Source organism: Arthrobacter sp. Z1-9, from assembly GCF_054792695.1.
In genome coordinates, this window is record NZ_CP096456.1 from 2,505,811 (window position 1) to 2,563,481 (window position 57,671).

Consider the following 57,671-nt stretch of genomic DNA (forward strand, 5'->3'; position numbering starts at 1 on the left):
GGCGGGAGCTGCACTGGACGGGACGGAGCAGACGAGGCTGGGGCCGGAAGCACTGGCCTGGCTGGCTCCGGCCGGCGGAACACTGGATAGCCCCTTCAGCAAAATCTCGGCCAAAGCCAGGTTCAAGGCCTCCACCACCACCCGCAACCTGCGGACCATGATTAAGGTCCGGGACGCCGCTGCCGAACTCGCGGCCGGCAGTTCTATCCCGCCCCGGCCGTCCTCAGCGCGGCATTAAAAGCGGCAAGCCTGCTGACTTCCACCTCCACCGGCTCCACCACCAGCTCCTGGGCAACGGAGGAAACTGCAGCGTTGAGCCGCTTCCGCGCCCTGGCCGCGCGCGCATTGGCCGCGGCGGCGGCAATAAAACGTCCGGTAATGGCGAGAAAGATCCCCAGCACCACCCCAGACGCGATCATCAGCGTAGGCAGGGGCCAGCCCTCCACCCTGGGCACCTCGGGAACGGGCATCTGGAGATAGCCGAGGGCGGCCAGGACGCCCAGCCAGCCGAGACCTCCCAACACCGTCAGAAGTGCCAGCCATTGCACCACGTTGAACAGCCCCCACCACCAGGACCTGCGGTCGGCCGCGAGGTCCGTTCCGGCAATCGCCTGGTCAAGGGCGTCAGGCAGTTGCTCCCTCCCCTCCCGGGCAGCGCCCCGGATGGCTGCCCGCCAGGGGCCGGGCGCGCCTGCGCTGGCGGCGTCGGCGAAGTCCCGGACCGCTGCGTCCGTCCGCGCGCGTTCCGGCGCCCCGGCCGGCGGCAGGGAGGTCCGGTTCAGCTCGGAAGGTGTTGCACTTCGCAGATTGAGCCGGCGTAGCGGATCAGGCCGGAACCTGGACAGCCATCTGGTGACGGGCCACCCCGTGCGCTTCACTGACTCGAGCCGGTAGGACCGGCCAACCGCCCGGACCACGGTCGGTACATTGGCTGCCACGGCGAGCTCCCCGGCCAGGCGCGTCTTTCCCGCCGCCCGGACCCCGGCGGCCTCTCCCCCGCCGGAAACGGCACCCAGTTCCTCTGTGGCCCTGGTGATGTCGGCAGCGAGCCGCTGCGACTGGGCTTTGCGCTTGACCGCAACACTTCGGATGGCGGCCCGCACCTTGTCCACTCCCGTACCTGTCAGGGCGGAGGCCGCCAGCACCTGGACCTTGGCCAGACCGTCGCGGGCAAGGATGGAACGCAGCGATTCCAGTACGGGCTCAACGTCATGCGCGGGAAGCCGGTCCACCTGGTTGAGGACCACCAGCGTCACGGCACCGTGGGACGCCAGGCGCGACAGGAAATCATCGTGCACGGCTGCGTCGGCATACTTTTGGGGATCAAGGACCCACACCAGGACGTCCACGAGGCCCACCATCCGCTGGACCACTTCGCGGTTGGACGCCCGGGTGGAATCGAAGTCCGGCAGGTCCAGCAGGATCAGGCCGGTGTCTTCGTCAGCAAAGCCTTCCACAGCCGCCGCATGGTGCCGGTTGCGGACCTCCAGCCAGTCAAGCAGCGGTTCGCTGCCCTCCGCTCCCCACACCCCCGCCAAAGGTTCCGACGTCGTAGGCCGGCGCGCTGCCGCCGTCGCGATCTCAGCTCCGCTGACCGCATTGAACAAGGAGGATTTGCCGCTTCCGGTGGCACCAAAGAAGCCCACCACAGTGTGGTCAGCCGAAAGCGACCGGCGTGAACTGGCACGCTCCAGGACGGTGAACACCTCATGGAGCGAGTCATCGGGGAGGACACCTTCGCCGAGTTCGCGCGCGTCGTTGAGGGCCGCGAGCCGACGGTCAAGCCGGGACGCGTCCTTGGTGTCGCTGTGGCGGCTCATGCCGTATCCGCCAGACGGACCAGGGCGGCAGCATGGGCAGCGAGGGTCTGCGGGGCGCTTTCATCGCGCTCCGGCAGCCGGGAAAGGAACTTCCGCTGCTCGTCCTTCAACAGCCGTTGGCAGCGGGCGTGCAGGTCCTCCCGCGCTTTTTCGGCCATGCGCCGTACTGCGTCCTCGCCAAAGACCGCTTCGAGCAGCCGCTGGCCCACGACGGCGGTTCCGCCTGCCACTCCTACCTCAAGTCCTGTCAGGCCGGCGGTCATCGAGAACACAACGATCATCAGGGCGGCCCCCAGCCCGTTGATCCCGAAGGCCAGCCAGCGGGCCTGGGTCCGCTTCCCCTGGCCTTCGGTGCGGATGAGTTCCATCAGGGCCTCCTGCCAAGCCCTGATTTCGGCGGCCGCCCGGTCCTCGAAGCCCGGAGTGGTCCCCGAAAGGTCGTCTGTCCCCAGCAGTTGGCGCCCTGCCGGGTCGCTTCGCCAGCGCTGGTCGGTGTCCTCGGCGGCATTTGCAGCTTCATCGATGATGACGGCCTGCAGGCCCGTCTCGATGGCTGCCTCGACGCTCACCGCGGGCGGCGGCTCGCCCCTGAAGAAGGCCCCCAACCGGTCGCGGAACCGGCCCACGTTCTGTTCCAGGGCCCTGAAAAACTCGCCGGTGCCCACGAAGTCCTGCCAGCGGGCCAGCACCTCTCCCCGGAGCAGCGCCCCGTCCCTGGTGGAGTCGAGAATCCGGCCGGCAGCATCGCGGTAGGCGGACACGGCAGCGGCTTCCAGGCTGTCCGCGGCGGCCTGCTGCTCCCTGGCCGCCTGTGCCACGTCAGCGACGCGTCCGGCCAATGCCCTGACGGTTCCGTTCAGCGTGCGGCGGGCGATCTCTGAACGGCCGGCAGCATCTGCGGCCAGCTCTCCCAGCCACGTCTTCAACGGGAGGACGGTGCCGGGCGGGAGCATGCCCAGCGAATCCAGGGATGTCTCGGGGATCATGAACAGCTGTGCCGCGCCGAGGCCCTCGCGGTCAAGGAGGTTGCGCAGGTCCTCACTGACTTCTTTTTCCGCCCCCGGCGGAACCCGGTCCAGCACCACAGCCACCATGATGTCCCGCGAGGCTGCGTCCAGGAGCAGTTTCCACGGGACGGCGTCCGCGTAGCGGTTAGCGGTTGTCACGAAGATCCACAGATCGGCTGCAGCAAGGAGCTGCGCTGCCAGCCTGCGGTTGTCGTCGGAGATGGAATCGACGTCGGGAGCATCCAGGACTGCGATTCCTGCGGGGACAGCAGGATCGGCCACAAGCACCAGGGAAGTCATTGCGCCCGCGTCCGGGATGGCGCCTGCCCGGCTGGCAGGCACCGGTTTGCTGGCGACGTATCCGCGGATCCTGCTCAGGTTGGGCAGGACGCGGTGGCCTTCAAACCAGACTGCCTCCGACGGGTGGTGCAGAAGGATTGGCTGGCGGGTTGTGGGGCGGATGGCGCCCGAACGGGTGACGGGGTGGCCAACAAGGGCGTTGACGAGCGTGGACTTGCCCGCACCGGTGGAACCTCCAACTACGGCCAGGAGCGGGGCGTCCAGGCTTCGGTACCGCGGGAGGATGTAGTCGTCGAGCTGGGCGACGGCGCCGGCGGCATTGCCTCGGGCCCGCTCTGCGTCCGGCAGGGCCAGCGGAAGCCCTGCGGCGGCAAGATCATCGCGCACCTCTTCCAGCAGGGTCACTGCCGCCAGTGCGGGCGGGGCGGTCTGCGAATCGTGCGGGGAGTCTTGCTCGTTCCGGGAAGTCACAGCAACATCATGCCAGTTGACGGCGGGGATGGTGCCGTTTCCTGCCCAACGCCCCACCACCTCCCGCACCCTTTACCGCAACGCCCCACCACCTCCTGCACCTTTTGGGGCATCGCCCTATCAGTTTCTGGGTGGCATTCGACGGTGGTGCTGCCCGGGCCGCGTTTGGGAAGTTTCTGCTGAGGTGATGGAGCGTTTCCACCATTCGTTGCAGAAGCTGATGGGGCGTTCCACGATTCATTGCAGGAGGTGAAGGGGCGTTCCACGATTCACTGCAGGAGGTGATGGGGCGTTGCCTAATGTGTTCCGGAAGGTGATGGGGCGTTGCCTAATGTGTTCCGGAAGGTGATGGGGCGTTTCACGAGTCGTTCCGGAAGGTGATGGCGCGTTCCACTGCTTGTTGCGGAAACGAAAAATGGCCCCGGGCGTTTGCCCGGGACCATTTCCTTGGTGACCCCAGCGGGATTCGAACCCGCGTTACCGCCGTGAGAGGGCGGCGTACTAGGCCGCTATACGATGGGGCCGTGTACTTTACCGTACTTCTTTCCAGTGTTTCCGCTGGTCAGCTCAGTGATTGTTTCACACACTTTGCTGTGGTTTCAAATCGGCGAACCGGTTGAAACCGTCTGCTTTTGGCCCCTGAGGAGCCTCTGAACAGAGCTGGGATACCAGGACTCGAACCTAGAATGACGGTACCAGAAACCGTAGTGTTGCCAATTACACCATATCCCAATGACACTTTCGGGCCGGTTTTCAGGGTTTTGCCCCGCTCCGTGCCCCTCAGCACGAGAAATTACTTTACCCGAGTCTTCCGGCCCACACAAATCGGCCCGGTGTGATCTAGCTGACCAGCTCATCCAGCGAGGTAACCATGCCGCCGTCGAATCCGGCAGCCTCCTCGCCCGCCCGGTTCAGCCAGACGCCCAGGAGGCCGGCCGCCGTCGAGCCCTCGGCGTCAAGGAGGCGGTTGTCTCCCACATACAGGGTGTCGGCAGGGGCCGTGCCCAGAAGCCGGACCCCCTCGAGGTAGATGGCCGGATCCGGTTTTGCCACGCCCAGGGTGTCCGTTCCCACCAGCCGCCTGACCCGCGCAAGTCCTGCCCCATCCAGCTTGGCACGCTGGTAATCGTGGACGTTGTTGCTCACCGCGCCGTACGGAATGCCCGCATTGTCCAGGACATCCAGCAGCGGCATGACGTCGGGAAAAGGTTTTACATACGCTGGCTGTTTTTCCATGTAGGCGCTGAGCCACTGGTGTGATTGCTCACCCTCGGCAAGTTCAACCCCAAAGTGGCCCAGGGCCGCGCGGCCCCGCAGCAGGCGCTGTTCGTTGAACGTGAGTTCACCTGCCAGGTAGCGGTCGTAGTAGTGCGTGGTTTCGTGGGTGAAGATCCGCCCGAACCGCTCCCACCCGGCCTGGTCAAGGCCGGGCAGGAGGTGTTCGCTGACCTCGCGCAGGGCAGTGGTCATCGAGAATTCGAGATCAACGAGGGTGTCATCGATGTCAAAGAGCACCCCCCGGATTGAGCCGAAAGGCGTGTCCAGGACCGCGCCGCCTACCTGCATGGGAGCCGTCATCAGCCGCGGAACGCGCGAAGGCGGCGGAGGGAGGACTCCTTGCCCAGGATCACCATGGACTCGAACAGCGGCGGAGAGATACGCCGCCCGGAAACGGCCGTGCGCACGGGTCCGAAAGCCAGACGGGGTTTGATGCCAAGGTCCTCAACGAGGGCCTGCTTGAGCGCGGTCTGGATGTTGTCCGGCGTCCAGTCCTCGACAGGTTCAAGTGCTGCGAGGGCTGCATCCAGCACTTCCGCCAGGTTTTCCGGAAGCCCCTTCCGGGCATCAGCGGCAACGTCGATGGCGTCATCCGCTTTGAAGAGGAACGCCAGCATTTCGGGCGCCTCGCCGAGCAGCGTGATGCGCTCCTGGACCAGCGGCGCAGCCTCGGTGAGGATCTCCTCCTCCCGGTCGGTGAGGATCTCCCCCACCAGGTCCGCGGCGCGCAAGTACGGAACCAGGCGTTCCCGGAATACCTCAGGCGGGAGCATCCGGACGTGCGTGCCGTTGATCGCTTCAGCCTTCTTGAGGTCGAAACGTGCGGGGTTGCCCAGGACGTCATGGATGTCGAAGTGCTCCACCAACTGTTCAACAGTAAAAATGTCTTCGTCCGCGCTCAGGGACCAGCCCAGGAGCGACAGGTAGTTCAGCAGGCCCTCGGGAATGAAGCCACGCTCCCGGTGCAGGAACAGGCTCGATTCGGGATCGCGTTTGGAGAGCTTCTTGTTGCCCTGGCCCATCACGTACGGCAGGTGCCCAAACTCGGGCATGTACTGCGCAACGCCAACGGCATATAGGGCGCGGTAGAGGGCAATCTGGCGCGGAGTGGAGCTGAGCAGGTCCTCGCCGCGGAGAATATGGGTGATACCCATCAGGGCATCGTCCACCGGGTTCACCAGCGTATACAGGGGCGCTCCGTTCGCACGGACCACGGCAAAGTCCGGGACGGACCCGGCACGGAAGGTTATCTCACCGCGCACGAGGTCATTGAAAGTGATGTCCTCGTCGGGCATCCGCAGCCGCAGGACGGCTTCGCGGCCTTCTGCCTTGAACTGGGCGAGCTGCTCCTCCGTCAAGTGGCGGTCATAGCCGTCATAGCCAAGCTTCGGATCGCGTCCTGCGGCACGGTGGCGCGCTTCGATTTCTTCCGGCGTGGAGTACGACTCGTAGACAAAGCCACCCTCCCGGAGACGGGCAATGACGTCCTGGTAGATGTCGCTCCGCTGCGACTGACGGTACGGCTGATGCGGGCCGCCCACTTCCACGCCCTCGTCCCAGTCGATGCCCAGCCACTTCAGTGCGTCCAGCAGCTGGTGGTAGCTTTCCTCGCTGTCCCGCGCCGAGTCCGTGTCCTCGATCCGGAACACCATGGTGCCCTTGGTGTGGCGGGCGTAGGCCCAGTTGAACAGTGCCGTGCGGATCAGCCCGACATGGGGAGTGCCCGTGGGCGAGGGGCAGAAGCGGACCCGAACGGGCGTGTCCGCGGTGACGGGCGGGATGGAGGCAGCATTCGACGCAGAAGCAGTAGTCATAGTGGCTCCAACTTTACCGTCTGGCGCAAAGCCCCAGCGCGGAGCCAGGGGTCAGCGGCGGACGATGGGGTTGGACAGGTGGCCGATCCCCTCGATCTCCACTTCGAAGCGGTCGCCGGCGCTGACCAGGCCCACTCCTGCCGGAGTCCCGGTCATGATCACGTCCCCGGGAAGGAGGGTGAAGGCTTGGGAGACAACGGACACGAGTTCGCGGACTCCCCTGATCATCTGGCTGGTGCTGCCGTCCTGCCGCAGCTCGCCGTTGAGCCGGCCCTGGATCTGCAGGTCCTCGGTATCAAGGTCCGTCTCGATCCACGGGCCCAGGGGCGCAGAGGTGTCAAACCCCTTGGCCCGGGTCCACTGCAGGTCTGTCTTCTGGACATCCCTGGCCGTCAGGTCGTTGCCGCACGTATAGCCGAAAATGACGTCGTCCACGCGTTCCTCGGGCACGTCCTTGCAGATCCGTCCGATCACAACGCACAGTTCCGCTTCGAACGAGACTTCCTCGGAAAACTCGGGCAGCACCACGGGATCGTTGGGGCCCACGACGGCGGTGTTGGGCTTCAGGAAAAGGAGCGGCTGGGCGGGCACTTCGTTGCCGAGTTCATGGGCGTGTTCCACGAAGTTGCGGCCCACGCCGATGACCTTGCTGCGGGGAATGATGGGGGCGAGGAGCCGGACGTCCTCCAGCTTGTGCCGGACGGAGGTACGCTCCACCCCGTTGAAGAAAGGGTCCCCGTGGATGACAGTGATTTCCTCACTGCCCGTGTCACCTTCGACAACACCGTAGAGGGGATCAGAATCGACGACAAACCTGGCAATACGCATGGCTCCTACCCTACCGTCCCGCCACCACCGCGCCTGTCGTTTTACGGCCCGCCGTCTCCGCCCCTGAGGTAGTGAAGCTGCGCAGCAACAGAAGTAACAGCTGCGCGCCGCACGGAAGGGTCGACGTCGGAATAAACGGCGTCAGCGACGTCACCGGCGGTGGCGTCCGGGCCGAGCCGGTCCAGCGCCGCGCGGATCTGCGCCAGCCGTTCGAGGCGATGGGCCCGGTAGTGGCGCACGATGTCCGTCAAGGACGGCAGGACGGGACCGTGGGCGGGAAGGACGGTGGCCGGTCCGAGCGATTCCAGCCTGTCCAGGGACGCCAGGTAGCCTCCGAGGGTCCCGTCCGGGTAGTCAAGCATCGTGGTGCCACTGCCCAGGATCGTATCCCCTGTCAGCACGGAACCGTCCGGACCGTCGGCGGGAAGGTGGAAGCACACAGAATCGGAGGTGTGGCCGGGCGTTGCCACCACCTTCACCTCAAGACCTGCGGAGCGGAGTTCCTCGCCGTCCAGCAGCGGCGTGCCGTTTCCACGGCAGTGGGCAGGGTCCCAGGCGCGTACCGGGGCGCCGGTCAGTTGGTGCAGCCGTGCGGAGCCGGCGGTATGGTCCGCGTGGCGGTGTGTGACGAGGATGAGTTCAACGGGGCCGGCACCGGCGAGTGCCTGAAGGTGGTCCTCGTCCAGGGGGCCCGGATCAACCACGACGGCGCCCGGATGACCGGGGTGCCGCAGCACGTAGGAGTTGGTGCCGTCCAGGCTCATGGGCCCGGGATTAGGTGCCAGGACGAACTGCGTCATTGCGGAACTGCGCTGCAGGATGGGGCCGGAAGCTGAAGTCACCATCCCATCTTTGCACCCGACTCTGGAGCTCCGCGGCCGTTGCGCGCGGAACAGGCCGGAATAGAACAGCGGGGTGCCCGGGTTGACCACCAGTGCATCCCCTCGTTGTCTCCCAGGAAGCCGGAATCACATCAAATGAGCACCACCACGCTTGCAGACCTCCTCGCCGAAGCCGATTCAGCCGGTCACGACCATGCCGCAACGGAGAAGAACAGCGGGCTCCTGCACATCCACAACCACGCCACGGGCAGCATTGTCTGGTTTCCCACCTGGAAGAAGTTCCGCGAGACCGCCGACTGGAGTGCGGCGGTGGACGGCCTCACTGAGGATCTCAAGCGGGGTGCGGCGCCCGTGGAGGAAGCGGCTTCAGGGCTCCTGGCGGAAGAACTGGACGAACTCCTGAAACGGGCCGCCGCCTCCGCCGATGCCGCCCTGTTTGTCCAGGAGAACCTCACGCCCCACCTGACAAGGACTTGGGCTATCGCAGACGCCGTCGCGAAGGCAACAGGGCAGGAGTTGCCCTCCGGCAGCACTACGCTGGCCATATTCGCCGACTACCCCTACGACGTGTACGCGCAGGACGGCGGCGTCTTTGCGACGACGCTGTGGAACGACATTATCGACGCCCGCCGCAACCGTGCACTGGAGGAAGAAGCCGCACGGAAGGCCCTGAAGCCCGTTTCCCGCAAGGCGCTGAAGAATGCCGCCCGGAAGGCAGCGCGGCGCTAATCCCCCCGTTGCACAATGAACGGCGCCTGCCGGGGATGAGCCCGGCAGGCGCCGTCGTAATTTTTCAGTCAGGGAAAAGCGGCAGCTAGGCGAGCCGGGTCAGCCAGCCATGCGTGTCGGGAACGGCGCCGGTCTGGATGCCGAGCAGCTTTTCACGGATGGCCATGGTGGTCTCCCCTGCTTTGGCATCCTCGGAACCGATGAACTCGGTGGTGTCCTTGAGGACACCGATCGGGGTGATGACGGCGGCAGTACCGCAGGCGAAGACCTCGGCAATGTCACCGGAGGCAACGCCGTCGCGCCATTCGTCCAGAGTGATCTTGCGCTCGGTGACTTCCCGGCCCATGTCCTTGGCAACCTGGATGACGGACATCCGGGTCACGCCTTCGAGGATGGTGCCGGTCAGCGCGGGAGTGACCAGTGAGCCGTCCTTCATCACGAAGAAAACGTTCATGCCGCCCAGTTCCTCAACCGCGTTGTCATTGAACTGGTCCAGGAAGAGGACCTGCTTGCAGCCGTTGGCTTCAGCCTCCTGCTGGGCAATAAGCGAAGCGGCGTAGTTGCCTCCGCACTTTGCTGCGCCGGTGCCACCGCGGCCCGCGCGGGCGTATTCCCGCGAAATCCAGATGGACACAGGCTTGAGTTCGCCGCCGAAGTAGTTGCCGGCCGGTGAAGCGATCACCCGGAAGGACACCTCACGGGCGGCACGGACACCCAGGAAGGCCTCGGTGGCGATCATGAACGGCCGGAGGTACAGCGCCTCGCCGTCGCCGGCCGGAACCCATTCCTTGTCCGCGGCCACAAGCTCCCGGATGGCCCCGAGGAAGTACTCTGCCGGCAGTTCGGGAAGGGCAAGCCGGCGCGCGGACTTGTTCAGCCGGGCGGCGTTTGCCTCCGGCCGGAACGTCCAAATGGAACCATCAGCGTGCCGGTAGGCCTTGAGCCCCTCGAAAATCTCCTGCCCGTAGTGCAGCACCGCAGCTGACGGGTCCAGGGAGATTGGTCCGTAGGCTTCCACCCGGGCATTGTGCCAGCCGCCGTTTCCGTTCTCGTCCACGCTGTAGTCGACGATGGCCGTGTGGTCGGTGAAGTGGTTGCCGAATCCCGGGTTGGCCAGGATGGCTGCACGCTCTTCAGCAGACTTCGGGTTGTCCGAGAGCTGCTGCTTAAATTCGACGCCGTGGGCAGTCTGAGTCATGGTTCCTCCACGATCGGCCGCCTTGGATTCAGCGTTGAACGGCAAGGCGGCATTTGGTGATTCGAGACAAGCTTACGCCCGTTGCCGTCAGCCCCAGGCGCGGCTACAGGCCGGCGGCAATGGCGTCGCCCACGGCGCTGGTGCTGCGTGCACCGCCGTCGCGCTTTTCGACGTCGGCACTCACTGCCGCCTCGATCCTGCGGGCTGCGCGGGTGTAGCCGAGGTGGTCCAGCAGCAGCGCTGCCGACAGGATGGCGGCGGTGGGGTCCGCCTTGCCCTGGCCGGCGATGTCGGGGGCGGAGCCGTGGACCGGCTCAAACATGGACGGCGCGGTGCGGTCCATGTTGATGTTGCCGGACGCTGCCAGTCCGATGCCGCCGGTGATGGCTGCGGCCAGGTCGGTGAGGATGTCGCCGAAGAGGTTGTCGGTGACAATCACATCGAAGCGGGACGGGTCGGTGACCATAAAGATGGTCGCCGCGTCCACGTGCAGGTAATCGTGGGTGACCTCCGGGAACTCCTGCGCCACGGCCTCCACCGTGCGCTTCCAGAGGTGCCCGGCGAAGACCAGGACGTTGTGCTTGTGGACCAGCGTCACGTGCTTGCGCTCCCTGGCGCTGGCGCGGCGGAAGGCATCCCGGACAACGCGCTCAACGCCGTGGGCGGTGTTCAGCGAGACTTCGGTGGCCACCTCGTGGGGAGTGCCGGCGCGGAGGGTTCCGCCGTTGCCGACATAAGGGCCTTCGGTGCCTTCGCGGACCACGATGAAGTCGATGATGCCGGGATTGGCCAGGGGGCTGCCAACGGTTCCATAGAGCCGGGACGGGCGGAGGTTGACGTAGTGGTCCAGGCTGAAGCGGAGCTTCAGCAGCATCTCGCGCTCAATGATCCCGGACGGAATGCGGGTATCGCCGGGGGCAGCACCTACGGCCCCGAACAGGATGGCATCCCGGGTCCGTAGGTCAGCCAGGACGTGGTCCGGCAGCGTTTCCCCCGTGGCCAGCCAGTGCTCCGCGCCGAGCTTGTAGTGCGTCTGCTTGAGCTCGACGCCCTCCGAGGCGACAGCTTTTTCCAGCACCTTAAGTGCTTCCGCGATGACCTCAGGGCCAATGCCGTCGCCGGGGATAACTGCAAGATCGATGGAGGATGCGCTCATGCTTTCAGCGTAGCCAAGACATCCATATGCTGGTCAAGCTGTCTCATTATTCGAACAAACGGCTGGCCTGTCGGGGAAACGGCAAACGCTCCTGCACCTTCTGATTCGAAGGTGCAGGAGCGTTCCCGGAAAACCTGCAGGAAGTGACAGAGCGTCAGGCCCCGGCGGGCTCCTCGTACTTGGGGAACACCGGCGACGGAGCCGGCAGTTCAGTACCCGCAGCAATCGGCGTTCCGATGGCGGCGAACTGGCGGGCCTCCCCTTCCGGCTGGCCGAGGGTGCCAAGGAGCGCCGCTGTTGCGGTCGGCATGACGGGCTGGGCAAGGATGGCCACGATCCGCAGGATTTCCAGCGTCACGTACAGCACGGTATTCATGCGTTCGACGTCGGTCTTCCGCAGCACCCAGGGCGCCTGCTCGGCGAAGTAGGCGTTGGTGTCGCCCAGGACGCCCCAGATGGCTTCGAGCGCGCGGCTGAATTCCTGCTTCTCGAATGCCGCCCGCGCGGCGTCGAGGAGGTCTGCGGCCTGGGCCAGGATGGCGTTGTCCTCCGCCGTGAACTCCCCCGGGACGGGGACTTTACCCTCGCAGTTCTTGGCCACCATGGACAGGGAGCGCTGGGCGAGGTTTCCGAAGTTGTTGGCGAGGTCGGCATTCATGCGGCCAACAATTGCTTCGTGGTTGTAGCTGCCGTCCGCACCGAAGGGCACCTCACGAAGGAAAAAGAAGCGCACCTGGTCAAGGCCGTACTGCTCCACGAAATCTGCCGGCGCCACCACGTTGCCCAGCGACTTGGACATTTTGACACCGTTGTTGTGCAGGAAGCCGTGGATCATGACCCGCTTGGGTAGTTCCAGGCCGGCGCTCATCAGGAAGGCAGGCCAGTAGATGGCGTGGAACCGGGAGATGTCCTTGCCGATCACGTGGACATCGGCCGGCCAGAACTTCCGGAACTTCTCCGAATCCACGTCGGGGTAGCCCACACCGGTGAGGTAGTTGGTCAGGGCGTCCACCCAGACGTACATCACATGCTTGTCGTTGCCCGGAACCGGAACGCCCCAGTCGAAAGTGGTGCGGCTGATGGACAGGTCCTCCAGGCCGCGCTTCACGAAGCTGATGACCTCATTGAACCGGTACTGCGGTGCACCGAACTCGGGCTGGGCCTCGTAAAGGGCCAGCAGTTTGTCCTGGTAGGCGGAAAGCCGGAAGAAGTAGCTCTCCTCCGCGGTCCAGGTCACCTCGGTGTCCGTCTCCTTGGAGTAGCGCACGCCGTCGTCCTTCACCACGGTGTCGTCCTCGACGTAGAACGCCTCGTCCCGGACGGAGTACCAGCCCTCGTATTTGGAGAGGTAGATGTCCCCGTTTGCTTCCATCTTTTTCCAGATGGCCTGCGAGGCGGCGTAGTGGTCCTCGTCCGTGGTCCGGATGAAACGGTCGTACGTGATGCCAAGGGCCGAATGTGCCGCCTTGTAGACCTCCGCGTTCCGGTCCACCAGTTCCTTGGGCGTGATGCCTTCCTTTTCGGCGGTCTGGGCGATCTTCATCCCGTGCTCGTCCGTGCCGGTCAGGAACATCACGTCATAGCCGTCCAGCCGCTTGAAGCGCGCCATGGCGTCGGTGGCAATGTACTCGTAGGCGTGGCCGATGTGCGGCACGCCGTTGGGGTAGGTGATGGCCGTGGTGATGTAGAACGGCGTTTTCTCTGAAGCAGTCACGTGCGGACGTTACCTTCGGTGCGGAGGGACAGGCTAGATCAGTTCGGTCAGGGAGTCGCTGAGCCGGACGAGTTCGTGGTCGTGCGACGCCACCAGGACCGCGATGCCATCGGAGGTGGTGTCCTTGAGGATGCTGATGATGCGGTTCGCGGAGGCACGGTCCAGGCTCGCGGTGGGTTCGTCCACCACCAGGACCCTGGTGCCCAGGATCAGGGCACGGGCGATGGCAACGCGCTGGCGCTCACCGCCGGACAGCTGGGCAGGGCGGTGCCGCATGCGGCGGCCCAGGCCCACCAGGTCCAGCAGGTCCTTGGCCATGTCCCGGCGCTGGTCCACTTCCCCGTCCGGAACGGCCGGCAGGAGCACGTTCTCCAGCGCACTCATGCCGTCGATGAGGGCGCCGCCCTGGTCCACGTAACCGATCAGGGCACGACGGCGGTCGGCGATTTCGTCGTCGCCCATGCTCTCAAGGGAATCACCTTCCCAAAAGACGCGGCCCGACGTCGGCAGGGTGAGCCCCGCGCCGACGGTCAGGATGCTGGTCTTGCCGGAGCCGCTTCGGCCGGCGACGCAGTGCATCTCGCCGGCGTGCAGGGTGAGGTCGAAGCCTTCCACCACACTGACTGCCTCGGCGCCGCCTTTGCCGCCGCCGTAGCGGATGGTGATGTCGCTCAGTTCCAGCGGGGTCTCGTGGTCAGCGGCCTTGACGATGGTGTTGGCGCGCGTCTGCAGGGGGACGTCGCCGGAGCCGCTCCTGCGGCTCCGCTGGACATTGGTCTGGTGGTTTGTCATTGGACCACTTTCGTTGCAATCGGTATCCAGCAAAGTACAGCCACGAGGCCGGCCACGCCTGCCCACAGTGCGGCATAAGGGGCCAGCAGCAGGCCGATGCCCAGGGCGCCCAGCACGCCCAGCGGCAGGGCCACGGTTCCCACCAGCGCGTTCTCGAACAGCCGGACCTGGCGGAGCATGTCCGGGTTCCAGCCCATGGCCTCAAGGATGCCCAGGTACTGCCGCTTTGCGTTGAGTTCAAAGCGGCCCGTGACCAGGGTCAACACCAGTCCCACCACCACACCGGCAAGCGCCAGGAGAATGCTCGGCAGCGCCACGCTGGCGGCAGCGAGCCCGCTCAAGGCACTGGCACCGGCCGCGCGCGGAATGTCGATCAGCAGCGCGATGAGCCCGCCAACGGCCGCCCCGAAAACGCCCACGGCAACGGCCAAGGCGAGGCTGTTGAACTTGTTGGTGCTCAGCTGGCGGTTCGCGAAGGTCAGGGGTGAATCCACCGGAATGAGCCGCTCGTCATGCTGTGGCTCCTGGTCGATGACGTCGCGGTGGCGCAGCTGCTGGGCGGCGAAGAACGCAGCGCCGGCGTAGAGGACCAGGACGGAAACGCACACGAGCGCTGTGGTGAGGCTCCAGCTGACCAGGCTCAGGACGATGCCGGCCACGGCAAGCAGTACCGCGCCAACACCGAATTCCTCCAGTACCCAGCTGCGGATGCGGCGCTGCGTCCAACCCATGGCGCGGAGCGTTCCTGCCTCGCTCCGCCGCTTGCGGATGTAGCTCACGGTGGAGGCACCGGTGAGAAGGGCAGCCCCGCAAAGCGTCAGGAAGAGCAGCGTGATGTTCGTACCGGAGAGGGACCCCGTCACGGCGTCGGCCGCGTTCTGCCGGACCCATGACTGCTGGACAGTGCCCAGGTCGGATTCCTTGCCGGCGTCGTCCTTTGAGTAGCCGGGAACGAAAATGCTGGCGTCCTCGCGGGCTGAACCGGCCACGATGGTGGCCTCCAGGCCCATGTCGCGGATCTCGCCCGCCAGCTTCTCCACGTCCGGCTGGGCTTCCTTCCAGCTGCCGGGCGCATCGGCACGGACACGCACGGCGTCGATGACTGCCGCGTTGTCCTTGTAGCCGCGGGCTGCCGCCAGGCCGTAGTAGTCGGTGATGGCGCCGGCGGACTGGCTGGCAAGCCCGGTGGCGCTCAGGGACGGTTCAAGCTCGGCCGCCGGGACATCCTTGCCCTCGGCGTCCTTGACCAGGGTGAAGGGAGTCGGGTCGTAGCCGCCCAACGGAAGCTTGTTCACGTCCCCGGCGGCTTCTGACACTGCGGAAGGATCAAAGGTTCCGTAAACCATGGCAAGGGGAGCTGATGCCTTTTGTTCCCCCGTCTCCAGGTTTTCACGGTAGGACCGTTCGTCCACAGGCTCGCGCTGCGTCTGGTCAACGGGGGTTCCGTTGGCGCCCTTTTCGGGCAGCCGGTTGACCGTGACCCATTCGCCGGGCACCGCTGTCTTGTTGGCGGCACCGTTTGCCGCCGCCTCGCCGTCGGTGTATTTCGGGGCCGCGGCAAAGTCAGTGCTCCATTCAGCAGGCGTGTAAAGCCCCTGGTTGAAGTTGCCGGTGGCTCCGACGAGGGAGGAATGGTCCGTGGACCCGGGCCACGAGAGAACAAAGGGGTCCTTCGAGACAAACGGGAGGTAGTCCTTCCCCAATGACTGGGAGGCGGTCCCAACGTCCTTGACCACCTTGCCGGCGTCGTCGATCTCCTCGATCTTGACGTTGTACTTCAAATCCATGGAGGTGCCCGAGCGCACGATGAGGGGAATGGCCTGGGAATCGGCGGTCAACTGCCCGTTGCGCTTCGCCTGCTGGTACTGCGTCATCAGGGGTGCCCAGTACTTGAGCTTCACGCCCAGGAAGTCAGGGCCTTCCTCCAGCTCGTCCAGGCCGATCCCGTTGGTGAAAAGGCCTTCAAAGTAGCGGCCGATGGCCCCGGCATCACGGGCGTCGGCGGGCGGTGCCTTTTCCAGCGGGGCCAGGAAGTCGCCGGCGGTACCCAGCAGGGCGCGCTCGGCGGCGGGATCGACGGCGACCACGGATTCCGTGACCTCCGGGGCGAGGGGCAGCGACACTGACAGATTGAACAGGTTGTGTTCGGAACCGCCGGCCGGGGCGGGGAACTTGATGCCTGTTTCATCTTCGGGAGCAGCGATGCGGATGCTGCTCCCGCCGGCTGCCCGTTCCTCCACGAGCTTGGCCTTGCCCAGGGTGCCTTCGGCGGTGGACTTGAAGAGGGTCTGCTCGGAAACGCCGTCGGAGCTGACTGCGCTGGCCGTCAGGCGGTACTTTTTGGCTTCATCGGTCAGCACGGACTCGGCGGCGGGCCAGTCAGCCGGAGCGGTGGCGCCGGCGGCCTGGTCTGCGGTGGCGGTGCCCGCGAGCCCGGCGTTGTAGCCGAGGTAGTCCATGGCGTCCAGCCGCGGTGCTTCAAGGTTCTGCGTTACCCGGGAAACGAGGCTGATGGGGGCTGCCACCGAGGTGCCCGACAGCTTGCGGATGTTCTCCAGCTGTTCAAAGCTGATGCCGCCGGTGCCGTTGGCGATCTCCGGCTGCAGCAGCGCCCCCGAGGGCGCCTTCGCCTGGACCAGGACATCGTAGAGCCCCCGGGAGTTTTGATCCACCGTCCGGCTGAGCGCGGCCTGGGACTGGCTTTGGACGAGGACCGACAAGCACATGGCTGCGATCAAGATGGCCGCGGTCAACAGCAGCACTTTGCTTCTGATGAACCTCTGGACGGCGTTCATTGAACTCCCTGAAACCTGGATTGCGTGCGCACATTCGAAACCGCGCGGAGCGGACATGGACGATCACGGACGGATGTGCAAAAGGTATTGGCCGGCCTGCCGGCCCGGTCCATCAACAGGACCCAGCCATTGTAAGCAGACCGGCCAATCATACGTGGCCCCGCCGGGACGCGCCGAGCGGAAGGCGGCGGTACGGCGTTTCGACGGAACGAAGGTTAGTCCTCCAGGTCCACTTCCCGCACCATATCGGCCCCGATGCCGGCCTTGATGGCGTCCAGGACCTGCTGGGGCACAGAGCTGTCGATGGTGAGGAGCGCGAGCACCTGGCCGCCCTGGTCGTGGCGTGCCACCTGCATGCCGGCGATGTTGATGTTGTTCATGCCCAGGATGTGGCCAATGGTTCCGATCACGCCGGGACGGTCGGTGTAGCCAACCACCACCAGGTGCTCGCTGATGGGGATTTCAACTTCGAACCCGTTGATGCCCACTAGCTTCTCGATCTGCTTCGGCCCGGTGAGGGTGCCGGCCACGGAAATCTGGGTGCCGTCGCTGAGGGCACCGCGCAGCGTCAGGACGTTGCGGTACGACTCTGTCTCCGGGGTGGTGATCAGGCGGACGTTGATGCCGCGCTGCTCGGCGATCACCGGGGCATTGACGTAGGAGACCTGCTCGGTGACCACGTCTGCGAAGATTCCCTTGAGTGCCGCCAGCTCCAGGACCTTGACGTCCAGGGACGAGATCTCGCCGGCCACCTCGACGTCGAACTGGGTCAGGGACGCGTGCGTCAGGGCCGTGAAGATACGGCCCAGCTTCTCAATCAGCGGGATGCCCGGGCGGACGTCCGGGGCAATGACGCCACCGGCAACATTGACTGCGTCCGGGACGAGCTCGCCGGCCAGGGCCAGGCGCACGGACTTGGCCACCGAAACGCCGGCCTTTTCCTGGGCTTCGTCAGTGGAGGCGCCGAGGTGGGGGGTAACCACCACGTTGTCCAGCTTGAAGAACGGCAGGTCCGTGCTGGGCTCCTTGGAGAACACGTCCACGCCGGCGCCGGCAATCGTGCCGTCCTGGAGAGCCGTGAACAGGGCCTCCTCATCAACCAGGCCGCCGCGGGCAACGTTGACCACGTAGGCAGTGTTTTTCATCTTCTTGAAGGCGTCCGCGCCGAGCATGCCCACCGTTTCCGGGGTCTTGGGCATGTGGATGGTGATGAAGTCGGACTGAGCGAGCAGTTCGTCCAGGGTCACCAGCTGGACGCCGAGCTGCGCTGCCCGGGCCGAGGTGATGTAGGGATCGTACGCAAGGATCTTGGTGTCGAAGCCCTTCAGGCGGGCCGCGACGAGGGCACCGATCCGGCCCAGGCCGATGATGCCGATCTTCTTCTCGAACAGCTCGATGCCCGTGTACTTGGAGCGCTTCCACTCGCCGTCCTTGAGGGCTGCGCTGGCCTGCGGGATGTGGCGGGCGAGGCTAAGGATATGGCCCACAGTGAGCTCGGCCGCAGAGACGATGTTGGACGTGGGGGCGTTGACCACCATCACGCCGGCCTGGGTGGCGGCCTTGATGTCCACGTTGTCCAGGCCTACTCCCGCGCGGGCAATGACCTTGAGGTTCTTGGCGGCGGCGATTGCCTCGGCATCCACCTGGGTGGCAGAACGGACCAGGATGGCGTCGACGTCGCCGATGGCAGAGAGCAGCTGGGAGCGGTCAGCGCCGTCGGTCTGGCGGATGTCGAAGTCCGGGCCCAGGGCCTCGATCGTGGCGGGGGAAAGTTCTTCGGCGAGCAGTACTACGGGTTTTGACACGGCTGATCCTCTGCGTTGCAGTCCGGGGGATGGAAACAAGTCTAGGCCGACGGAAAGGCCGGGCTCACATTGTTAAGTGTGAACCCGGCCTCACTGCTGCCTTGTTGGTGGCGCCTAAGCGGCAGCCTTAGCGGGCGGCGGAACCTTCAACGTAGTCCACGTCCTGCTGCTGCCAGGAGAACAGGGAGCGCAGTTCCCGGCCAACAGCCTCGATGGGGTGCTGCTCAGCCTTGGCACGCAGTTCCTTGAACTCGACGCCGCCGTTGTCCTGGTCTTCGATGAAGCGCTTGGCGAAGGCACCGGACTGGATGTCGGCAAGGACAGCCTGCATGTTTTCCTTGACCGCGGGGGTGATGACGCGCGGGCCGGAGACGTAGTCGCCGTACTCAGCGGTATCGGAAACGCTCCAGCGCTGCTTGGCGATGCCGCCTTCCCACATGAGGTCAACAATGAGCTTGAGCTCATGGAGCACCTCGAAGTAGGCGATCTGCGGCTGGTAGCCGGCTTCGGTCAGGGTCTCAAAGCCGTACTGGACCAGCTGGGACACGCCGCCGCAGAGGACAGCCTGCTCGCCGAAGAGGTCGGTTTCGGTCTCTTCGGTGAAGGTGGTCTTGATGACGCCGGCGCGGGTACCGCCGATTGCCTTCGCGTAGGACTTGGCCAGGTCCCAGGCGGAGCCGGAGGCATCCTGTTCGACGGCGATGATGTCGGGGATGCCGCGGCCGGCCTCGAACTCGCGGCGTACGGTGTGGCCCGGAGCCTTGGGGGCAACCAGGATGACGTCAACGCCCTCGGGTGCCTGGATGTAGCCGAAGCGGATGTTGAAGCCGTGGGCGAAGGCAAGGGCCTTGCCGGCGGTCAGCTTGTCCTTGATGGAGTCGTTGTAGATCGAGCGCTGGTGCTGGTCCGGTGCCAGGATCATGATGACGTCGGCCCATTCGGCGGCGTCGGCGACGTTCCTGACCGTGAAGCCGGCGTCCTCGGCCTTGGCGATCGAGCTGGAGCCCTCCTTCAGGGCGATGGTGACCTCGACGCCGGAGTCGCGCAGGTTGAGCGCGTGGGCGTGGCCCTGGGAGCCGTAGCCAACAATGGCAACCTTGCGGCCCTGGATGATGGTCAGGTCGGCGTCGTCGTCGTAAAACATTTCAGTCACTTGCGTAACTCCTCTTGAGTGGATTTGTAGATAGGTATGTGGTGGTGCGGTTACGGGCGTTGCGTACTGCCGGGGCGGACCCTTGACGGTGTCCTACGCGGAACGCAGCGCCCTGTCACTCATGGAGCGGGATCCCCGTCCAACGGCCAGGGTGCCGGACTGCACAATTTCGCGGATGCCGAAGGGCTCGAGCACTGAGAGCAGTGCGGTGAGCTTTTCGGGGTGGCCGGTTGCTTCAATGACGACGGAATCGGTGGAGACGTCGACCACTGAGGCTCGGAACAGGTCTGCAGCCTGGGTCACCTGCAGACGTGTTGCGGCATCCGCACGTACTTTGACCAGGATGTGGTCACGCTGTACGGAAGATTCGGAGGTCAGCTCAACGATCTTGATGACGTTGATCAGTTTGTTGAGCTGCTTGGTGACCTGTTCGATGAGGTCCCCGTCGGCGTCGACCACCACGGTCATCCGGGAGATGCCCGGGACCTCGGTGGGGCCGACGGCCAGTGAGTTGATGTTAAAGGCCCGGCGGGCAAAGAGGCTGGCGACGCGGGTCAGCACGCCCGGTTTGTCTTCAACCAGGACGGAAAGTGTGTGGCGGCTCATGGTCAGTCCTCTTCTTCCCATTCCGGGGTCATGTTGCGGGCAACCTGGATCTGGTCGTTGCTCACGCCGGCGGGCACCATCGGCCACACCATGGAGTTGGGGCTCACCACGAAGTCGATGACCACGGGGCGGTCGTTGATTTCGAGGGCCTTCTGGATGGTGGCGTCGATGTCCTCGTCGCGTTCGCAGCGGAACGAGGCGCAGCCGTAGGCCTCCCCCAGCTTGACGAAGTCGGGGATGCGGACAGTGTCATGGCCGGTGTTGAGGTCGGTGTTCGAGTAGCGGCCCTCGTAGAAGAGGGTCTGCCACTGCCGCACCATTCCCAGCGAGGAGTTGTTGATGACCGCAACCTTGATGGGGATCTTGTTGATGGCGCAGGTGGCCAGTTCCTGGTTGGTCATCTGGAAGCAGCCGTCGCCGTCGATGGCCCAGACAACACGGTCGGGCTCCCCCACCTTGGCGCCCATCGCAGCCGGGACGGCATAGCCCATGGTGCCGGCGCCGCCCGAGTTCAGCCAGGCGTGCGGGCGCTCGTACTTGATGAACTGTGCTGCCCACATCTGGTGCTGGCCGACGCCCGCCACGTAGATGCCTTCCGGACCGGTCAGCGCGCCGATGCGCTCGATGACTTTCTGCGGAGCAGTCAGTCCGTCGTCCGGCTCGGTCCAGCCCAGCGGGTAGGTTTCCTTGAGGTTGTTAAGGAATGCCCACCAGGTGGTGAGGTCCGGTGTGCCGGCCGCCTCGAACTGGGTGCGTACGGCTTCGGTGAGCTCCGGAATGATTTCCTTGACGGAACCAACGATGGGGACGTCCGCGGTGCGGTTCTTGGAGATCTCTGCAGGATCGATGTCGGCGTGGATGACCTTCGCCATGGGCGCGAAGGTCTTCAGCACCCCGGTGACGCGGTCATCAAAACGGGCGCCGAGGGTGATCAGGAGGTCTGACTGCTGCAGGGCCGTCACAGCCGAGACGGTGCCATGCATGCCGGGCATCCCCATGTGCTGGGGATGGGAGTCCGGGAAGGCACCCTTGGCCATCAGCGTGGTCACAACCGGGGCGCCGGTGGCCTCCGCGAGTGCCAGCAGCTCGGCAGAGGCATGGGCCTTGACCACGCCGCCGCCCACGTAGAGCACCGGCTTCCGGGCTGCGGCGATCAGCTTTGCAGCCTCGCGTACCTGCTTGTTGTGCCCGCGGGTGACCGGCCGGTAACCCGGCAGGTCAACCCGGGGCGGCCAGGAGAAGGTCATCTGGCCAACCTGGGCGTCCTTGGCCACGTCCACAAGGACAGGTCCCGGGCGGCCGGTGGAGGCGAGGTGGAAGGCCTCAGCCATCACGTGCGGAATATCGTTGGGATCGGTCACCAGGAAGGAGTGCTTGGTGATAGGCATGGTGATGCCCACGATGTCGGCTTCCTGGAAGGCGTCGGTGCCGATGACACCGCTGGACACCTGGCCGGTAATGGCCACCAGCGGCACGGAGTCCATGTGGGCGTCCATGATGGCGGTAACGAGGTTGGTGGCGCCCGGGCCCGAGGTGGCGATACAAACGCCCACCCGCCCGGTGACCATGGCGTAGCCTTGCGCGGCGTGGCCGGCTCCCTGTTCGTGACGGACCAGGACGTGGTTCATGCTGGAGGCCATCAAGGGGTCATAGGTGGGCAGGATCGCGCCACCGGGCAAACCGAAAATATCGTCGACGCCGAGTTCTTCGAGCGCGCGGACAATAGCTTGCGAGCCGGTCATCACCGTTGGGGGTACAACGTTGTTCGGCCCAAGGACAGGAGAGGCAGCAGCAAGGTCGGCGACGACGACGGCGGGGTCGGCCGTCCGGTCGGCGCGTTCCGGAGCCTTGGCGGCTCCAGCGGACTTAGTAGCCATCAGCGAGGGGCTGATCGGCGATCCTTTGCTCATCGGACTCTTCCTTGTGGATCATCTGTGGTTCGTGGAAACTGCGGGAAATAAAAAAACCCCTCAGCCTGGCGGCTCTTCGAGGGGTTGCGCGTGACGGTTCGTTACCCGGGCTAATGTGCCACGCGCTTGGTAAGGACGACGACGGTGCCGGTAACGAAGGTCATGCGTTCAGTTTTCCCTCTGGTGAGATACGTGTCAACGAGCCGCTACCCGATCTCACCATGTGGACATCATTGTCCACTCTTTGGCGGACTCCCCCAACTAAGTAGCAGTAAGTGTCGTTTTGGGCGTTCAAAACGACACTTAGCGCTACCTAGTTGGGTCAGCCACCAACCTGCAGGTATCACCCGCAATAGGCACCGGTGCTGGCGCTGTGCACCAGTTTGGCGTACTTGGCGAGGACGCCCTTGGTGTACCTGGCCGGCAGCGGCTCCCAGCCCACCTTGCGGGCTTCGAGCTCTGCCTCGTCAACCAGAAGGTCGAAGCTGCGCGCTGCGATGTCCACCCGGATACGGTCGCCGTCCTTGACGAAGGCGATGGGGCCGCCGTCCACTGCTTCGGGAGCAACGTGTCCGATGCACAGGCCGGTGGTGCCGCCGGAGAAGCGCCCGTCGGTGAGCAGGAGGACGTCCTTGCCCAGCCCGGCACCCTTGATGGCGCCGGTGATGGCGAGCATTTCGCGCATGCCCGGGCCGCCCTTGGGTCCTTCGTAGCGGATGACCACGACGTCGCCGGCGTGGATCTGGCCGTTGTCCAGCGCGTCCAGGGCTCCCTGTTCGCGCTCGAAAACGCGGGCGGTGCCTTCGAAAACGTCGGCGTCGAAGCCTGCGCTCTTTACCACTGCGCCCTCGGGGGCCATGGAACCATGCAGGATGGTGATGCCGCCGGTCTTGTGGATCGGGTTGTCCAGCGCGCGAAGGATCTTGCCGTCAAGGTCCGGCGGGTTGATGGCCTCGAGGTTTTCGGCAACGGTCTTGCCGGTGACGGTGAGGCAGTCGCCGTGCAGCAGCCCGGCGTCGAGCAGTGCGCGCATGATGACGGGCACGCCTCCGATCTTGTCGACGTCGGTCATCACGTAGCGGCCGAACGGCTTCAGGTCGCCCAGGTGCGGGATCCGGTCGCCGATGCGGTTGAAGTCGTCGAGGGTCAGCTCGACCTCGGCCTCGCGGGCAATGGCCAGCAGGTGCAGCACGGCGTTGGTGGAGCCGCCGAAAGCCATGGTTACGGCGATGGCGTTTTCGAAGGCCTTCTTGGTCATGATGTCGCGGGCGGTGATGCCGAGGCGCAGCAGGTTCACCACGGCTTCGCCTGACTTGCGGGCGAATTCGTCACGACGGCGGTCTGCCGAGGGCGGAGCGGCGGACCCGGGCAGGGACATGCCCAGGGCCTCGCCGATGCAGGCCATGGTGTTGGCCGTGTACATGCCGCCGCAGGCGCCTTCACCCGGGCAGATGGCCTTTTCGATGCGCGTCAGGTCTTCCATGCTCATCTTGCCGGCAGCGCAGGCACCTACGGCCTCGAAGGCATCAATGAGGGTGACTTCCTTTTCGGAGCCGTCCTCAAGCTTCACCCACCCGGGCATGATGGAGCCGGCATAAAGAAAGACGCTGGACAGGTCAAGGCGGGCTGCTGCCATCAGCATGCCCGGGAGGGACTTGTCACAGCCGGCCAGCAGGACCGAGCCGTCGATGCGCTCGGCCTGCATCACGGTTTCCACGGAGTCGGCAATGACTTCACGGGAAACCAGCGAAAAGTGCATGCCTTCGTGGCCCATGGAGATGCCGTCCGAGACGGAGATGGTGCCGAACTGCATGGGGAACCCGCCGCCGGCGTGCACGCCTTCCTTGGCGCCCTGCGCGAGCCGGTTCAGCGAGAGGTTGCAGGGAGTTATTTCGTTCCAGGAGCTGGCGACACCGACCTGGGGCTTGGCGAAGTCATCATCGCCCATGCCAACGGCACGAAACATGCCGCGTGCGGGGGCAGCGTGGATGCCGTCAGTTACTACCCGACTGCGGGGTTTGATGTCAGGCTTGTTGTCGGTCGCGATCTGGGTGTCCTCACTCATAAGGGAAATTCTATGGCTCCGCGGGGCGGCCCAACGACAGAGCGCTACCCGTTAAGCGGAAAACAGCGAATTTTTCGATCAGATAGTGGACTGGCATCTCGAATATTGAGATATGCATTTACTACCTAGCGGTTCACGAGGTCCAGGTCACTGAGGCGCCAGCTTCAAGGCCACGGCACCGTCCCTGGTTCCCCCATTGAGGGACGCTACCGCTGGGGACGCCCAAAGGGACGTCGGGGCTGTTCAAGTGCTGGACAGCGGTGTGGACCCGACGTAGCGTCGGGGCAAGGGACCTTGCCAACTGACCGAAGGGCTTGCCATGGAAGCTGTCTTCTTGATCATTCTGCTCGCTGTACTGGCAGGTGTTGTGTGGTGGAGGCTGAACGCCAAGAAATCCGATGCTGCCCAAGGTAATACCGGCCAGGCCGAAAAGGGCCGCAGCGAGGGGGAAAACCGCACAGATGGAGCACTCTCCGGCGGCAGCGCAGCAGCGTCCGCCGAAGCTGCCGGTACAACGGGAATTGCCAGTGCCGCCGGGTTCGGTGCCCCGGCGGAACCTGCAGCGCCCACCACTGCAGATGAACCAGTGGAAACAAAGGCGCCGGCGGGAAGCACTCCGGCACCGCAGGGCCACAGCAGGGCAGGCGCGACTGCCGTCGGCAGCGGAGCCGGGACGGACCGTGGAGAAGGAACCGGACACCATGAAGGCCGGGTCCAGGAAGACACTGAATGGGAAACCCAATGGTCGGAGGCCTCCGGTTCCACCCACGACCGGGAGGCCGGCCACCGGGAAGGATCAGCACCGGCATCGCCTGCCCACTCCCCCGGGCAACCCAACCCCGCCGGGCTGCGTCAGGCAGAGCCTGGACAGCCCGACGGCGGGCGTCCTGCTGCCGAGGGTGAGAGCGCAGATGCACGGCGGCCGGTTCACCACTTCGAGTACACGGAACCCCACGCCCCCACCCTGCCGGGTGCCGAGACAGCCGCCCTGGAGGACGCGGACGACGCCGGCACTGCAGTTTCCGCCCCGGTCCCCTTCGGCAGCACCTCCGGCACCAATGGCAGCGCAGAGAACGCGCCTGCGGCAGGCGTCCACCTCCCCGGCAACGCGGGAGCGACAGAAACCCAGGAACGGGCGCACTCCTCGGCGCTGGTGGAAACCGGCGCCAACCACACCCAGGACCCATTGGGCGGTGCCGGCTCGGGAGTGAGGGAGCTGGCGGGGCATCTGGCAGCCGAAGAGCCGTATGGTGCGGGCTCGGCGTCGGCCGCGGCGGACGGCAGCGGACCGGCGGACTACACCGTCAAGGGGGACGCCAGTGCGATGGTCTACTACGAGCAGGGACACCCCGACTATGAGCAGACCCGGGGTGGCGTGTGGTTTGAATCCGCCGCGCACGCTGAAGCTGCCGGGTTCCGGGCACCTAGGCGTCGGCGGAGCTAGCAACAGTCCCGCAGCCCGGCCGGCGGATTTGGACGGCGCCCCGGGGGAATAGGGGAAGTGCTCCTGTGGCCCATTTCACAGGCAAGAACGGGCGCCGCCGGGACGGCCGGGCAGGCCCGACAGCGGTTGTTGGCAGCTGAACAACAACAAAAACCCCGACTTTGCGCCAGTTTTGCCACCTTCAGGCACGGCCGGAACTGTTGGCGGGCGTCGATTTCACATGCACCGGAAGTTCGTGTAGAGTTTCATGTCGTTGCGGAGATCAACCGGGAAATAAAAAGCCTGAAAGATCGAAACAAAAGATGCACCTCTAGCTCAATTGGCAGAGCAATTGACTCTTAATCAATGGGTTCCGGGTTCAAGTCCCGGGGGGTGCACCACTGGGAAAACAGCCTCCGGCTTGCGGAAACGCGGGCCGGGGGCTGTTTTGTTTTATCCGGCACCTGTACCGCTCTTTCCGCGAGCAACGCTGCACGCTGCCCTCGATGGTCGAACGGCTAAAAGGAAAGGCGTGACCCCAGCTTCAAGTGAAGCTTGGATCACGCCTGGATGCCGGCCGCACCAGCGGCACTGGCAGCGATAGTTACGGGGTCATGGACGGGTTATCCAAAAGGGCTCCGGTTGCGGGCGACCCGAACTGGCTTGCCAGTTCCCGGACAACTGCCTGGAGTTCCTGGCGCAGGACGTCGGGGTCGATGGTGGCAGCAGCCAGCACCGAACGCTCCATCTCCACGGCAGCAGCGACGGCTTCCTTGCCCCGTTCGGTGAGCGACACCACGTGGCTCCTGCGGTCCGACGTGCTGCGGACCCGCGCGATGTGGCCGTGGGACTCCAGCCTGCTGAGCGTTTTGCCCATGGTCTGGGCCTGAACCCGCACGTACTGGGCAAGCTGCGCCTGCGTCATAGGTCCTTGCGCGTTGAGAACCTCAATAGCGATAACACCAGCATGGGTAAGGCCTATAGCCCCGAGTTTTTCATTCCATGAGTGTTCGACGAGGCGCGCAGCAGTGGACAAGAGGCGCCCTGTGGGCCAGTGATCCATATCAGGCATAGCAGCAAGTATAGCCAAGTGTCGATTAGCACTCCTCCAGACTGCTTACTAGGCTGGTGTGTCCCGCCTGCAACAAGGAGAAAAACTTTGGCTGACAAACTCGTAACCGGTGACGACGCGCCCCCGTTCACGCTTCGGGATTCAGCCGGTAAAGACACCAGCCTGGCACCGCGCCCGGGCCGCCACACCATCGTCTACTTCTACCCCGCAGCGTCGACACCCGGATGCACCAAGGAGGCCTGCGATTTCCGGGACAACCTGGCATCCCTGCAGTCATCGGGATATGACGTGCTGGGCATCTCCCCTGACCCGGTGGAGAAACTGGCAAAATTTGCCGTCAAGGAAGCCCTCAGCTTCCCGTTGCTCTCCGACGAGGACCATGCCGTGGCCGAGGCCTATGGGGCATGGGGTGAAAAGAAGAACTACGGCAAGACCTACCAGGGCCTGATCCGTTCCACCATCGTGGTTGATCCGGCCGGGAAGGTGGCGCTTGCACAGTACAACGTCCGCGCCACAGGACACGTGGCCAAGCTGCGCCGGGACCTGAAGCTGGAAGCCTGACCTGACCGGCGCTGACGCAGGCCCCGCCTGCGCAACGCTACAATGAAAACTGGCATCCGGCGTCGTACGTTCCACAGCTCATTAACAAGAGTCTGAAAAACGTTGCCGGGGCAAGCGCGAGTGGTGAAATTGGCAGACACGCAGGATTTAGGTTCCTGTGCCTTCGGGCGTGGGGGTTCAAGTCCCCCCTTGCGCACACTGCATAAAGATAGAGATCCTTCGGCTCCGGCCGGGGGATCTCTTTTTTGTTAATACCCCAGACCCGCAGCGCCGGCGCCAGGAGACGCGCAAATTCCGAGCCCGCCGAAAACTCCTTGATGTTTGACCCATCCGTCTTCGCACAGCTGCCGAATACCCATTGAGACACCAGCCAAGGGCAGGTGCCCACCAGCCAGACGCAAACAACACCCCGGACATCCCGTCCGCGGCCAGGCGAAACGCTAATACCAAGGAGAACCGAAATGCAGACAATCAAGCGCACAACTTTCACCGTCGCAGGCGTTGCAGCTGCAGCTCTGCTGAGCCTCACAGCGTGTGGCGGCTCGGCCGGCACCGCTACTTCCTCTGCCCCGGCGGCCGCCCCCTCGGCCGCACCCTCGGCCTCCAGCATGGCTCCTTCCCCGTCAGCCAGCGCCTCCGCAGCCGCCATGGATCCGGCCGCAAACCTGGTTGGTCCGGGTTGCGCAGGGTACGCCGAGCAGGTTCCCACCGGCGCCGGCTCCGTTGAAGGCATGGCACTTGATCCCGTGGCGGTGGCAGCATCCAACAACCCGATCCTCACCACCCTGACCGCCGCGGTATCCGGCAAGCTGAATCCCAAGGTGGACCTGGTTGACACCCTCAACGGTGGAGAGTTCACGGTCTTCGCGCCGGTTGATGACGCCTTCGCAAAGATCGATGCAGCCACCATCGAGACCCTCAAGACCGACGACGCCCTCCTGAGCAAGATCCTGACCTACCACGTGGTTCCCGGCCAGATCACTCCTGACAAGATCGCCGGTACCCACGCCACCGTCCAGGGCGGGTCCGTCACCGTTACCGGCAGCGGTGACGCCCTCAAGGTGGACGATGCCAGTGTGATCTGCGGCGGCGTCAAGACGAAGAACGCGACCGTCTACCTGATCGACTCGGTGCTGATGCCCAAGTAATCTGAGAGGCTGAGCCGGGGACCGATCCGACAGGACCGGGCCCCGGCTTTTTCCTGCCGGGTGCCTTGCGCGGGCCGCCGGCCAACCGGAGGATGGGGTCAACTACACTGGGTTCCGGCCCGCAGTCGGCGGGGCGGCAAGATCCAGAGGTGATGAACGAGTGCCCAGCAGTCCATCGCGGCGGACGGTCATCACGACCGGCGCTGTCCTCCTGGCGTTGAGCGTTACCTCATGCACCGGCGTTCCGGCCCCCTCGCCGTCGTCAACATCCGAGGCACCCACCACCGCTGCCGAGCCCACTGCCACGTTCAACTTCGGCACAGCAGTACAGCCGCTGGGCCTGGACCCGGCGTTGTCCAGCGACGTCGAGTCCCAGCGCATCACCCGGCAGATCCTTGAGGGCCTGGTGGGCGTGGACCAGACCACCGGCAAACCCACCCCGCTGCTCGCCACCGAGTGGAGTGAGTCCAACGAGGGCCGGTCCTACACCTTCAAGCTGCGCAGCGGCGTGACGTTCTCAGACGGCACGCCGTTCAACGCGGACGCCGTCTGCACCAACTTCAACCGCTGGTTCGCTTTCTCGGAAGACCTTCGCCGGCAGGCCCCCGGCAGCTCGTTCAAGGGCGTTTTCAAGGCGCACTCGGACGAGCCGGAACTGTCCATTTTCAAGAGCTGCACCGCATTGTCCCCGGACACCGTGCAGATCGAGCTCACCCAGCGCTTCACCGCGTTCCTGCAGGCTCTGACCCTGCCGGCTTTCGCCATCGCCTCCCCCGCAGCACTGGCCGCCGGCAACGCGGACGTGCTGGACCAGAACCGCGGCGGCCAGGCTATGTCCGCCTTCGCAACCAATCCCGTGGGAACAGGGCCCTTCAGCCTGAAATCCTGGGATGAAGGAAGTGTGACCCTGGCCAACAATGCGTCCTACTGGGGGGACCGCGGCCAGATCGCCATCATCAACTTCGTGGCCTATAACCATCCCCAGGCACGTCTCCAGGCATTGCTGGACGGCAAGATCGACGGGTACGACGCCGTAACGGTGGGCAACTTCGACCAACTGGTGAAGCGCGGAAAACAGATTGTGCAGCGTGATCCGTTCTCGGTGATGTATCTGGGGCTCAACCAGGAAATTCCGATCCTGCAAAACCAAAAGATCCGGCAGGCCATCGAGATGGCCATCGACAAAGAGGTGTTGATCCGCAAATTCTTCATCGACAACACTGCCGAGGCCACACAGTTCGTCCCGCCCAAAATCAGCGGATTCAATAACGATGCCCCCGCCCTGGGCCATGACCCCGCAAAGGCCAGGGAATACCTCAAGGAGGCCGGGTACGCGGGCGAAGCGTTGAGGTTCTACTACCCGATGAACGTCACCCGGCCCTACCTGCCCACACCGGAGAAGGTATACGCCGAAATCAGCCGGCAGCTCACGGCGGTAGGGCTCAACATCCAGCCCGTTCCTGTCGACTGGTCGGACGGCTACCTGCAAAAGGTCCAGTCCCCCGGGGACCACGCGCTCCACCTCCTCGGATGGAACGGCTCCTACTCGGACGCCGACAACTTTGTGGGCCCCCTCTTCGGAGAAAAGAACGGCGAGTTCGGCTACCAGGACCCGCAGGTTTTTTCGAAGATCAACCGGGCGCGCGGGTTGCCGGAGGGCGAGGAACGCGATAAGCAGTACCACACCATCAATGCCCAGATCGCGGCGTCCGTCCCCGCGGTGCCCATTGCCTTCCCCATCTCGGCGCTGGCCCTTTCGGACCGCGTGCTGAGCTATCCGGCGTCGCCTGTCTTAAATGAAGTTTTCACTAAAGTGCAACTGGAGCCTTGACGGTTCCGGCCAATTTCAGTAGTAGGGCCGCCCGGGGATATTCTGTGACAGCCAGAGCCGCTGCAATCGGAGACTGATCGTGACCTTCATTTCCAAGACCCCACATGCCGACGTCGTCCTGATTGGCGGCGGCATCATGAGCGCCACGCTGGGGGCATTCATCAAGCAGTTGGAACCGGACTGGACCATCTCCATGTTCGAGCGGCTGGACGAGCCCGGGCTGGAAAGCTCCGGCCCGTGGAACAACGCCGGAACCGGCCACGCCGCCCTCTGTGAACTCAACTACTCCCCCGCAGCCAAAGACGGCTCGGTGGACCCCGCCAAAGCACTGCTCATCAACGAGCAGTTCCAGCTTTCCCGCCAGTTCTGGTCCCACCTCGTGGACCAGTCCCTGATCGGTTCGCCCAAGGGCTTCATCAACACCGTGCCGCACATGAGCTTCGTGATCGGCGAGGAGAACACCAGATTCCTGAAGACCCGCTACGAGGCACTGAAGCCGCACGCCCTGTTCCGCAGCATGGAGTACTCCGAGGACCACGGCCAGATCGGCAAGTGGGCTCCGCTGATCGTGAAGGGGCGGGACCCGCAGCAGCGGATCGCGGCCACCCGCGCCGCCGAGGGCACGGACGTGGACTTCGGGGCACTCACCCGGGAGCTGACCACCTACCTGGGGAACAACGGCGTCGAGATCAACTACGGCCACGACGTCACCGGCATCTCCAGGGCGTCCGACGGCGGCTGGAACCTTTCGCTGAAGTACCCCAAGTCCGGAGAGCACGGCAAGATCCACGCCAAGTTCGTCTTTGTGGGCGCCGGCGGCGGCGCGCTCCACCTGCTGCAGGCCTCCGGCATCCCGGAAAGCAAGGGCTACGGCGGGTTCCCAGTCTCCGGCCAGTTCTTCCGCTGCACGGACGAAAAGCTGGCGGCGCAGCACAGCGCCAAGGTGTACGGCCAGGCGTCCGTGGGAGCTCCCCCCATGTCGGTGCCCCACCTGGACACGCGTTACGTCAACGGCAAGCGCTCCCTCCTGTTCGGCCCCTACGCGGGGTTCTCCACCAACTTCCTCAAAAGCGGCTCCTACCTGGACCTTCCCCTGTCCATCCGGCCCAGCAACATCATCCCCATGCTCGCTGTGGCCAAGGACAACATGGACCTCACGGCCTACCTGGTCAAGGAAGTGGCCAAGAAGCACGCAGACAAGGTCGAGGCGCTCCGCGAGTACTACCCGGAAGCCAAGGCAGGCGACTGGGAACTGATCACGGCCGGCCAGCGTGTACAGATCATCAAGAAAGACCCGCAGAAGGGCGGCGTCCTTCAGTTCGGCACTGAAGTGATCGCCGGCCGTGACGGTTCCATCGGCGCCCTCCTCGGGGCTTCCCCCGGAGCCTCCACCGCGGTGCCGATCATGATTGAACTGCTGCGGAAGGCCTTCCCGAAGAATTTCAAGGGCTGGCAGTCCAGGCTGAAGGACATGATGCCGGGCTACGGCGTCAAGCTCGATGACAACCCGGACCTTGCGATGGAGCTCGAAAGGGCAACGGCCAGGTCCCTCCAGCTGGAGAGCGTTTCCGCCAACCACTGACCCCTGCCGGGGTTTGTGGCCGGCTTCCGGTAACCACAACAGTCAGTTAAACCCCACAGGAGACCGATCCGATGTTCCGGCTGGCACAACTCTCACTGGCAAACCGGGCATTGATCGCTCTGATCACCGTTTTCGCTTCCGTCTTCGGCGTGATCACCATGTCGTCGCTGAAGCAGGAACTCATCCCTTCGATCGAGTTCCCGCAGATCACGGTGCTGACTGCCATGCCCGGGGCCTCCCCGGAGGTGGTGGACAAACAGGTCAGCGGGCCGCTGGAGACCGCGCTGAACGGCGTGGAGGGGCTGGAATCCACCTCCTCCACGTCGCGCAACGGCGTCTCGCAGATCACCATGGTCTTCACGTACGGGTCCAACCTGGACCGGGCCCGGAACCAGATTGACAGGGCCATCTCCAACGCCAAGCGCTCCCTGCCCGAGGACGTACAGCCGCAGGCCTTTGCCGGCAGTATCAACGATTTCCCCATCGTGTTCCTGGCGGTGTCCTCGGACAAGACGCTGAGCGAGCTGAACGCCGATCTCCAGCGGCTGAGCGTGCCCCGGTTGCAGAAGATCGACGGCGTCCGCGGCGCCGACGTGACCGGCGGCGCCACCCAGCACATCGAGATCCTTCCCCGCCCGGACGCAATGGCTGCGGCCGGCGCCGGCATCACCTCGATCCGCGATGCGCTGGGCAACAACGGCACGCTGGTTCCGGCCGGGACGCTTGAAGAGCAGGGCAAAACCCTTTCCCTGCAGATCGGCAGCCCGGTGGATTCACTGGACGCCATCAAGGCACTCCCCCTCGCCGGGGCAAAAAACGCCGCCACGATCGGCACCGTGGCCGATGTCTCGCTCAAGGACGACGAACGCACCTCCATCACGCGGACCAACGGCGAAGAGACGCTCGCCGTCTCCGTCACCAAAAAACCTGAAGGCGACACTGTTGGCATCTCCCATGCCGTGCGGGACACACTTTCGGAACTTGAAGCCGAACTCGGCTCCAACGCCAAGTTCACGCCGGTATTCGACCAGACCCCTTTCATCGAAAAATCCATCAAGGACCTCACCACGGAGGGCCTGCTGGGACTGGGGTTCGCCGTTGCGGTCATCCTGGTCTTCCTGATGTCTGCCCGGTCCACGCTGGTGACGGCCGTATCCATTCCGCTTTCGCTCCTGATTACCTTCATCGGCCTGTCCGCCACCGGCTACTCGCTGAACATCCTCACGCTCGGCGCCCTGACCATCGCCATCGGCCGCGTGGTTGACGACTCGATTGTGGTTATCGAGAACATCAAGCGGCACCTCAGCTACGGGGAAGATAAAGTCACCGCCATCCTGACAGCCATCAGGGAAGTGGCCGGCGCCATCACAGCGTCCACCCTCACTACCGTGGCCGTTTTCCTCCCCATCGCCTTTGTAGGTGAACTGGCCGGCGAACTGTTCAGGCCTTTCGCACTCACGGTCACCATGGCGCTGCTGGCCTCACTGCTGGTCTCGCTGACCATCGTTCCGGTGCTCGCGTACTGGTTCCTGCGGAATCCCGGCACCTCCCCCGGCAGTGACGCAGCACGGCAGAACGCAGCCGATGCCCGCGCCAAAGCCCAGGAAGCGGAACAGCGCAGCAGGCTGCAGCGCGGGTACCTGCCCGTCCTGTCCAAAACGCAGAAGCATCCGGTGATCACCCTTGTGGCCGCCGGCCTGGTCCTCGGCGCGACCGCCGCCATGACACCGCTGCTGGCAACCAACCTGCTGGGCAATTCCGGCCAGAACAGCCTGACCGTCCGCCAGGTGCTCCCCGCAGGCACCGGCCTGGCGGACACCAGCGCCGCCGCTATCCGCGTCGAAGAGGTCCTGCGCGGGATCGACGGCGTCCGGGACGTCCAGGTGACCTCCGGCAACGCCCAGGCCGGCTTTGCGGCGCTCACCTCCACCGGTTCGTCCAACTCAACGTTCACCGTGGTTACGGATGAGAAGGCAGACCAGGCGCAGTTGCAGGAGACGGTGCGGAACGAACTGATAAAGGTGCCCGACTCCGGGAAGGTTTCCGTGGGCACCCAGCAGGGCGGCTTCGGGACCTCATCCACGGTGGACATCACCATCAAGGCCGCCACCACGGCCGACCTGCAGGCAGCAAGCGACACCATGGTCCAGGCCATGACCGGCGTTCCGGGCACCAGCGAGGTAGCCACCAACCTGGCCGCCAGCCAGCCGGTGGTCCAGGTGAAGGTGGACCGGGCCAAAGCCGTGGCTGCCGGGCTTAACGAAGAACAGGTGGCGGGCGTCCTCGCGTCAACCATCAGCCCTATCCCTGCCGGAACGGTACGGATCGACGCCGACGATTTCCCGGTCCAGATCGGCCAGGGCACCAGGTTCACCGGCATCGACGCTGTCCGCCGCATCCCCTTGCCCGCGGCGGGCGGGCCCGTCCCGCTGGCCAGCATCGCGTCGGTGGAACAGGTGGACGTGCCGGTCTCCATTACTGCCAGCAACGGCCAGCGCACAGCGCGTGTCTCCGTAACGCCGTCGGAATCCAACCTCGGTGCGGTCAACGCGGAGGTCCAGAAACGCCTTGCGGAGGTACAGCTGCCGGCCGGAGTCACCGCTGAACTCGGCGGTGCCACCACCCAGCAGCAGGAGTCATTCCAGCAACTCGGGCTCGCGCTGCTGGCCGCCATCGCCATCGTCTACGTGATTATGGTGGCCACCTTCAAGTCGCTGATCCAGCCGCTGATCCTGCTGGTCTCGGTGCCGTTCGCGGCCACCGGTGCCGTGGCCCTGCTCCTGGTGACCGGGGTTCCGCTGGGACTGCCCTCCCTGATCGGCATGCTGATGCTGGTGGGAATCGTGGTCACCAACGCCATTGTGCTGATCGACCTCATCAACCAGTACCGGCAACCACGTGATGGGAGGCCGGGGATGAACGTTGCTGATGCCATCACGCATGGTGCCCGCCAGCGGCTCCGCCCGATCCTCATGACCGCCCTGGCCACAGTTTTCGCCCTCACCCCCATGGCACTTGGCCTCACGGGCGGCGGCGGTTTCATCTCGCAGCCGCTGGCCGTGGTGGTTATCGGCGGGCTTATTTCCTCCACCGCCCTGACCCTGGTACTGGTGCCGGTGCTGTACCGCCTGGTGGAGGGCCGCCGCGAAAGGAAGGCGCTGCTCCGCGAGCTGCAGGAACGCCCGGAGTTTGGCCCCGGAACGGACATGGACGAGGAGTTCCGCGACTGGACCACCGGGATGGTCCCCAAGGTCAGCGGCCGGCGCGCCGCCCCCGGAAGCCCCGAATAGCAAAAGCGGAATATTTTCCGCCCGGCAGCGTTGTATCCGGCGATAGATGCAAATGCATCTAAATTGGCCTATACTGGAACCAAGGCCAGCAAGTGCAAGCAACGGAAAGGCACATCATGCAGATCGGTGTTTTCAGCGTCAGCGACATCACCACGGACCCCACCACGGGCCGCACCCCTACGGAGAACGAACGCATCAAGGCCTCCGTCGCGATTGCCAAAAAGGTCGAGGAAATCGGCATGGATGTCTACGCCCTGGGCGAGCACCACAACCGGCCCTTCTTCTCCTCCTCCCCCACCACCACCCTTGCCTACATCGCCGCGCAGACGGAACGCATCACCCTGTCCACGGCCACCACGCTGATCACCACCAATGATCCGGTGAAGATCGCGGAAGACTTCGCAATGCTCCAACACCTCGCCGACGGCCGGGTGGACCTGGTCCTGGGCCGCGGCAATACGGCGCCGGTGTACCCGTGGTTCGGCAAGAACATCCAGGACGGCGTTGAGCTCGCGATCGAAAACTACAGCCTGCTGCGCAAGCTGTGGGATGAGGACACCGTGAACTGGTCCGGAAAGTTCCGCACGCCGCTGCAGAACTTCACGTCCACCCCCCGCCCGCTCGACGGCGTCGCCCCCTTCGTGTGGCACGGTTCCATCCGCACCCCGCAGATCGCCGAAGTGGCCGCCTACTTCGGGGACGGCTTCTTCGCCAACAACATCTTCTGGCCCAAGGAGCACTACCAGCAGCTGATCGGCCTCTACCGTGAGCGCTACGAGCACTACGGCCACGGCACGGCAGACCAGGCAATTGTGGGCCTGGGCGGCCAGTTCTTTATGCGGAAGAACTCACAGGACGCCGTCAAGGAATTCCGCCCCTACTTCGACAACGCTCCGGTGTACGGTCACGGGCCGTCCCTGGAGGACTTCACCTCCCAGACGCCGCTGACCGTTGGCAGCCCGCAGGAAGTGATCGAGAAGACCCTGACGTTCCGGGAGTACTTCGGCGATTACCAGCGCCAGCTGTTCCTCATCGACCACGCCGGCCTGCCGCTCAAAACCGTACTGGAGCAGCTGGACCTGTTCGGCGAGGAAGTCCTGCCCGTGCTGCGCAAGGAATACGCGGCCCGCAAGCCGGCCCACGTTCCCGAACCGCCCACCCACGCCGCCCGGGTGGCTGCTCTGCTGGCAGCGCAGGATGCCGACAAGTCCGCTGCGGAGGCATGATGGCGGCCAGGAATGCAGAGTCGGAGTCGCCGGTCCGCCTCGCCGCTGAAACCTGGGAGTCGCTGTTCCGCGCCCAGGTGGCCGTGATGCGCAAGCTGCAGTCCGGCCCGGCGTTCCGGAAGCTCGCGGTGAACGAGTATGACGTCCTGTTCACGCTCTCGCGCTGTCCCACCGGATGGCTCCGCCTCAACGAGCTCAACGACAACGTCCTGCTAAGCCAGTCCAGCCTCAGCCGCCTGGTGGAGCGGCTGGAGAAACGCGGGCTCGTGGCCAGAATGCCTGCCCCGGAGGACGGCCGGGGCGTGCTCCTGCAGCTGACGGACGCCGGCCGGGAACTGCAGAAGGAGATCGGGCGCGAGCACGTCCGGGACATCTCCACCCTGATGGGTCCCGCGCTGACCCCGGCGGAGCAGAAGGAGCTGCGAAGGCTGACCGAGAAGCTGAGGAGCTCGCTGGCTCCCCGCTAGCTGCGCGAAGAACCGGGTACAGGCCGGCGCCGCACCCGGCGCCGGGCGTCCCGAGCCTGCTAGCCCAGTTTCACCGGCCGGGCAGGATCCTCTACCGGCAGCGTGCCGTTGACAACGGCAGTGACCTGCAGCTGGTTGAGGATAAGGCTTCCCCCCACCGTGGAGAGGAAGGCTGTATCGGCAGAGTCGCGCCCGGCCGTGATGCGCAGCATTGATTCCCGCGGGGCGAGGCCGGTGGGATCGATGACGTGCCAGGCACCTTCCACGTACGCTTCTGCCACGGCGTGGAAATCCATCGGGCTCAAGCCGGGCGCGTAGACGGCGGCCAGCCGGGCTGGAATGTCCTTGGACCTCAGCAGCGCGATGGCCAAATGAGCAAAGTCCCGGCACACCCCACGGCGGCTCAGGAGCGTTTCCACAGCACCGTCGGTACCACGGGAGGATCCGCTGAGGTACCGCAGTTCCCCGTTCACCCAGTTGCGGACGGCCTGCAGCAGCTCGCCGCCGTGCATTCCTTCGAACTCTGCATAAGCCGTGGGCAGGAGCCGGTCGGATTCGGCGTAGCGGCTTGGACGGACGTAGCGGATCCTGTCGGCAAGCTCCGCGTCCTCGGGCTCGGCCTTACCGGCCACCGTGGCCGAGTATTCCACCGTTACTTCCGCCGGGTCGGCGAACTCCATGTAGTGGAACCTGCCTCCGTGGTGGTCGGATATCTCGGTGAGGGGAACCTCGCCTCCCCCGGCTGTGACGGACAGGGACTCCTCGAACGAGGAGTAACCGTTGTTCCGCGCTACGGCGATGGCCATGGCCACCTTGGTGTTGGCTACGGTCTTGAAGACCAGTCGTGCGGAAACACTGCGTTCCATGGTTCTCCGGGGGTGTTCGGCGGTGGAAGACAAGTCCCCGCTCTGCCCGGCGCGTGGTGGGGCCGGGAACGGGACTAGTTTTTGATCTCCAGAGACATTAGCATCCGCTGGACGTTGGCGAATTCAGTGCCTTCCGAGGCGTACCGGGCGGCCTGGTCCAGGGTGTCGAAGGCCTTGGCCGGAGCGACTTTTTCATCCGGGGCAAAGGCCCTGACGGAGACCACATCGCCAAAGGAGTAGTCCCCTTTCCCGGCCGGGCCACGGACGATGTTGCGGAGCTCGCACGCCTGCCCGCCGGAGCCGCCCACCACATTGGTAATCCCGTAGGAGCCGAAGTAGCGGTACCCGTGGACCACCCGGAAAACCACCCTGGGCGGTATGGTTCCTTCGCCGCCTGCCGCGGATACTTCCACCGGAACGCTGCTGATCACCGTATACGGCCGGCGCGAGGCATCTGCACATTCAGCGGACGACGGCGGCAATCCCGTCCGCAGGGCTGCCAGGAAAGTGCCGTCCGGCTTCTTCACCTCAACCTTCAGTGCGCCGGGCAGCGTCCCTTCCTCGGGCGTGACGGACTGCGCGATCCAGTCCTCCGGGAGGTCGAAGCTGACGGTCCTGCCGGGATCCGAGAAGGTCTTCCAGGCCGGGGCAGTAGCAACGGCCCGCGGATCCGTGGTCGCCGTGGCACTGGCGCCCGGACCGTTTGTTGGCGTTGCTGACGCCGGGGCATCAGCTGAAGCCGGTGCCGTGGTGCCTGCGCCGGTGGAGTCCGGCTGCGCTGTCCACCCCGGCGCCGCGGGCCCCGCTGTTGAACAGCCCGCAAGAAGTGCGCCAACCATCAGCAGCGCTCCGGACCGGACCGTCGTTGTTGCATTGCCTCTCATGCCGCCAGCCTAGCGGGGGCCGTGGCCGCCGGTGATGACCGGAAGGCGTTTCCCCTCCCGGAAGTGCACGCACCCGGGTTCGTGTCGCCGTCGGCGGTATACCGGTGCCCTGGGACTAGGCTGGGGGCTATGGAAGAGCATCGGGGAACAGCCGAAGAAGACCGGACGGACATCTCCGCCGTCGACATCGCTGACTGGCGGCTGCGGACCTTCGCCTTGTACCACAACGTCCGCAAAATTTCGCTGGAAAGCCCGGCCGAGGCGCACTCCTACTGGCGCCACCAGCGCGACCTGATGTTCGCCACCCACCCGGCATCTGCCCTGGACACGCGGGACAAAGCCCGCTTCTCCGGCTTGAAGACTGCCGACTACGATCCCATCTACCGTTTCCATGTGCCGCTGACAAAAGAGGGCGCAGGGCGCGAAATGAGCGTGGACACCGGCACCGACGGGGTGGTCCGGTTTGTCCGGCTGGGAACGTTCGACCTGCCGGAAATGGGGCAGCTCGCTGTGTGGAAACTGCAGGGGTACGGCGGCGGTATCTTCGTGCCGTTCCGTGACGCCACCGCCGGCCAGCCCGGCGGCAGCTATGGGGGCGGACGGTACCTGCTGGACACCATCAAGGGCGCGTTCCACGGCGTACAAGGCACCGGACCGGACGCCGGGTTTGTCCTGGACTTCAACTTTGCCTACAACCCGTCGTGCGCCTACAACGAGGCCTGGGCCTGCCCGCTGCCCGGAGCGTCCAACCGGCTGGCCGTCGAGATCCCGGTGGGCGAGCTCTACTGAGGTCACCGTGCCGGCGTCCGGGGCCTTCCGCCCGCCTGCAGCAGTCCCCCCAGCGAAGGGGCCCTAGCCGGCCAGTGCCCTCACCCTGCCAACGGCGCCAAGCACCGCCGCTGCCGCCGCTTCCAGGTCCGTTTCAGCCACCGCTGCATCGAAGCTGAAACGGACGGCCGTCTGGGCCACTTCCGGGGCGATGCGCATCGCGGTGAGCACCGGCGAGGGCGCGTCCGAACCCGCGGCGCAGGCTGACCCGCTGGAGCACACCACGCCCTGGCGTTCCAGCTCAAGGAGCACGGATTCACCGCTGGTGCCGGGGAAGCAGAAGGAAGCAACGGAAGGCAGCCGGTCAACGGGATGTCCCGTGAGGACTGCGCCTGGGACACCGCTGAGCACCGCGCTGATAAACGTGTCCCGCAGCGCCGCCACCCGCCGTCGTTCCTCCGCCTGGCGGGCCTGGGCCAGCGTGAGCGCGGTGGCGAGGCCCACGGCTCCTGCCACGTTTTCTGTTCCCGAGCGGCGGCCGCGTTCCTGCCCGCCGCCGTGGACCAGCGGCTCCACCTTGGTGCGGCCGCGGACGAACAGCACACCGCAGCCCTTGGGCGCCCCTACCTTGTGCCCCGAAAGGCTCATCGCATCCACGCCCAATGCTTTGGTGTCCAGCGGCAGCCAGCCAGCCGCCTGGACGGCATCAGTGTGGAACGGGATGCCGAATCCGCGAGCCAGGGCGGACAGTTCGGCAATGGGCTGCACCGTCCCCACCTCGTTGTTGGCATACATCACGCTGGCCGCCGCCGTTTCCGGCCGAAGCACGGCCCTGAACGCCTCCGGCGTTACCAGCCCTTCCCCGTCAACCGGAACCACGTCAACCGCGAAGCCGTGGAAGCGCTCCAGGTACCGGGCAGATTCCTCCACCGCGGGATGTTCGACGGCGCTGATCACCACCCGGTTGAGCTGCGGATTTGCCGCCTGCCGGGCCAGGGCAATCCCCTTGACGGCGAGGTTGTCCGCTTCCGTTCCTCCTGACGTGAATGTCACTTCACCGGCCCGGCAGCCAAGGACGGCCGCGACGGACGAGCGGGCACCGGCGAGCGCAGCGGCAGCAGCCTCGCCCAGGGTGTGATGGCTTGAGGGGTTGCCGAACTCACCCGTGAGGTATGGCCACATCGCCTCGAGCACCTCACGGCGGACGGGGGTGGTGGCGGCGGCATCAAGGAAGATCACGGGTCACCCGACAGTCAGTTCGACGTCCAGCCCGAGGTCAAGGGCGGCCACCGTGTGGGTGAGGGCGCCAACGGAGATGACGTTAACTCCCGTGGCCGCTATCGCCGCAACCGTCCCGAGGTTCACGTTTCCGCTCGCCTCCACCCGCGCACGCCCGGCTACCAGGGCCACGCCGGCCGCCAGCTCCTCCACCGTGAAGTTATCCAGCATGATGGTGTCCACACCGGCCGCCAGGACCGGCTCGATCTGGTCCATCCGGTCCACCTCCACCTCAAAGTGCGTGGTGTGCCCCAGCTGCGCTTTGGCTGCGGTGAGGAGCGCAGTAAGCCTGGCCGCATCCCCGCCCGTCATCACGGCGAGGTGGTTGTCCTTGGCCAGGACGGCGTCGGAGAGGCTGTACCGGTGGTTGGCGCCGCCACCGCAGCGCACGGCGAACCGCTCCAGGATCCGCAGCCCGGGCGTGGTCTTGCGGGTGTCGGTGATCCGCGCGGACGTACCTTCGGTCAGCCGGACGAATTCCGCGGTCCTCGTGGCGATGGCGGACATCCGCTGCACGAGGTTCAGGGCCACGCGTTCGGCGAGCAGGACCGACCTGGCCGGACCGCTGACCCTCGCGAGGTGCGTGCCGGCGTCGAACGTCTCTCCGTCGCCGAGCAGCAGTTCCACGTCGGTGTCGGGATCCACCAGCTGCATGGCGTCCCGGAACACCGTGGCGCCGCTGAGCACGCCGGGCACCCGCGCGTTCAGTACAGCCGTGGCCCGTGCATCAGCGGGTATCAGCAGCTGTGAGGTGATGTCCCCGGCAGGAGCGTCCTCTGCAAAGGCGCGCTCCAAAATTTCCCGCACCGGCGCGGTCGGCAGCGTCAGGTCAACGCGCCCGCTGCCGGCGGGGAGCGTTACGGACTTAGCTGTTATGGGCTTCTCTGTGGTGGACAACTCAGTCATGGACAAGGCTCGCTTTCGGACGCGTTCGGGTCGATTCAACAAGTTCATTGGCGATGCCGGCCGCATCAGCCGGACTGTCGCTCCGGTAATGGGCGCCGAGGGATTCCGCACGCCCCTGCGCCGCAGCCACCAGCAGTTGTGCGGCCAGCAGCAGGTTCCGGTCCTCGTGGTCCCGGACATCCCCGCCGGCGGACACAGCTTCAGGACGGACGACGGCGGCCCACCGGCCAAGGGCCTCCGCCGCCTCCCCGAGCAGCACCCCATTGCGAAGCACCCCGGCCTTGGCAGTCATCAACCGCCGAAGCGCCTCCCTCGAAAACGGCTCAGGTCGGGTGAAGGAGCGTTCGATGGGCTGAGGAACTGTTTCGGCCTCGGATGCCTCGGGCTCAGGCTTTGCCGCGAAGGATCCATGCGGCAGTTCCGGAGGTCCCGACAGCGCCGTTGTCGCGTGAGCGTCCGCACCGGCCGCCGAGCTTGCGAGGCGTTTGCCGGTGCGAGGCGGGAGCGCAGGCGCCGAGGGACCTGCGGGGCTGCCTTCCAGGAAGTGCTCGACAGCGCGGCGGCCGAAGACGAGTCCCTCAAGAAGGGAGTTGCTGGCCAGCCGGTTTGCGCCCTGGACCCCTGTGCAGGCCACTTCCCCGGCTGCATACAGCCCGGCAACCGTAGTCCTGGCGTGCAGGTCGGTGAGCACTCCGCCCATCCAGTAGTGGGCTGCGGGTGCAACGGGCACCAGCTCCCGGGTCCAGTCGATACCGGCGTCAAGCGTCCTTTGCGTGAGGGTGGGGAAGCGCCTGGCCAGGAATCCTTGCCCCTTGGCCGCTTCGATGGGGCGGGCGTCGAGGTAGACGTGGCCGTTGGGGTCCCCGAGTTTGGCCAGGTGCAGCGCGATGCTGCGCGACACCACGTCGCGCGGGGCCAGTTCCGCGTCCGGGTGATAGGCCCGCATGAACCGCTTCCCGTTGCCATCGATGAGGAGTGCCCCTTCGCCGCGGACAGCTTCGGAGATGAGCAGCGGATCCTGGTCCAGGCCGGGTGCCGCGGCCGGGTTCGCGGCACCGGTGCCGGAAACCAAGCAGGTGGGGTGGAACTGGAAGAACTCCAGGTCGGCTACTTCAGCTCCGGCGCGGACTGCGAGCGCAAGGCCGTCGGCGGTGGCCACTGCGGGGTTGGTGGTCCGGGCAAACAGCTGGCCCGCTCCTCCGGTTGCCAGCAGGACGGCGTCACCAGTCACGGTGGCCCTGTTCCCGTCCTGGAGGAACTCCACTCCGGTGACTTTCCCCACCTGCTGCAGCAAGGACGTTGCGTGGGCTGAGGTCCGGACCGCCAGGGTTCCCTCTGCTTGCCGCGCGAGCACTGACCGGATCAGGGCCCCTGCCACCTTCGCTCCGGTGGCGTCGCCCCCGGCGTGGAGGATGCGAGGAGCGGAATGCGCCGCTTCCAGCCCCAGCGCAGGGCCGCCGTCGGGACCGGAATCAAAGTGCACGCCAAAGCGTTGCAGCCCGGCGATATCACGGCGCGCCTCCGTGCACATCAGCCGCACGGCGGCTTCGTTGCAATGCCCCGCTCCGGCCTGCAGCGTGTCCGCGATGTGGGCAGCCACGGTGTCACCCGGAGCAGGACCGTCCAGCACGGCAGAAATCCCGCCCTGGGCGTACCAGGTGTTGCTTTCACTCAGCTCCCCTTTGCTCAGGAGCACCACATCGGCACCGGCATCCGTGGCCAGCAGGGCTGCGTACAGGCCGGCGATGCCACTGCCCACGACGATCAGCCGCGGGCGGACCGTAACGCTGGGGCCGCCGGGCACACCAGCGGGTCCGGGCGTACCGCCACCCTTGAAGGGAAACATAAAAGGCGGCCTTGTCATTACGGCCTGGCCGCGAGCATGCGCTCCAGCGCTGTCCGGGCGTGATCCTGCACTGAGTCCGCGACGGTGATCCGGTTGACCACGCGCCCGGCCACCAGTTCTTCCAGGACCCAGGCAAGGTAGCCGGGGTGGATGCGGTACATGGTGGAGCAGGGGCAGATGACGGGATCCAGGCAGAAGATCGTGTGCTGCGGGTACTCTGCCGCGAGGCGGTTCACCATGTTGATTTCGGTGCCGATGGCAAAGGTGGTGGGTTCCGTGGCAGCCGCGATCGCTTTCTTGATGAAGTCGGTGGACCCGGCGGAATCGGCTGCGTCCACCACCTCCATGGGGCATTCCGGGTGGACAATCACCTGGACGCCGGGAAAGTCGGCGCGGGCCTTTTCGATCTGGGCTACGTTGAACCGCTTGTGCACCGAGCAGAACCCGTGCCACAGGATGACCCGGGAATCCAGCAGTGCCTGTTCATCATTGCCGCCCAGGTCCTTGCGCGGGTTCCACATGGGCATCTGTTCCAGGGGCACACCCAGCGCCTTTGCGGTGTTGCGGCCAAGGTGCTGGTCCGGGAAAAACAGCACCCGCTGGGCCCGCTGGAACGCCCACTCAAGGACAGTTTTAGCGTTTGAGGAGGTGCAGACAATGCCGCCGTGCTCGCCGCAGAAGGCCTTCAGGGCTGCGGAGGAATTCATGTAGGTGACAGGAAGCACCGGAACCCGCCCGTCGGCGTCGGGCTCGGTGCCGTAAATCTCCTCGAGCTGCTCCCAGCACTCGGCCACGGAGTCTGTGTCCGCCATGTCCGCCATGGAGCAGCCGGCCGCCAGGTTGGGCAGGATGACGGCCTGGTCCGGCGCGGAAAGGATGTCAGCGGTTTCGGCCATGAAGTGGACGCCGCAGAACACGATGGCCTCGGCGTCCGGCCGGGTCAGCGCCGCGTTGGCCAGCTGGAAGGAGTCACCGACGAAATCGGCGTACTGGATCACTTCGTCGCGCTGGTAGAAGTGCCCCAGGATGACGGCTCTGTCCCCCAGCGCAGCCTTCGCGGCCAGGATCCTCTCGCCCAGTTCGGCGTCGCCGGCCAGCTTGTACTCTTCCGGCAGCTGCCCCTGGCGGGGGGTTGCCGGAGGTGCCACGTCCGCGCTGGAAGCGCCGGGGCCGTAGGCGGGGATGCCGGCGAGCGCCTCTGCGAGGTCGTAGTCCCACGGCCCCTTGGCCAGCGCGGGGCTGCAGGTGCTGCCCTTTGCGGTTGCGCCTGTTGCGGCCTGTTCGCGCGTGATCAGCTGGATTGCTGTGTTGACGCTGCTCATGGTGTGCTCCTGTTGTCTGGGTCAAGGCCGGGCCGGCCGGTGAAGCGGTAGAGGCGGGGAGGGCGGTGCTTGCCGCCCTGGAGGTACTCGCCGGTTTCCTCAATGTCCGGGGTGGATTTGAGCTGCCGGCGGAAGTTGGCGGGGTCCAGTTGCCTGTCCAGCACTGCCTCGTAGACCTCCCGGACCTGGGCGAGGGTGAAGTATTCCCCCAGCAGGTGGTAGGCCACCGAGCCGTAGGCGAGCTTGTTTCGCAGCCGCCAGAGCGCATAGTCCACGATCGCGTTGTGGTCGAAGGCCAGGTCCCCCAGCCGGTCCGCCCTGAACCACCGGACATTTTCCGATTCGTCCGCGAGCGCGGCTTCCGTTGGTTGGACCAGGGCCCAGTAGACGATCGAGACCACCCGCTGGGTGGGTGAGCGGTGCAGCCCGCCGAAGGCGTAGAGCTGCTCGAGGTAGCTGGGAGCGAGGCCGGTGGTCTCCCCCAGGTTCCGCGCTGCCGCGTCCTGAAGGGATTCGCTGTGGCTGAGCGGGCCTCCGGGCAGCGCCCACAGCCCCTTGTACGGCTCCCGGATCCGGCGGACCAGGGGCAGCCACAGCGTTGGCCGGCCGGAGCTTTCGCTGGGGCGCAGCGCAAAGATGACAGTGGAAATAGCCAGCGACGGCGGTGCCGCCTGGCGCTCCGAGACATTCGCCGAGCTCGAGTACATCCTCACCGCCTTCCGGCCTGCAGGACCTGCGACTGGGTCCGCGTTAGTTATGGTCATCTTGACCAAAACTAATACTACGGGCAGCAACCACCAAATGCCCAAAATATTTCTGCCCGCTGATCCCCGCGTCGTCCAGGGGCAGTCACGCACCGAATACCCGCTCAGGATCGGAGGCGGTAAATTCAAGAGGTCCCACGAGGAGCCACCATTTCCAACCCCAAGAAGGTTCAGTAGCAAAATGACGATGAAGTCCACGGAAGTGCGTCCCCAAGGCCACCTGGGCCACAGTATGAAACCGCGCCAACTCACCATGATGGGCCTGGGCAGTGCCATCGGCGCCGGGCTGTTCCTGGGATCCGGTGCCGGCGTTCAGGCTGCCGGCCCGGCCGTGCTCATCTCGTACCTGGTGGCCGGCACCCTGATCATCCTGGTGATGTGGGCGCTGGGCGAGATGGCTGCCGCCAACCCGACCAGCGGCGCCTTCTCCGTATATGCCGAGCGGGCGCTGGGAAAGACAGCAGGTGCCACCATCGGCTGGCTGTGGTGGCTGCAGCTGGTAGTGGTAATCGCCGCGGAGGCCCTGGGAGCTGCCGGGCTCCTCTTTACGGTCTGGCCGGTCCTTCCGGTGTGGGCGCTGGCCCTTATTTTTATGGTTGTTTTCACCGCCATCAACCTCACAGGGGTCAGGAACTTCGGCGAGTTCGAGTTCTGGTTTGCCATCCTCAAGGTCGCCGCGATTGTCCTGTTCCTGGTGGTGGGCGCCGCCCTGCTGCTGGGCCTGCTGCCGGATGTGGCGTCCCCCGGCCTGGCCAACCTGGCGTCGGACTTCGCCCCCGCCGGCCTTGGCGGGATCGCCTCCGCGCTCTTTGTGGTGATCTTCGCGTTCGGCGGCACGGAGATCGTGTCGGTGGCGGCGGCAGAGACGGAGGACCCGGAACACAGCGTGGGCAAGGCAATCAGGACTGTTGTGTGGCGCATCCTGGTCTTCTACATCGGCTCCGTTTTTGTGATCGCCGCGGTCCTTCCGGCAACCTCAGGGAGCCTGGCGTCACCCTTCGCCGGCGTTCTCGACGCGGCCCGCATCCCCGGCGCCGCAACGGCGATCACCCTGGTGGCCGTCGTCGCGCTTCTTTCGGCGTTGAACGCCAACCTCTACGGGGCGTCGCGCATGGTCTATTCCCTCGCCGAGAGGGCCGAAGCCCCGCGGTTCCTCACCCGGCTGAGCGGTGCCAGCGTACCCATGCTGGCCGTTGGGGTGTCAGTGGCATTCGGCTTTATCGCCACTGTCCTGGAACTGCTGTTCCCGGAACGGATCCTTCCAGCCCTGTTCCAGTTGGTGGGATCCACCTGCCTGGTGGTGTGGGGCAGCGCCTTGATCTCGCAGCTGATCCTGCGGCGCCGGGCGGACCGGGAGGGAACGCCGCTGCCCCTGCGGATGAAGGGTTTCCCCGTCCTGACCATAGTGGGGCTCGTCCTGCTGGGCCTGATCTTCGCAGTGGGCTTCAGTGCCGAGAGCAGCCGTATCCAGCTCTTCAGCACCATCGGACTGATTGCCGGGATAGCGGCGGCTTGCGCCGTGGCCGCCCGCTTCACCACAAAGACGCGCTTCACCAGAAAGACCCGGTCCAACTAGCTCCCGCCCGTGCCGTTCCGCCCGCCGGAAACGGCATGCAGCGCCACTGGTGTGCTGGTGGCGGCGGGCAGAATCCGGGGTGGAATTACCGGGAGATCCGGCAGGTAGAGTAGTCCCGAAACGAGGTTCCACGCGCCGGGTCCGCCCGGGCGCCGTAGTTGATGAGGACTGGCACCATGAGCGGCAGGCACACCGGCGAGCAGCATTCGCACACTGTAGAGGGAACGGATCCCCAGCTGTATGTGGGGGTGCACGATCCTGCCGTCGATGCCGGCCTCCGGCCCGTTCTGCTGCTGCACGGTTTCTCATCCTCCAGCAAGCTCAATTGGGAGGACACCGGCTGGGTGGCTGCGCTGCTCGACGCCGGCCGTCGCGTCATTACGGTGGACCTGCCCGGGCACGGCCGCAGCGGGGCGCCGGAGGACCGGGATTCCTACTCCCCCAGCAGGATCCGGGCGGACCTGCTCCAGGTAGCGTTCGACGCCGGCGTGCGCCCCTTGCAGGACAATGACCCTTCCAGCGGGCTTGACGTGGTGGGTTATTCACTTGGTTCCCGGCTCGCCTGGGAGTTCGGGGCCACCCAGCCCGAGATCGTGCACCGTTTGGTGCTAGGCGGTCCGAACGTCGCCGATCCGCTCGCGGCCTTCGATCTCGTTGCAGCGCAGGATTACCTCGCGGACGGGACCCCGATTGCCGACGAGTCGACCGCCCGGCTCCTGAAGATGGCCCTGCTGCTGCCCAGCAACAACATCTTTGCGCTGCTCTCCCTGGTTGAAGCCATCAAGGCCGAGCCCTACGACCCCGCGGAGGCGGTGCCCCACGTGCCACTGCTCCTGGTGGCCGGCGATAAGGATGAACGGGCCGCCAGCCTGCCGCAGCTCGCCGAGCTCGCCCGCAACGCCGGGGCGACGGCCGAAGAGGTGCTGCTGCCAGGCCGTAACCACACCAACGCGGTCACCAGCCGGGCCTTCAAGCAGGCTGCCATCACCTTCCTCGCCGTCTAGCTACTCCCAGTGCGCCTGCCGGCAGTCTCCTGCTGCGCCTCCCCCGGCGGTAGGCTGAAGTAAGGGCTGGAAAGAGCCGGGAGGGAACCATGCTGACGCGCTTTGAAGACCGCACAGAGGCCGGCGAGAGGCTGGCCGCGGTACTCGGACAGTTCCGTGAGCGGCCCGGCACCGTCGTCCTTGGCCTTGCCCGGGGCGGCATCCCCGTAGCGGCTTCTGCCGCCAAGGCCCTCTACCTCCCGCTGGGAACCGTCCTGGTGCGCAAACTCGGCATCCCGGGACACCAGGAAACGGCGTATGGAGCACTGGCGTGGGCGCGTGGCCGGACGGTCCGCCTGCTCAACAAGCCGCTGGTGGACCGGGTACTGGAGCACGGAGTGCGCCAGGAGCTGCTGGACGAGGTGGAGCACCGCGAACGCGCCGAGCTGCTGCGCCGGGTGGACCTATATCCCGGAACAGACCAGGACTTTTCCGGCAAAACAGTCCTGTTGATTGATGACGGACTGGCCACCGGCGCCACGATGCGCGCCGCCGTCGAAGCCGTCCGAGGGGGTGGAGCGGAAACCGTGGTAGCCGCCGCCCCGGTGGGGTCCATTGACGCGGCGTCATCCGTGGAGCGGGTATGCGACGCCGTGCTGTGCCTGCATCTTCCGGGCAAGTTCCGCGCCGTGGGCAGCTTCTACCGGCATTTCGAACAGCTCACGGACGATGACGCCATCAGCTTCCTGAAGCAGTAGCCATTCTGAAGCAAATGCATGGTGCATCACGACGGCGGGCCCGGACCATTCAGGTCCGGGCCCGCCGCAGTTATGGAAAGAGCCTACGTGGTCAGTGGTGGCTGACGCCCAGCGGCCGACCCTTGGTCTCCTTGGCCAGCAGCACGCCGATGGCCGAGATGACACAGAGCACCATGATGTAGATACCGATGGACCCGGCCCACTTGGTGGTCTGCAGCAGGAATTCGGCGATGGTCGCGGCGAAGGCTCCGCCGAGGATGGCGCCGAAGGCATACCCGATGGAGATACCGGAGTAGCGGACGTTGGCCGGGAACATCTCGGCGTACATGGCGGACATTGGCCCGTAGGACAGGCCGAGTCCGATGGTGAGGACAAACAGTGCCGACCCGTACAGCCAGATGTTCCTGGTGTCGATCAGGGCGAACATGGGAATCATCCAGGCGAAGATGATGGCGTAGCCGGTGAGGAACGTCTTGACCCGGCCGATACGGTCTGAAAGCCAGCCGCCGGCCAGGGTGAAGATCAGCCAGCCGAACGACGCCAGGGTGGTGGCCAGGAGGACCTGGGGCGTAGGCATCTGCAGGGTTCTCGTGGCATAGGCGATAAAGAAGGCGATCAGCAGGTAGCCGGCTGCGTTGTTGCCGATGAAGATCATGGTGGAGTAAAGGACCGGCTTCTTGTGGCTGCGGACGAGTTCACCCAGGGGTGCCTTGCTTTCCTGCTTCCGCGCAGCCATCTCCTGGAAGACGGGGCTTTCAGCGACAGCGCGGCGGATCAGGTAGCCCACCACGATGAGCACGATGGAGAGCAGGAACGGAACACGCCAGCCCCAGGCTCCAAAGTCCTCCTTGGACATGCTGGTGTTCAGGAAGAAAAGCAGGCCGGTGGCCAGGATCATGCCGATGGGCACGCCGATCTGGGGGTAGGCACCAAACAGGCCCCGCTTGTTCAGGGGCGCATGCTCCACGGCCATCAACGCTGCGCCGCCCCACTCGCCTCCTGCCGAGAAGCCCTGGATGATGCGCAGCGTGATCAGGAGGATGGGCGCCCAGGCACCAATCTGCGCGTAGGTGGGCAGCAGGCCAATCAGGGCGGTGGCGGCGCCCATCATCACCAGGGTGAAGACGAGCATTGCCTTGCGGCCCAAGCGGTCGCCGAGGTGGCCGGCCACCACTGCGCCCAACGGGCGGAACAGGAAGCTGATGCCAATCAGGGCAAAGGACAGGATTTGGGCAAGGCCCGGGTTGGACTCATTCAGCGGTGCCAGGAACAGGGGTGACAGCAGCGTTGCAGTCAGCTGGGCAAAGATGAAGAAGTCGTACCACTCGATGGTGGTTCCGACCAGGGTGCCGGCGAGGACTTTGCGCTCTTCCCGCCGGGTGCTCGGACCGGCAAGCGTGTCCACCTTCGAAGGTGTGGTCATTGAAACTCCATTGTTTATTCGGCAGCAGGCTGCCGGGCGCCTTCAGGATTACCGACAGAACGGTCAGTTAGTTGAAAGAGTACTACGAAAGTGTGAGGCAGGACACGGGTTGGCCAATATTGCGGCGATCGCTTGTGGACCAGCGCGGCCAACCGTGGGACATGGACGGCCAGGCGGGAGAGTTCTATATTTGAACCTCCGGTTCCGATTGCGGACAGCACGGAAAGGCGGGTCGCAGCACCAGAACCGGGTGACCGCCGCAGGAGCAACCTAGGATGGACAGCATGACTCGCACCGCCGCAGCCCCTGCCGGAGCAGCGCCGGCGCAGGCTTCGCCCTCCCAGACGCTTTCCCGCGGCATCCGCGCCCTGGAGATCCTCGCGGCTGCGGCGGGGCCGATGACCATCGCCGAGCTCGCCGACGCAATGGGCGTCCACCGCTCCGTGGCGTACCGCATCCTGCGCACCCTCGAGGACCACTCGCTGCTGGTGCGTGACGACGCCGGACGGGTGCAGCCCGGACCCGGACTCGCCGTCCTGGCACGGAGCGTTTCCCGGAACCTCCAGAGTGCAGCGCTTCCCGAACTGACGCACCTGGCCAACACGCTGGACATGACGGCGTTTGTTGCGTTGTGGGACCATCACGACTGCATCACCCTGGTCACTGTGGAGCCGCGTCATTCAGGCGCCACAGTGGCGCAGCATCCCGGGACCAGACACCCCATCAACGCGGGCGCGCCGGGCATCGCCATCCAGTCCGCTCTGACAGAAGCTGAGTGGGACCGGTTGGAGACCGGCGTCCCGTACCGGCCCGAAGCCGACGAAGCGCGGCGCATCGGGTACTCCGCCAGCCACGACGAGGTCATCGCCGGGGTTTCCTCACTTGCCGCGCCCGTCCGGGTGCCGGGCGGGCGCCCGGCAGCACTCGCCGTCGTCTATATCCGCTCCGCCCATGAACCCTCAGCGGTGGGGGCGGCCCTGGCGGAGAGCGCGGCGAGAATCGAACGCCAGCTGGCCTGAGCCTGCCGTCAGCCTGCGTTCCGGCGGCGGAGCACGACGACGGCCGCGGCACCAAGGATGGCCAGCGCGGAGGCGGCGCAGGCAGGGACGAGGAACGCCGCCGCGTAGCCGTGGTCCTGCGCCAGCCGGCCGCCCAGTGCTGAGCCAAGCGCGGTGCCGGCCACAATGCCGCTGGCGAGGGCGGTCATGACCGTCCCGAGCCGCCCCTGCGGTGCCACCACCCCGCCGACGGCGAAGACGGTAACCATGACCGGGCCTACCGGGACACCCAGGATCAGCAGCACGGCCACCATCGCACCCACTGATGAAGGAACCAGCAGGAGGACGGCCAGTCCTGCCATCAGCGCAGCAGAGGCCAACCAGCGCCAGGAAAGGCTGAAACGCTGCGGCCAGTAGGCAACCGAGAGGGCGGCAGCGGCGGAGCTGAGCCCCATCACTGCATACAGCAGTCCGGCGAGTTCCGAGGTGGCGTAGCTGGCGGAGAAAGAGCTCAACGCCGCCTGCGTTGAGCCGAAGAACGTGCCCATGCACACCATGGCAACCACCGGCAGGACGACGGCGGCCGGCATCCTGCACTCCTTGCGGCCCGCCGCCCGAGGTGCGCGGCGTGCCGCCGGCACTGCCCTGTGGGTGCGGTGGGTGGCGAAAGCCGGCACCAGCGTGACGGTCATGGCGGCCGCCAACGCGAGCGGAAGCCAGGGTGCCAGGAGGCTGGCGAGGATTCCCACGAGCGCGGGTCCCAGCACAAACGTCACTTCATCGGCTGTGCTTTCGTACGACAATGCCGTGTCAAGGTCCCGCCGGTTGTCCGAGTCAGTGCCTTGCGACGTCAGCGCCATCCACCGGACCCGGGCCAACGGACCAACCTGCGGGCAGCTGGCTCCTGCCAGGAAGGCAGCGGCCAGCACGGCGCCCGGAAATCCCGCAGGCGATCCCATCGAAGAAGCTGCAAGGATCAAAGCCACCACGGCCACGGTATTGAGGGCTGCAGCGAGCAGCAGGACAGGACGTTGGCCGCGCCTGTCCGCGAGGGACCCCAGGACCGGAGCTCCCAGGGCGGAGCCGATGCCCACCGCACCCGCGGCGGTCCCACCCAGCGCGTAGGAACCGCTGTTGGACGTGACGAGGGTCAGAGTGCCAACCGTGAGCATGGCCAAGGGCAGCCGGGCAAAAAGACCTAAGGGAAGGAAGCCGCGGCCGGCAAGATGCGGAAGCCTGGCGAACCGGCCGCCGGAGGCAGGCTGCGGTTTGGCAGGAGCATGCGGGGCGGGAGGGGCGGGCTGCCCCGGTGTGGAGGTCTGGCCAGGTGAAAGGGAAGTGGAGGAGTTCAATTGCGGGCTCGTTCAGTCATGCGCATCGTCCCTCCTCCCGATGCGCCGAACCCGGTAACTTTCCAAGTATATCCGGCCTTCCTTGCTCCCTCAGACGGGGACCTCCAAGGCTTCGGCTATCCGCAGCGTGGACCCGTTCCTGGTCTTCAGTACCTGCAGCTGCATGCCGATCCGTTGCTTCATCTCCCCTACATGGCTGACAAGTCCCACTACCCTGCCGCCGTCGCGCAGGCCTTCGAGGGCATCCATCACCTGTTCCAGGGACTGCTCGTCAAGGCTGCCAAAGCCTTCGTCGACAAAAAGCGTCTCGATTTCGACCCCGCCCGACTCCTGCTGCACAACGTCTGCCAGTCCGAGTGCCAGGGAGAGCGACGCCATAAAGGATTCACCCCCGGACAAGGTGGACGTGTCCCGGCGGTGCCCGGTCCACTGATCCACCACTTCAAGGCCCAGCCCTGACTTTGCACCGCGCGCCGCCTTCGCATCCGTGTGCTGCAGGAGGTACCGACCATCACTCATGGCCACCAGGCGTTCAGACGCGGCCAAGGCCACCTGCTCCAGCCGGGCTGCCAGTACATAGCTGTTCAGGCTCATCCGGTACGTGTTGTCTCCCCTGCCGGCGGCCGCGTCCGCCAGGCCGGAAAGCATGCGGGCACGCTCCGCAGGCCCGCGGGCGGACCCGGCCAGTTCCTCGTAGCCCGCACGAATGGAGGTCAATGACTCGAGGCAGCGCTCGGCCAGGCCTGCTGCCAAGGCCGCATCACGTGCTTCCTTCGCGGCAGCTGCAGCCGCGGCCTGCAGGTCGGCGAGCTGGTGCTCATCCGGTACAAGTCGGGCAGCCGCCTCCTCCAGGGCAAGCACAATATCCTCTGATGCGAACAGCTCCGCCACCCTTGCGGCTTCGTCCTGGACAGACCGCATGTCGGCTTCCAGGGCAGCTGCTGCACCGGCGTCCAGCAAGTTTTTGCGGGCCTCCTCAGCGGTGGCGAAGCCGGATTCCGGCAACGCCTGCTCCAGCTGCTCCAGCGCCTCCGCAACCTGGGCTTTGGCAGAGCGCAGTTCGGCCTGGGCGTCAACGGCTTTGCCCAACATCGCCGCAGCGTTTTCCAGGGCACGCAACCGGCGGTCCAAACTGCGGTGGCCTGCCCTCAGCCCTGCCAACGCGTGATCCAGGGAGGACGACTGTTCAGCCACGTCCGCAAGGGAGGAACCGACCTGGACCAGCTCGGCCTCGGTGGCGGCGCGGGAAGCCTGTGCTGCTGCAACGTCGGCTTCAAGGGCTTCAAGCCGCGACCGTACCGCCGCGAGCTCCTTGACTGCCTGTTCAGCATCGGCTGCGGCGCGACGCGCTTCCCGGGCCGCCCCGGCGGCTTCCTCCTTGGCTGTTTCCCCGCCTTGGCCGGCGAGGACGGCTACCACTTGGTTTGCCTCGGCCAGCTTCTGTCCTGCCGCTGCAAACTCGGCTTCGGCAGCTTCATGGAGCTGGTGGGCTGCTTCCTCCTCCTGCGCGAGTCCCGGGCCGCCCCCATCAGCCGCCGCCGGCAAGGGGTGGTCGGGGCTTCCGCACACCGGGCACTGTTCTCCCTCGACCAGCTTGGCAGCGAGCTCGGCAGCGGCATTGGCCAGCCGCTGCTCCCTGATATCAAGCCAGCGCCGTTTGGTCTCCAGCCGGTTCTCCCGGGAGGCGTCGTGTTCCAGCTTGGCCGCGTCGCGGACTGCCGAGGCCGCAGCATAGCGCCGCACCACGTCCAGTAATTCCTCCGCCGCCGTTGCTTCCTTCGCGCGCAGGGCCGCCCCGCCGGCACGCTCCTCCAATGGCACCAGGGTGTCGGAGAGGGCCGAGCGCTCGTTGAGGAAGCCCTCCACACGTTGCGCCAGTTCGGCGCTGGTTTCGGTAAGGTCCTGCTGTTTGGTCACCAGCTGCTGGTGTTTCGACCGGAGCGCCTTATAGCGGTCTTCGTCCGGAAGCCTTGCTTCGACCACCGCCAGCAAGGACCGGATCCGGTTCAATTCGTCCGCTGCACCAGGAACCTCCGCCGGTCCGGACAGATCCAGTGCGTCGGTTGCCGCAGAGCCGAGATCCAGTTGGGCGAGTTCAGGGTTTTCATCGGAAGCCAGGCGAAGCAACGTAAAAGCAGACTCCATGGCGCCGGCTACACGCCGGACTTTGACCGCTCCCGCATCCACGGTGCGCAGTTGTCCGGCGAGTACCTCGGCCTGCCGGTGCCGGCCAAGCCGGAGTTTCAGGCTCTCCAGCCGCGGCGCGGCGTCCTGCACGGCTGCCTGCCGTGCCGTCGCTTCCGCCAGCCTGCGATGCCGGTCCCTGCGTGCGGTCTCGACGGCGATGCTCCGGGCACGTTCCTGACTTGCCGATTCCGCGGTTCCCGCCTGGTCAGCCAGTTCGCGCAACCGTTGCGCGGCGGCATCCTTCAGCCAGTCAAGCCTTGCGGCAGGGTTGTCCGGGGCCTGGCCATCGGCCTCTTCAAGCTGCAGGCTTGCCGCTTCCGACTCTGCCCGGGCCACCAGCAGCTCAAGCTGGCCGGCAAGGACGGACACTTCCTCCTTGGCTGCCTGTGCCTGCCGGGACAGCTCCTGTTCAACTTCTTCGAACCGCTCCGTGCCAAAAAGCTTCTGCAAAAGCTCGAGCCGGTCAGTGGCCTTAGACCGCAGGAAAGCTGCAAAATCACCCTGCGGCAGCATCACCACCCGGGTGAATTGCTCACGGTCCATTCCCAGCAGGGCGAGTATTTCCGCGCCTGCTTCGTCACTGCGCGCCGATTTCTCGGTCCATGCCCCGTCCACGCGTTCGCGCAGGAGGGTTTTGGCCTGCTGGGTGGTGAACCCGTTCCTGCCCCTGGCGCTGGGTTTTTCCCAGGCAGGCGAACGCGTTACCTCGAAGCGGCGGCCCTGGGCGGAAAACTCGCAGCTCACGGCGGGTTCGTGGCCCGGCTCGGCGTGGTCGCTGCGCAGGCGTTTGCCGTCCTGGCGCGCTCCCGGAACTGAGCCGTACAAGGCGAAGCAGATGGCGTCCAGCACACTCGTTTTTCCCGCACCGGTGGGGCCGTTGAGCAGGAAAAGGCCGTGTGCGCTGAGCCTGTCGAAATCGACCTCCTCGGTGCCGGCAAAGGGACCGAACCCGGAGATGCGGAGGCGGTGGATCCTCATCGTGAGACCTCCTGGAGGCGGACATTCTCCAGGGCACCGGCGAGCGCAGCCTTCTCGGCGTCGTCCGGAAACCGGCCGCGAACGTGCTCAAGGAAGCCGCAGCATACGGCGAGGTCGTCGGGGGCTTCAGCGAGCCTGCTGCTGTACGTTGAGGCAGCGGCGCCAAGTCCGCCCTCAGGGTCAAACCCCAGCACCAGGGTGTCAGGGAAACGTGAGCGAAGACGTTCCATTGCCCGGGCCGGACGCTGGGCGTCGGTCAGGGTCACCTGGCAGTAGGCGGTTTCAGCCCAGGAGTACTCAGCCGATTCGAGCAGTTCGGCCAAGGGACCACGCAGCACGGCCAGGGTTCGCGGGGCATCCCACAGGATTTCCTGGACACCAGTCACGCCGTCGGCTTCGATGTCTATGAGCCATGCCCCCTTCCGGTGGGAAGCTTCGGAGAAGGAGTAGGCGAGCGGGGATCCGGAGTACTTGACCTGGGGCGACAGGGACTGCCGCCCGTGCAGGTGGCCCAGTGCCGTGTAACTGAACCCGTCAAAGAGATCCAGGGGGACGGCGCCCACCCCGCCGATGCTGAGGTCGCGTTCGCTGTCCGAGCTGATGCCGCCGCTGGCAAAGGTATGGGCGAGCACCACGGAGTGGACTGTTTGGGAGGCTGAGCGGCGTTCGATGTCCTGGCGGATGCGTTCCGTTGCCGCGCGGGTTACCTCGAAGTGGCTGGCGGCCTGGACGCCCAGCTGTTCTGCCACCAGCCGTGGTTCGAGCCAGGGTATGCCGTAAATGGCCACTACCGCTTCACCCGCAGAGGTTCCCCCGGCAGACCCGGCGCCCGCAGGAAGCAGCAGGGGCTGGTCCAGGCTCTCCAGCCTGGTCCGGAGGTGCACTCCGCCGCGCTCCAGCAAACGCGAGGCAAACCCCAGGCGGATGGCGGAGTCATGGTTGCCGCTGGTGAGCACCACCTGGGCTCCCGCCGACGTCAGCCGGACCAAGGCGTCGTCAAGCAGGTGGACCACATCCACCCCGGGCAGGGCGCGGTCGTAAACGTCCCCGGCGATCAGCACAACGTCCACTGCATACCGGGTGACGGCGTCCACCAGCTGGTCCACAAAGGACCGCTGCGCATCCAGCATCCCTACGCCGTGGAAGGACCGGCCCAAATGCCAGTCCGATGTGTGAAGTAACCTCATGTTTCTAAGCTATCGGCTGCCACTGACACTTCCGGACACCGCCGCAAGCGCCCGGATCAGCCACGCTTTCCCTCGAAGAACTCCTGGGCTTCGCTGGCTTCACCCGCCGGGTCCTTTCCGCTCGTTGCACCCTGTTCGGCGGTCTCCACCGCATTCCCTCCGCCGGCTTCGCCCCGGCGTCCGGCGTCAGCTTCGTCGCCTGCACGCCCGGTTCCCCCGAAGCTCCTGAAGACAAGCCCGGCCACGGCAGCGCCCACCAGCGGAGCGGCCACAAACACCCATACCTGTTCAAGTGCCCATCCCGAGCTGAACACGGCTGAGGCAACAGCCCGGGCGGGGTTGAAGGGCAGGTTGCCGACGGACTGTCCCAGCTGCAGGAGAACGGCAAAGGACAAACCCACTGCGACTGCCGCGGCTGGGCTGCTTGCCTTGTCCCTGCCGGCCGTACCGAGGAAGACGGCCACGATGATTGCGGCTCCGATCAACTCCAGGAGGAGTACTGCCGCCAGCGGCGCCTGGATGATGGAGTGTTCGCCGAAGCCGGCCGTTACGGTGTCGAACGCGGTCCGGCTGTCGGCTATGCCCGGCAGCGTGCGCAGGATCCCGTAGAGGGCAAGGCCCGCAAACACGCCCCCGGCCAGCTGGGCCCCGGCATAGGCGGCGGCCGCGCCTGGACGGATCCGGCCGGCAAGGAGATGGCCGGCCGTGATGG

General features: G+C 65.6%; 44 protein-coding genes and 4 tRNA genes (2 of these 48 only partly in view). 17 read left to right on the forward strand and 31 right to left on the reverse strand.

Going from position 1 to position 57,671, the window contains the following annotated elements:
• Positions 1 to 238: the end of a DUF1697 domain-containing protein gene (locus tag M1D93_RS11610; protein ID WP_461171698.1), read on the forward strand. The gene continues 344 nt to the left of window position 1, outside the view; 238 of the gene's 582 nt are visible here — the last part of the coding sequence; the start codon falls outside the window, past its left edge; its stop codon occupies positions 236 to 238.
• Here the strand turns inward: M1D93_RS11610 and M1D93_RS11615 are convergent.
• The 8 genes from M1D93_RS11615 to M1D93_RS11650 all read right to left on the reverse strand — a co-directional run bounded on the left by M1D93_RS11615 (position 204) and on the right by M1D93_RS11650 (position 8,363).
• Positions 204 to 1,820, reverse strand: coding sequence for a GTPase (locus M1D93_RS11615; protein WP_461171699.1), 1,617 nt, complete (start codon positions 1,818 to 1,820; stop codon positions 204 to 206). The two genes, M1D93_RS11610 and M1D93_RS11615, sit on opposite strands and share 35 nt — an antisense overlap.
• Positions 1,817 to 3,598, reverse strand: coding sequence for a dynamin family protein (locus M1D93_RS11620; RefSeq protein ID WP_461171700.1), 1,782 nt, complete (start codon positions 3,596 to 3,598; stop codon positions 1,817 to 1,819). The genes M1D93_RS11615 and M1D93_RS11620 overlap by 4 nt, the downstream gene beginning before the upstream one ends.
• 448 nt (positions 3,599 to 4,046) lie before the next feature.
• Positions 4,047 to 4,122: transfer RNA gene (locus tag M1D93_RS11625), tRNA-Glu, on the reverse strand.
• Between the two features lie 136 nt (positions 4,123 to 4,258).
• Positions 4,259 to 4,330: transfer RNA gene (locus M1D93_RS11630), tRNA-Gln, on the reverse strand.
• Between the two features lie 108 nt (positions 4,331 to 4,438).
• Positions 4,439 to 5,176, reverse strand: coding sequence for an HAD family hydrolase (locus M1D93_RS11635; RefSeq protein ID WP_461171701.1), 738 nt, complete (start codon positions 5,174 to 5,176; stop codon positions 4,439 to 4,441).
• The gene (gltX, locus tag M1D93_RS11640) at positions 5,176 to 6,690 is read right to left on the reverse strand and encodes a glutamate--tRNA ligase (protein WP_461171702.1); all 1,515 of its coding nucleotides are present in this window, start codon (positions 6,688 to 6,690) and stop codon (positions 5,176 to 5,178) included. Before gltX ends, M1D93_RS11635 begins: the two co-directional genes overlap by 1 nt.
• 51 nt (positions 6,691 to 6,741) lie before the next feature.
• Positions 6,742 to 7,518, reverse strand: a complete 777-nt coding sequence (locus tag M1D93_RS11645; protein ID WP_461171703.1) for a fumarylacetoacetate hydrolase family protein — start codon at positions 7,516 to 7,518, stop codon at positions 6,742 to 6,744.
• Between the two features lie 41 nt (positions 7,519 to 7,559).
• Positions 7,560 to 8,363, reverse strand: coding sequence for an MBL fold metallo-hydrolase (locus M1D93_RS11650; protein WP_461171704.1), 804 nt, complete (start codon positions 8,361 to 8,363; stop codon positions 7,560 to 7,562).
• 132 nt (positions 8,364 to 8,495) lie between these two features.
• On the opposite strand from M1D93_RS11650, the gene M1D93_RS11655 reads away from it, so the two are divergent.
• A complete protein-coding gene (locus M1D93_RS11655; protein WP_461171705.1) occupies positions 8,496 to 9,089 on the forward strand; it encodes a hypothetical protein in 594 nt (197 codons plus the stop codon).
• 85 nt (positions 9,090 to 9,174) lie between these two features.
• On the opposite strand, the gene M1D93_RS11660 is transcribed toward M1D93_RS11655, so the two are convergent.
• The 10 genes from M1D93_RS11660 to ilvD all read right to left on the reverse strand — a co-directional run bounded on the left by M1D93_RS11660 (position 9,175) and on the right by ilvD (position 24,283).
• Positions 9,175 to 10,287 (reverse strand): branched-chain amino acid aminotransferase, encoded by a 1,113-nt coding sequence (locus M1D93_RS11660; protein ID WP_461171706.1) that lies wholly within the window; start codon positions 10,285 to 10,287, stop codon positions 9,175 to 9,177.
• A 103-nt stretch (positions 10,288 to 10,390) separates the two neighbouring features.
• Positions 10,391 to 11,443, reverse strand: coding sequence for a 3-isopropylmalate dehydrogenase (locus tag M1D93_RS11665; RefSeq protein WP_461171707.1), 1,053 nt, complete (start codon positions 11,441 to 11,443; stop codon positions 10,391 to 10,393).
• Positions 11,444 to 11,597: 154 nt separating this feature from the next.
• Positions 11,598 to 13,157: a methionine--tRNA ligase gene (gene metG, locus M1D93_RS11670; RefSeq protein ID WP_461171708.1), complete on the reverse strand. Its 1,560-nt coding sequence runs from the start codon at positions 13,155 to 13,157 to the stop codon at positions 11,598 to 11,600.
• Positions 13,158 to 13,190: 33 nt separating this feature from the next.
• Positions 13,191 to 13,949: an ABC transporter ATP-binding protein gene (locus tag M1D93_RS11675; protein WP_461171709.1), complete on the reverse strand. Its 759-nt coding sequence runs from the start codon at positions 13,947 to 13,949 to the stop codon at positions 13,191 to 13,193.
• Complete coding sequence (locus tag M1D93_RS11680) at positions 13,946 to 16,744, reverse strand: ABC transporter permease (RefSeq protein ID WP_461171710.1); 2,799 nt, start codon at positions 16,742 to 16,744, stop codon at positions 13,946 to 13,948. Before M1D93_RS11680 ends, M1D93_RS11675 begins: the two co-directional genes overlap by 4 nt.
• 215 nt (positions 16,745 to 16,959) lie before the next feature.
• On the reverse strand, positions 16,960 to 18,549 hold the full coding sequence (gene serA / locus M1D93_RS11685; RefSeq protein WP_461171711.1) for a phosphoglycerate dehydrogenase: 1,590 nt from the start codon (positions 18,547 to 18,549) through the stop codon (positions 16,960 to 16,962).
• 127 nt (positions 18,550 to 18,676) lie between these two features.
• Complete coding sequence (ilvC, locus tag M1D93_RS11690; protein WP_461171712.1) at positions 18,677 to 19,702, reverse strand: ketol-acid reductoisomerase; 1,026 nt, start codon at positions 19,700 to 19,702, stop codon at positions 18,677 to 18,679.
• A 93-nt stretch (positions 19,703 to 19,795) separates the two neighbouring features.
• Complete coding sequence (gene ilvN / locus M1D93_RS11695) at positions 19,796 to 20,308, reverse strand: acetolactate synthase small subunit (RefSeq protein ID WP_050054685.1); 513 nt, start codon at positions 20,306 to 20,308, stop codon at positions 19,796 to 19,798.
• A 2-nt stretch (positions 20,309 to 20,310) separates the two neighbouring features.
• A complete protein-coding gene (locus tag M1D93_RS11700; RefSeq protein WP_461171713.1) occupies positions 20,311 to 22,218 on the reverse strand; it encodes an acetolactate synthase large subunit in 1,908 nt (635 codons plus the stop codon).
• 343 nt (positions 22,219 to 22,561) lie between these two features.
• On the reverse strand, positions 22,562 to 24,283 hold the full coding sequence (ilvD, locus tag M1D93_RS11705; RefSeq protein WP_461171714.1) for a dihydroxy-acid dehydratase: 1,722 nt from the start codon (positions 24,281 to 24,283) through the stop codon (positions 22,562 to 22,564).
• A gap of 319 nt (positions 24,284 to 24,602) precedes the next feature.
• On the opposite strand from ilvD, the gene M1D93_RS11710 reads away from it, so the two are divergent.
• On the forward strand, positions 24,603 to 25,727 hold the full coding sequence (locus M1D93_RS11710) for a sunset domain-containing protein (RefSeq protein WP_461171715.1): 1,125 nt from the start codon (positions 24,603 to 24,605) through the stop codon (positions 25,725 to 25,727).
• A 304-nt stretch (positions 25,728 to 26,031) separates the two neighbouring features.
• Positions 26,032 to 26,107 (forward strand) — tRNA-Lys (locus M1D93_RS11715).
• A gap of 203 nt (positions 26,108 to 26,310) precedes the next feature.
• Here the strand turns inward: M1D93_RS11715 and M1D93_RS11720 are convergent.
• Positions 26,311 to 26,769, reverse strand: coding sequence for a MarR family winged helix-turn-helix transcriptional regulator (locus M1D93_RS11720; protein ID WP_458782136.1), 459 nt, complete (start codon positions 26,767 to 26,769; stop codon positions 26,311 to 26,313).
• 96 nt (positions 26,770 to 26,865) lie between these two features.
• Between M1D93_RS11720 and bcp the strand changes: the two genes are divergently transcribed.
• From bcp to M1D93_RS11760, 8 genes are all read left to right on the forward strand, one after another.
• Positions 26,866 to 27,339, forward strand: coding sequence for a thioredoxin-dependent thiol peroxidase (gene bcp, locus M1D93_RS11725; protein WP_461171716.1), 474 nt, complete (start codon positions 26,866 to 26,868; stop codon positions 27,337 to 27,339).
• A gap of 114 nt (positions 27,340 to 27,453) precedes the next feature.
• Positions 27,454 to 27,535, forward strand: a tRNA-Leu gene (locus M1D93_RS11730).
• Positions 27,536 to 27,800: 265 nt separating this feature from the next.
• The gene (locus M1D93_RS11735) at positions 27,801 to 28,487 is read left to right on the forward strand and encodes a fasciclin domain-containing protein (protein ID WP_461171717.1); all 687 of its coding nucleotides are present in this window, start codon (positions 27,801 to 27,803) and stop codon (positions 28,485 to 28,487) included.
• Positions 28,488 to 28,647: 160 nt separating this feature from the next.
• On the forward strand, positions 28,648 to 30,318 hold the full coding sequence (locus M1D93_RS11740; protein ID WP_461171718.1) for an ABC transporter substrate-binding protein: 1,671 nt from the start codon (positions 28,648 to 28,650) through the stop codon (positions 30,316 to 30,318).
• A 79-nt stretch (positions 30,319 to 30,397) separates the two neighbouring features.
• Positions 30,398 to 31,900 carry a malate:quinone oxidoreductase gene (locus M1D93_RS11745; protein WP_461171719.1) on the forward strand — a complete coding sequence of 501 codons (1,503 nt, stop codon included), beginning with the start codon at positions 30,398 to 30,400 and terminating at the stop codon, positions 31,898 to 31,900.
• Positions 31,901 to 31,971: 71 nt separating this feature from the next.
• Complete coding sequence (locus M1D93_RS11750) at positions 31,972 to 35,190, forward strand: efflux RND transporter permease subunit (RefSeq protein WP_461171720.1); 3,219 nt, start codon at positions 31,972 to 31,974, stop codon at positions 35,188 to 35,190.
• Positions 35,191 to 35,306: 116 nt separating this feature from the next.
• On the forward strand, positions 35,307 to 36,416 hold the full coding sequence (locus tag M1D93_RS11755; RefSeq protein ID WP_461171721.1) for an LLM class flavin-dependent oxidoreductase: 1,110 nt from the start codon (positions 35,307 to 35,309) through the stop codon (positions 36,414 to 36,416).
• A complete protein-coding gene (locus tag M1D93_RS11760; protein ID WP_461175001.1) occupies positions 36,416 to 36,883 on the forward strand; it encodes a MarR family winged helix-turn-helix transcriptional regulator in 468 nt (155 codons plus the stop codon). The genes M1D93_RS11755 and M1D93_RS11760 overlap by 1 nt, the downstream gene beginning before the upstream one ends.
• 59 nt (positions 36,884 to 36,942) lie before the next feature.
• Here the strand turns inward: M1D93_RS11760 and M1D93_RS11765 are convergent, their stop codons facing one another.
• Together M1D93_RS11765 and M1D93_RS11770 are read right to left on the reverse strand one after the other, a co-directional pair.
• The gene (locus M1D93_RS11765; protein ID WP_461171722.1) at positions 36,943 to 37,749 is read right to left on the reverse strand and encodes a transglutaminase-like domain-containing protein; all 807 of its coding nucleotides are present in this window, start codon (positions 37,747 to 37,749) and stop codon (positions 36,943 to 36,945) included.
• 74 nt (positions 37,750 to 37,823) lie between these two features.
• Positions 37,824 to 38,633 (reverse strand): hypothetical protein, encoded by an 810-nt coding sequence (locus tag M1D93_RS11770; RefSeq protein WP_461171723.1) that lies wholly within the window; start codon positions 38,631 to 38,633, stop codon positions 37,824 to 37,826.
• A gap of 129 nt (positions 38,634 to 38,762) precedes the next feature.
• On the opposite strand from M1D93_RS11770, the gene M1D93_RS11775 reads away from it, so the two are divergent.
• Positions 38,763 to 39,422 carry a DUF1684 domain-containing protein gene (locus M1D93_RS11775; RefSeq protein ID WP_461171724.1) on the forward strand — a complete coding sequence of 220 codons (660 nt, stop codon included), beginning with the start codon at positions 38,763 to 38,765 and terminating at the stop codon, positions 39,420 to 39,422.
• Positions 39,423 to 39,485: 63 nt separating this feature from the next.
• Here M1D93_RS11775 and M1D93_RS11780 read toward each other — a convergent pair whose 3' ends face one another.
• Genes M1D93_RS11780 through M1D93_RS11800 form a run of 5 tightly spaced genes read right to left on the reverse strand, consistent with a single transcriptional unit; the run spans position 39,486 to position 45,460 of the window.
• Positions 39,486 to 40,640: a cysteine desulfurase family protein gene (locus tag M1D93_RS11780; RefSeq protein WP_461171725.1), complete on the reverse strand. Its 1,155-nt coding sequence runs from the start codon at positions 40,638 to 40,640 to the stop codon at positions 39,486 to 39,488.
• A gap of 3 nt (positions 40,641 to 40,643) precedes the next feature.
• Positions 40,644 to 41,585: a carboxylating nicotinate-nucleotide diphosphorylase gene (nadC, locus tag M1D93_RS11785; protein ID WP_461171726.1), complete on the reverse strand. Its 942-nt coding sequence runs from the start codon at positions 41,583 to 41,585 to the stop codon at positions 40,644 to 40,646.
• Complete coding sequence (nadB, locus tag M1D93_RS11790; protein WP_461171727.1) at positions 41,578 to 43,431, reverse strand: L-aspartate oxidase; 1,854 nt, start codon at positions 43,429 to 43,431, stop codon at positions 41,578 to 41,580. The genes nadC and nadB overlap by 8 nt, the downstream gene beginning before the upstream one ends.
• 17 nt (positions 43,432 to 43,448) lie before the next feature.
• Positions 43,449 to 44,753 carry a quinolinate synthase NadA gene (gene nadA, locus M1D93_RS11795; protein WP_461171728.1) on the reverse strand — a complete coding sequence of 435 codons (1,305 nt, stop codon included), beginning with the start codon at positions 44,751 to 44,753 and terminating at the stop codon, positions 43,449 to 43,451.
• The gene (locus M1D93_RS11800; RefSeq protein ID WP_461171729.1) at positions 44,750 to 45,460 is read right to left on the reverse strand and encodes an NUDIX hydrolase; all 711 of its coding nucleotides are present in this window, start codon (positions 45,458 to 45,460) and stop codon (positions 44,750 to 44,752) included. Before M1D93_RS11800 ends, nadA begins: the two co-directional genes overlap by 4 nt.
• A gap of 238 nt (positions 45,461 to 45,698) precedes the next feature.
• Here M1D93_RS11800 and M1D93_RS11805 point away from each other — a divergent pair, with 238 nt between their 5' ends.
• The 3 genes from M1D93_RS11805 (at position 45,699) to M1D93_RS11815 (ending at position 48,834) form a co-directional block, all read left to right on the forward strand.
• Positions 45,699 to 47,093 (forward strand): amino acid permease, encoded by a 1,395-nt coding sequence (locus tag M1D93_RS11805; protein ID WP_461171730.1) that lies wholly within the window; start codon positions 45,699 to 45,701, stop codon positions 47,091 to 47,093.
• A 176-nt stretch (positions 47,094 to 47,269) separates the two neighbouring features.
• Positions 47,270 to 48,097 carry an alpha/beta fold hydrolase gene (locus M1D93_RS11810; protein ID WP_461171731.1) on the forward strand — a complete coding sequence of 276 codons (828 nt, stop codon included), beginning with the start codon at positions 47,270 to 47,272 and terminating at the stop codon, positions 48,095 to 48,097.
• 89 nt (positions 48,098 to 48,186) lie between these two features.
• Positions 48,187 to 48,834, forward strand: a complete 648-nt coding sequence (locus M1D93_RS11815; protein WP_461171732.1) for a phosphoribosyltransferase — start codon at positions 48,187 to 48,189, stop codon at positions 48,832 to 48,834.
• 91 nt (positions 48,835 to 48,925) lie between these two features.
• Here M1D93_RS11815 and M1D93_RS11820 read toward each other — a convergent pair whose 3' ends face one another.
• On the reverse strand, positions 48,926 to 50,257 hold the full coding sequence (locus M1D93_RS11820) for an MFS transporter (protein ID WP_461171733.1): 1,332 nt from the start codon (positions 50,255 to 50,257) through the stop codon (positions 48,926 to 48,928).
• A gap of 284 nt (positions 50,258 to 50,541) precedes the next feature.
• On the opposite strand from M1D93_RS11820, the gene M1D93_RS11825 reads away from it, so the two are divergent.
• Positions 50,542 to 51,276: an IclR family transcriptional regulator gene (locus M1D93_RS11825; protein WP_461171734.1), complete on the forward strand. Its 735-nt coding sequence runs from the start codon at positions 50,542 to 50,544 to the stop codon at positions 51,274 to 51,276.
• Positions 51,277 to 51,284: 8 nt separating this feature from the next.
• Here the strand turns inward: M1D93_RS11825 and M1D93_RS11830 are convergent, their stop codons facing one another.
• The 4 genes from M1D93_RS11830 to M1D93_RS11845 form a co-directional block, all read right to left on the reverse strand.
• A complete protein-coding gene (locus M1D93_RS11830; protein WP_461171735.1) occupies positions 51,285 to 52,607 on the reverse strand; it encodes an MFS transporter in 1,323 nt (440 codons plus the stop codon).
• A gap of 90 nt (positions 52,608 to 52,697) precedes the next feature.
• The gene (locus tag M1D93_RS11835; RefSeq protein ID WP_461171736.1) at positions 52,698 to 55,772 is read right to left on the reverse strand and encodes an AAA family ATPase; all 3,075 of its coding nucleotides are present in this window, start codon (positions 55,770 to 55,772) and stop codon (positions 52,698 to 52,700) included.
• Positions 55,769 to 56,959 carry an exonuclease SbcCD subunit D gene (locus M1D93_RS11840; protein WP_461171737.1) on the reverse strand — a complete coding sequence of 397 codons (1,191 nt, stop codon included), beginning with the start codon at positions 56,957 to 56,959 and terminating at the stop codon, positions 55,769 to 55,771. Before M1D93_RS11840 ends, M1D93_RS11835 begins: the two co-directional genes overlap by 4 nt.
• Before the next feature lie 56 nt (positions 56,960 to 57,015).
• Positions 57,016 to 57,671 carry the 3' portion of an aquaporin gene (locus M1D93_RS11845; protein ID WP_461171738.1) on the reverse strand. The gene runs 250 nt beyond the window's last position, so 656 of the gene's 906 nt are visible here — the last part of the coding sequence; the start codon falls outside the window, past its right edge; it ends in the stop codon at positions 57,016 to 57,018.

What these genes read in the sequence shown, in the direction of transcription:
- M1D93_RS11615 (WP_461171699.1), bottom strand. Translation starts at nt 1,820, where the DNA reads ATGAGCCGCCACAGCGACACCAAGGACGCGTCCCGGCTTGACCGTCGG.
- M1D93_RS11635 (WP_461171701.1), bottom strand. Translation starts at nt 5,176, where the DNA reads ATGACGGCTCCCATGCAGGTAGGCGGCGCGGTCCTGGACACGCCTTTC.
- gltX (WP_461171702.1), bottom strand. Translation starts at nt 6,690, where the DNA reads ATGACTACTGCTTCTGCGTCGAATGCTGCCTCCATCCCGCCCGTCACC.
- M1D93_RS11645 (WP_461171703.1), bottom strand. Translation starts at nt 7,518, where the DNA reads ATGCGTATTGCCAGGTTTGTCGTCGATTCTGATCCCCTCTACGGTGTT.
- M1D93_RS11650 (WP_461171704.1), bottom strand. Translation starts at nt 8,363, where the DNA reads ATGGTGACTTCAGCTTCCGGCCCCATCCTGCAGCGCAGTTCCGCAATG.
- M1D93_RS11655 (WP_461171705.1), top strand. Translation starts at nt 8,496, where the DNA reads ATGAGCACCACCACGCTTGCAGACCTCCTCGCCGAAGCCGATTCAGCC.
- M1D93_RS11660 (WP_461171706.1), bottom strand. Translation starts at nt 10,287, where the DNA reads ATGACTCAGACTGCCCACGGCGTCGAATTTAAGCAGCAGCTCTCGGAC.
- M1D93_RS11665 (WP_461171707.1), bottom strand. Translation starts at nt 11,443, where the DNA reads ATGAGCGCATCCTCCATCGATCTTGCAGTTATCCCCGGCGACGGCATT.
- M1D93_RS11675 (WP_461171709.1), bottom strand. Translation starts at nt 13,949, where the DNA reads ATGACAAACCACCAGACCAATGTCCAGCGGAGCCGCAGGAGCGGCTCC.
- M1D93_RS11680 (WP_461171710.1), bottom strand. Translation starts at nt 16,744, where the DNA reads ATGAACGCCGTCCAGAGGTTCATCAGAAGCAAAGTGCTGCTGTTGACC.
- ilvN (WP_050054685.1), bottom strand. Translation starts at nt 20,308, where the DNA reads ATGAGCCGCCACACACTTTCCGTCCTGGTTGAAGACAAACCGGGCGTG.
- M1D93_RS11700 (WP_461171713.1), bottom strand. Translation starts at nt 22,218, where the DNA reads ATGAGCAAAGGATCGCCGATCAGCCCCTCGCTGATGGCTACTAAGTCC.
- ilvD (WP_461171714.1), bottom strand. Translation starts at nt 24,283, where the DNA reads ATGAGTGAGGACACCCAGATCGCGACCGACAACAAGCCTGACATCAAA.
- M1D93_RS11710 (WP_461171715.1), top strand. Translation starts at nt 24,603, where the DNA reads ATGGAAGCTGTCTTCTTGATCATTCTGCTCGCTGTACTGGCAGGTGTT.
- M1D93_RS11720 (WP_458782136.1), bottom strand. Translation starts at nt 26,769, where the DNA reads ATGGATCACTGGCCCACAGGGCGCCTCTTGTCCACTGCTGCGCGCCTC.
- M1D93_RS11735 (WP_461171717.1), top strand. Translation starts at nt 27,801, where the DNA reads ATGCAGACAATCAAGCGCACAACTTTCACCGTCGCAGGCGTTGCAGCT.
- M1D93_RS11750 (WP_461171720.1), top strand. Translation starts at nt 31,972, where the DNA reads ATGTTCCGGCTGGCACAACTCTCACTGGCAAACCGGGCATTGATCGCT.
- M1D93_RS11755 (WP_461171721.1), top strand. Translation starts at nt 35,307, where the DNA reads ATGCAGATCGGTGTTTTCAGCGTCAGCGACATCACCACGGACCCCACC.
- M1D93_RS11760 (WP_461175001.1), top strand. Translation starts at nt 36,416, where the DNA reads ATGGCGGCCAGGAATGCAGAGTCGGAGTCGCCGGTCCGCCTCGCCGCT.
- M1D93_RS11765 (WP_461171722.1), bottom strand. Translation starts at nt 37,749, where the DNA reads ATGGAACGCAGTGTTTCCGCACGACTGGTCTTCAAGACCGTAGCCAAC.
- M1D93_RS11770 (WP_461171723.1), bottom strand. Translation starts at nt 38,633, where the DNA reads ATGAGAGGCAATGCAACAACGACGGTCCGGTCCGGAGCGCTGCTGATG.
- M1D93_RS11775 (WP_461171724.1), top strand. Translation starts at nt 38,763, where the DNA reads ATGGAAGAGCATCGGGGAACAGCCGAAGAAGACCGGACGGACATCTCC.
- nadC (WP_461171726.1), bottom strand. Translation starts at nt 41,585, where the DNA reads ATGACTGAGTTGTCCACCACAGAGAAGCCCATAACAGCTAAGTCCGTA.
- nadB (WP_461171727.1), bottom strand. Translation starts at nt 43,431, where the DNA reads ATGTTTCCCTTCAAGGGTGGCGGTACGCCCGGACCCGCTGGTGTGCCC.
- nadA (WP_461171728.1), bottom strand. Translation starts at nt 44,753, where the DNA reads ATGAGCAGCGTCAACACAGCAATCCAGCTGATCACGCGCGAACAGGCC.
- M1D93_RS11800 (WP_461171729.1), bottom strand. Translation starts at nt 45,460, where the DNA reads ATGTACTCGAGCTCGGCGAATGTCTCGGAGCGCCAGGCGGCACCGCCG.
- M1D93_RS11805 (WP_461171730.1), top strand. Translation starts at nt 45,699, where the DNA reads ATGACGATGAAGTCCACGGAAGTGCGTCCCCAAGGCCACCTGGGCCAC.
- M1D93_RS11810 (WP_461171731.1), top strand. Translation starts at nt 47,270, where the DNA reads ATGAGCGGCAGGCACACCGGCGAGCAGCATTCGCACACTGTAGAGGGA.
- M1D93_RS11815 (WP_461171732.1), top strand. Translation starts at nt 48,187, where the DNA reads ATGCTGACGCGCTTTGAAGACCGCACAGAGGCCGGCGAGAGGCTGGCC.
- M1D93_RS11820 (WP_461171733.1), bottom strand. Translation starts at nt 50,257, where the DNA reads ATGACCACACCTTCGAAGGTGGACACGCTTGCCGGTCCGAGCACCCGG.
- M1D93_RS11825 (WP_461171734.1), top strand. Translation starts at nt 50,542, where the DNA reads ATGACTCGCACCGCCGCAGCCCCTGCCGGAGCAGCGCCGGCGCAGGCT.
- M1D93_RS11835 (WP_461171736.1), bottom strand. Translation starts at nt 55,772, where the DNA reads ATGAGGATCCACCGCCTCCGCATCTCCGGGTTCGGTCCCTTTGCCGGC.
- M1D93_RS11840 (WP_461171737.1), bottom strand. Translation starts at nt 56,959, where the DNA reads ATGAGGTTACTTCACACATCGGACTGGCATTTGGGCCGGTCCTTCCAC.